Annotated in this window: 59 protein-coding genes (2 of these 59 running past the window's edge); 27 read left to right on the forward strand and 32 right to left on the reverse strand. The window is 63.9% G+C overall.

Going from position 1 to position 55092, the window contains the following annotated elements; all coding sequences use genetic code 11:
* On the forward strand, positions 1-489 hold the final stretch of the coding sequence (locus C404_RS34625) for a S53 family peptidase (RefSeq protein ID WP_031328845.1). The gene continues 1236 nt to the left of window position 1, outside the view; 489 of the gene's 1725 nt are visible here — the last part of the coding sequence; its start codon lies off the left edge, out of view; the stop codon is at positions 487-489.
* Between the two features lie 45 nt (positions 490-534).
* Here the strand turns inward: C404_RS34625 and C404_RS34630 are convergent, their stop codons facing one another.
* The 7 genes from C404_RS34630 to C404_RS34660 all read right to left on the reverse strand — a co-directional run bounded on the left by C404_RS34630 (position 535) and on the right by C404_RS34660 (position 6679).
* A complete protein-coding gene (locus C404_RS34630) occupies positions 535-1068 on the reverse strand; it encodes a MarR family winged helix-turn-helix transcriptional regulator (protein WP_080981307.1) in 534 nt (177 codons plus the stop codon).
* A 36-nt stretch (positions 1069-1104) separates the two neighbouring features.
* A complete protein-coding gene (locus C404_RS34635) occupies positions 1105-1989 on the reverse strand; it encodes an alpha/beta hydrolase (protein WP_137884689.1) in 885 nt (294 codons plus the stop codon).
* Positions 1979-2680 carry an ABC transporter ATP-binding protein gene (locus C404_RS34640; protein ID WP_197495075.1) on the reverse strand — a complete coding sequence of 234 codons (702 nt, stop codon included), beginning with the start codon at positions 2678-2680 and terminating at the stop codon, positions 1979-1981. Before C404_RS34640 ends, C404_RS34635 begins: the two co-directional genes overlap by 11 nt.
* A gap of 10 nt (positions 2681-2690) precedes the next feature.
* Complete coding sequence (locus C404_RS34645; protein ID WP_021193305.1) at positions 2691-3479, reverse strand: ABC transporter ATP-binding protein; 789 nt, start codon at positions 3477-3479, stop codon at positions 2691-2693.
* The gene (locus C404_RS34650; protein ID WP_232317453.1) at positions 3476-4366 is read right to left on the reverse strand and encodes a branched-chain amino acid ABC transporter permease; all 891 of its coding nucleotides are present in this window, start codon (positions 4364-4366) and stop codon (positions 3476-3478) included. Before C404_RS34650 ends, C404_RS34645 begins: the two co-directional genes overlap by 4 nt.
* 124 nt (positions 4367-4490) lie before the next feature.
* Entirely contained in the window at positions 4491-5411 is a 921-nt protein-coding gene (locus C404_RS34655; RefSeq protein WP_152524410.1) for a branched-chain amino acid ABC transporter permease, read from the reverse strand.
* A 101-nt stretch (positions 5412-5512) separates the two neighbouring features.
* Positions 5513-6679: an ABC transporter substrate-binding protein gene (locus C404_RS34660; protein ID WP_021193308.1), complete on the reverse strand. Its 1167-nt coding sequence runs from the start codon at positions 6677-6679 to the stop codon at positions 5513-5515.
* Positions 6680-7196: 517 nt separating this feature from the next.
* Between C404_RS34660 and C404_RS34665 the strand changes: the two genes are divergently transcribed.
* From C404_RS34665 to C404_RS34675, 3 genes are all read left to right on the forward strand, one after another.
* Entirely contained in the window at positions 7197-7940 is a 744-nt protein-coding gene (locus tag C404_RS34665) for a response regulator transcription factor (protein WP_021193309.1), read from the forward strand.
* A gap of 3 nt (positions 7941-7943) precedes the next feature.
* Entirely contained in the window at positions 7944-9260 is a 1317-nt protein-coding gene (locus C404_RS34670; RefSeq protein WP_021193310.1) for a sensor histidine kinase, read from the forward strand.
* 150 nt (positions 9261-9410) lie between these two features.
* Complete coding sequence (locus tag C404_RS34675) at positions 9411-10883, forward strand: DegQ family serine endoprotease (RefSeq protein WP_021193311.1); 1473 nt, start codon at positions 9411-9413, stop codon at positions 10881-10883.
* 440 nt (positions 10884-11323) lie between these two features.
* Here C404_RS34675 and C404_RS34680 read toward each other — a convergent pair whose 3' ends face one another.
* From C404_RS34680 to leuC, 3 genes are all read right to left on the reverse strand, one after another.
* Positions 11324-12643 carry a 2-hydroxycarboxylate transporter family protein gene (locus tag C404_RS34680; protein ID WP_021193313.1) on the reverse strand — a complete coding sequence of 440 codons (1320 nt, stop codon included), beginning with the start codon at positions 12641-12643 and terminating at the stop codon, positions 11324-11326.
* Between the two features lie 98 nt (positions 12644-12741).
* On the reverse strand, positions 12742-13404 hold the full coding sequence (gene leuD / locus C404_RS34685; RefSeq protein ID WP_021193314.1) for a 3-isopropylmalate dehydratase small subunit: 663 nt from the start codon (positions 13402-13404) through the stop codon (positions 12742-12744).
* Positions 13397-14803: a 3-isopropylmalate dehydratase large subunit gene (gene leuC / locus C404_RS34690; protein ID WP_021193315.1), complete on the reverse strand. Its 1407-nt coding sequence runs from the start codon at positions 14801-14803 to the stop codon at positions 13397-13399. The genes leuD and leuC overlap by 8 nt, the downstream gene beginning before the upstream one ends.
* Before the next feature lie 127 nt (positions 14804-14930).
* On the opposite strand from leuC, the gene C404_RS34695 reads away from it, so the two are divergent.
* Positions 14931-15851 (forward strand): LysR family transcriptional regulator, encoded by a 921-nt coding sequence (locus tag C404_RS34695; RefSeq protein ID WP_021193316.1) that lies wholly within the window; start codon positions 14931-14933, stop codon positions 15849-15851.
* 136 nt (positions 15852-15987) lie between these two features.
* Here C404_RS34695 and C404_RS34700 read toward each other — a convergent pair whose 3' ends face one another.
* Both C404_RS34700 and C404_RS34705 read right to left on the reverse strand, forming a co-directional pair.
* On the reverse strand, positions 15988-16467 hold the full coding sequence (locus C404_RS34700; protein ID WP_021193318.1) for a VOC family protein: 480 nt from the start codon (positions 16465-16467) through the stop codon (positions 15988-15990).
* Positions 16468-16672: 205 nt separating this feature from the next.
* Positions 16673-17173, reverse strand: a complete 501-nt coding sequence (locus tag C404_RS34705; protein WP_021193319.1) for a hypothetical protein — start codon at positions 17171-17173, stop codon at positions 16673-16675.
* A gap of 240 nt (positions 17174-17413) precedes the next feature.
* On the opposite strand from C404_RS34705, the gene C404_RS34710 reads away from it, so the two are divergent.
* Both C404_RS34710 and C404_RS34715 read left to right on the forward strand, forming a co-directional pair.
* Positions 17414-17758: an ArsR/SmtB family transcription factor gene (locus C404_RS34710; RefSeq protein WP_021193320.1), complete on the forward strand. Its 345-nt coding sequence runs from the start codon at positions 17414-17416 to the stop codon at positions 17756-17758.
* Positions 17748-18260, forward strand: a complete 513-nt coding sequence (locus C404_RS34715; RefSeq protein ID WP_021193321.1) for an SRPBCC domain-containing protein — start codon at positions 17748-17750, stop codon at positions 18258-18260. Before C404_RS34710 ends, C404_RS34715 begins: the two co-directional genes overlap by 11 nt.
* Before the next feature lie 74 nt (positions 18261-18334).
* Here C404_RS34715 and C404_RS34720 read toward each other — a convergent pair whose 3' ends face one another.
* From C404_RS34720 to C404_RS34740, 5 genes are all read right to left on the reverse strand, one after another.
* Positions 18335-19105, reverse strand: coding sequence for a class I SAM-dependent methyltransferase (locus C404_RS34720; protein WP_160170164.1), 771 nt, complete (start codon positions 19103-19105; stop codon positions 18335-18337).
* The gene (locus tag C404_RS34725) at positions 19092-20117 is read right to left on the reverse strand and encodes an aminotransferase class I/II-fold pyridoxal phosphate-dependent enzyme (protein WP_021193323.1); all 1026 of its coding nucleotides are present in this window, start codon (positions 20115-20117) and stop codon (positions 19092-19094) included. Before C404_RS34725 ends, C404_RS34720 begins: the two co-directional genes overlap by 14 nt.
* Positions 20114-21448, reverse strand: coding sequence for a radical SAM protein (locus C404_RS34730; RefSeq protein WP_021193324.1), 1335 nt, complete (start codon positions 21446-21448; stop codon positions 20114-20116). The genes C404_RS34725 and C404_RS34730 overlap by 4 nt, the downstream gene beginning before the upstream one ends.
* A 95-nt stretch (positions 21449-21543) precedes the next feature.
* The gene (locus C404_RS34735; RefSeq protein WP_021193325.1) at positions 21544-22977 is read right to left on the reverse strand and encodes a nicotinate phosphoribosyltransferase; all 1434 of its coding nucleotides are present in this window, start codon (positions 22975-22977) and stop codon (positions 21544-21546) included.
* Positions 22978-23048: 71 nt separating this feature from the next.
* Positions 23049-24086 (reverse strand): bifunctional nicotinamide-nucleotide adenylyltransferase/Nudix hydroxylase, encoded by a 1038-nt coding sequence (locus tag C404_RS34740; protein WP_021193326.1) that lies wholly within the window; start codon positions 24084-24086, stop codon positions 23049-23051.
* 155 nt (positions 24087-24241) lie between these two features.
* On the opposite strand from C404_RS34740, the gene C404_RS58745 reads away from it, so the two are divergent.
* On the forward strand, positions 24242-24808 hold the full coding sequence (locus tag C404_RS58745; protein WP_152524404.1) for a hypothetical protein: 567 nt from the start codon (positions 24242-24244) through the stop codon (positions 24806-24808).
* Between the two features lie 67 nt (positions 24809-24875).
* Here the strand turns inward: C404_RS58745 and C404_RS34745 are convergent, their stop codons facing one another.
* Positions 24876-25463, reverse strand: coding sequence for a chorismate mutase (locus C404_RS34745; RefSeq protein ID WP_021193328.1), 588 nt, complete (start codon positions 25461-25463; stop codon positions 24876-24878).
* Positions 25464-25654: 191 nt separating this feature from the next.
* On the opposite strand from C404_RS34745, the gene C404_RS34750 reads away from it, so the two are divergent.
* The 5 genes from C404_RS34750 (at position 25655) to C404_RS34770 (ending at position 29535) form a co-directional block, all read left to right on the forward strand.
* On the forward strand, positions 25655-26005 hold the full coding sequence (locus tag C404_RS34750; protein WP_021193329.1) for a hypothetical protein: 351 nt from the start codon (positions 25655-25657) through the stop codon (positions 26003-26005).
* Between the two features lie 76 nt (positions 26006-26081).
* Positions 26082-26522 (forward strand): GFA family protein, encoded by a 441-nt coding sequence (locus C404_RS34755; RefSeq protein ID WP_021193330.1) that lies wholly within the window; start codon positions 26082-26084, stop codon positions 26520-26522.
* A gap of 305 nt (positions 26523-26827) precedes the next feature.
* A complete protein-coding gene (locus C404_RS34760; RefSeq protein ID WP_021193331.1) occupies positions 26828-27610 on the forward strand; it encodes an ABC transporter substrate-binding protein in 783 nt (260 codons plus the stop codon).
* 36 nt (positions 27611-27646) lie between these two features.
* The gene (locus tag C404_RS34765) at positions 27647-28195 is read left to right on the forward strand and encodes an RNA 2'-phosphotransferase (RefSeq protein ID WP_021193332.1); all 549 of its coding nucleotides are present in this window, start codon (positions 27647-27649) and stop codon (positions 28193-28195) included.
* Positions 28196-28362: 167 nt separating this feature from the next.
* Positions 28363-29535: a GGDEF domain-containing protein gene (locus tag C404_RS34770; RefSeq protein WP_021193333.1), complete on the forward strand. Its 1173-nt coding sequence runs from the start codon at positions 28363-28365 to the stop codon at positions 29533-29535.
* A gap of 24 nt (positions 29536-29559) precedes the next feature.
* On the opposite strand, the gene C404_RS0129570 is transcribed toward C404_RS34770, so the two are convergent.
* Together C404_RS0129570 and C404_RS34775 are read right to left on the reverse strand one after the other, a co-directional pair.
* A complete protein-coding gene (locus tag C404_RS0129570; RefSeq protein WP_031328853.1) occupies positions 29560-30228 on the reverse strand; it encodes a site-2 protease family protein in 669 nt (222 codons plus the stop codon).
* A 30-nt stretch (positions 30229-30258) separates the two neighbouring features.
* The gene (locus C404_RS34775; RefSeq protein WP_021193334.1) at positions 30259-31434 is read right to left on the reverse strand and encodes a hypothetical protein; all 1176 of its coding nucleotides are present in this window, start codon (positions 31432-31434) and stop codon (positions 30259-30261) included.
* 205 nt (positions 31435-31639) lie between these two features.
* Between C404_RS34775 and C404_RS34780 the strand changes: the two genes are divergently transcribed.
* Entirely contained in the window at positions 31640-32197 is a 558-nt protein-coding gene (locus tag C404_RS34780; protein ID WP_021193335.1) for a dihydrofolate reductase family protein, read from the forward strand.
* A gap of 142 nt (positions 32198-32339) precedes the next feature.
* Positions 32340-32771, forward strand: coding sequence for a DUF2059 domain-containing protein (locus C404_RS34785; RefSeq protein WP_212635778.1), 432 nt, complete (start codon positions 32340-32342; stop codon positions 32769-32771).
* 36 nt (positions 32772-32807) lie between these two features.
* Here C404_RS34785 and C404_RS34790 read toward each other — a convergent pair whose 3' ends face one another.
* Complete coding sequence (locus tag C404_RS34790; RefSeq protein WP_021193337.1) at positions 32808-33191, reverse strand: VOC family protein; 384 nt, start codon at positions 33189-33191, stop codon at positions 32808-32810.
* A 182-nt stretch (positions 33192-33373) separates the two neighbouring features.
* Here C404_RS34790 and C404_RS34795 point away from each other — a divergent pair, with 182 nt between their 5' ends.
* The 3 genes from C404_RS34795 to C404_RS34805 are packed head-to-tail and all read left to right on the forward strand — an operon-like array spanning position 33374 to position 34538.
* Complete coding sequence (locus C404_RS34795; protein ID WP_031328855.1) at positions 33374-33832, forward strand: GNAT family N-acetyltransferase; 459 nt, start codon at positions 33374-33376, stop codon at positions 33830-33832.
* A 26-nt stretch (positions 33833-33858) separates the two neighbouring features.
* Positions 33859-34122: a DUF2164 domain-containing protein gene (locus C404_RS34800; protein WP_021193339.1), complete on the forward strand. Its 264-nt coding sequence runs from the start codon at positions 33859-33861 to the stop codon at positions 34120-34122.
* Between the two features lie 41 nt (positions 34123-34163).
* On the forward strand, positions 34164-34538 hold the full coding sequence (locus C404_RS34805) for a 2OG-Fe(II) oxygenase (protein ID WP_021193340.1): 375 nt from the start codon (positions 34164-34166) through the stop codon (positions 34536-34538).
* A 5-nt stretch (positions 34539-34543) separates the two neighbouring features.
* Here the strand turns inward: C404_RS34805 and C404_RS34810 are convergent, their stop codons facing one another.
* Complete coding sequence (locus C404_RS34810; RefSeq protein ID WP_021193341.1) at positions 34544-35257, reverse strand: tetratricopeptide repeat protein; 714 nt, start codon at positions 35255-35257, stop codon at positions 34544-34546.
* Between the two features lie 158 nt (positions 35258-35415).
* Between C404_RS34810 and C404_RS34815 the strand changes: the two genes are divergently transcribed.
* Positions 35416-36090: a Crp/Fnr family transcriptional regulator gene (locus C404_RS34815; protein WP_021193342.1), complete on the forward strand. Its 675-nt coding sequence runs from the start codon at positions 35416-35418 to the stop codon at positions 36088-36090.
* Between the two features lie 7 nt (positions 36091-36097).
* Here C404_RS34815 and C404_RS34820 read toward each other — a convergent pair whose 3' ends face one another.
* Both C404_RS34820 and C404_RS34825 read right to left on the reverse strand, forming a co-directional pair.
* On the reverse strand, positions 36098-37111 hold the full coding sequence (locus tag C404_RS34820; RefSeq protein ID WP_021193343.1) for a 2-dehydropantoate 2-reductase: 1014 nt from the start codon (positions 37109-37111) through the stop codon (positions 36098-36100).
* 27 nt (positions 37112-37138) lie between these two features.
* Positions 37139-38806 carry an alkaline phosphatase D family protein gene (locus tag C404_RS34825; protein ID WP_021193344.1) on the reverse strand — a complete coding sequence of 556 codons (1668 nt, stop codon included), beginning with the start codon at positions 38804-38806 and terminating at the stop codon, positions 37139-37141.
* A gap of 270 nt (positions 38807-39076) precedes the next feature.
* On the opposite strand from C404_RS34825, the gene C404_RS34830 reads away from it, so the two are divergent.
* The gene (locus C404_RS34830; RefSeq protein WP_021193345.1) at positions 39077-40237 is read left to right on the forward strand and encodes an enolase C-terminal domain-like protein; all 1161 of its coding nucleotides are present in this window, start codon (positions 39077-39079) and stop codon (positions 40235-40237) included.
* Between the two features lie 45 nt (positions 40238-40282).
* On the opposite strand, the gene C404_RS34835 is transcribed toward C404_RS34830, so the two are convergent.
* Together C404_RS34835 and C404_RS34840 are read right to left on the reverse strand one after the other, a co-directional pair.
* A complete protein-coding gene (locus C404_RS34835; RefSeq protein ID WP_160170165.1) occupies positions 40283-41092 on the reverse strand; it encodes a nucleotidyl transferase AbiEii/AbiGii toxin family protein in 810 nt (269 codons plus the stop codon).
* A gap of 49 nt (positions 41093-41141) precedes the next feature.
* Positions 41142-42218, reverse strand: a complete 1077-nt coding sequence (locus tag C404_RS34840) for a type IV toxin-antitoxin system AbiEi family antitoxin (protein WP_021193347.1) — start codon at positions 42216-42218, stop codon at positions 41142-41144.
* 533 nt (positions 42219-42751) lie between these two features.
* Between C404_RS34840 and C404_RS34845 the strand changes: the two genes are divergently transcribed.
* Positions 42752-43507 (forward strand): autoinducer binding domain-containing protein, encoded by a 756-nt coding sequence (locus C404_RS34845; RefSeq protein WP_037011051.1) that lies wholly within the window; start codon positions 42752-42754, stop codon positions 43505-43507.
* Positions 43508-43510: 3 nt separating this feature from the next.
* On the opposite strand, the gene C404_RS34850 is transcribed toward C404_RS34845, so the two are convergent.
* The 6 genes from C404_RS34850 to C404_RS34875 form a co-directional block, all read right to left on the reverse strand.
* Positions 43511-44674, reverse strand: coding sequence for an acyltransferase family protein (locus C404_RS34850; RefSeq protein WP_021193349.1), 1164 nt, complete (start codon positions 44672-44674; stop codon positions 43511-43513).
* Positions 44675-44692: 18 nt separating this feature from the next.
* On the reverse strand, positions 44693-45859 hold the full coding sequence (locus C404_RS34855; protein ID WP_021193350.1) for an FAD-dependent oxidoreductase: 1167 nt from the start codon (positions 45857-45859) through the stop codon (positions 44693-44695).
* Positions 45860-45869: 10 nt separating this feature from the next.
* Positions 45870-46703, reverse strand: a complete 834-nt coding sequence (locus tag C404_RS34860) for an alpha/beta fold hydrolase (protein WP_021193351.1) — start codon at positions 46701-46703, stop codon at positions 45870-45872.
* Positions 46703-48268, reverse strand: coding sequence for an MFS transporter (locus C404_RS34865; protein ID WP_021193352.1), 1566 nt, complete (start codon positions 48266-48268; stop codon positions 46703-46705). Before C404_RS34865 ends, C404_RS34860 begins: the two co-directional genes overlap by 1 nt.
* 66 nt (positions 48269-48334) lie before the next feature.
* Positions 48335-49156, reverse strand: a complete 822-nt coding sequence (locus C404_RS34870) for a hypothetical protein (protein ID WP_021193353.1) — start codon at positions 49154-49156, stop codon at positions 48335-48337.
* Between the two features lie 100 nt (positions 49157-49256).
* A complete protein-coding gene (locus tag C404_RS34875) occupies positions 49257-49640 on the reverse strand; it encodes a limonene-1,2-epoxide hydrolase family protein (protein WP_021193354.1) in 384 nt (127 codons plus the stop codon).
* A gap of 524 nt (positions 49641-50164) precedes the next feature.
* Between C404_RS34875 and C404_RS34880 the strand changes: the two genes are divergently transcribed.
* The 6 genes from C404_RS34880 to C404_RS34900 all read left to right on the forward strand — a co-directional run.
* Positions 50165-50872 carry an AfsA-related hotdog domain-containing protein gene (locus C404_RS34880; protein ID WP_021193355.1) on the forward strand — a complete coding sequence of 236 codons (708 nt, stop codon included), beginning with the start codon at positions 50165-50167 and terminating at the stop codon, positions 50870-50872.
* 14 nt (positions 50873-50886) lie between these two features.
* Entirely contained in the window at positions 50887-51609 is a 723-nt protein-coding gene (locus C404_RS0129575) for an HAD family hydrolase (RefSeq protein WP_021193356.1), read from the forward strand.
* A gap of 9 nt (positions 51610-51618) precedes the next feature.
* Complete coding sequence (locus tag C404_RS34885; protein ID WP_021193357.1) at positions 51619-51855, forward strand: acyl carrier protein; 237 nt, start codon at positions 51619-51621, stop codon at positions 51853-51855.
* A complete protein-coding gene (locus C404_RS34890) occupies positions 51856-52920 on the forward strand; it encodes a 3-oxoacyl-ACP synthase III family protein (RefSeq protein ID WP_021193358.1) in 1065 nt (354 codons plus the stop codon).
* Positions 52921-52958: 38 nt separating this feature from the next.
* On the forward strand, positions 52959-53933 hold the full coding sequence (locus C404_RS34895) for a 3-oxoacyl-ACP synthase III family protein (protein WP_021193359.1): 975 nt from the start codon (positions 52959-52961) through the stop codon (positions 53931-53933).
* Between the two features lie 109 nt (positions 53934-54042).
* Positions 54043-55092: the start of an indolepyruvate ferredoxin oxidoreductase family protein gene (locus C404_RS34900; RefSeq protein WP_021193360.1), read on the forward strand. Its footprint extends 2511 nt past the window's final position; 1050 of the gene's 3561 nt are visible here — the first part of the coding sequence; its start codon is at positions 54043-54045; the stop codon falls past the right edge of the window.

A 55092-nucleotide genomic window follows, 5' to 3' on the forward strand; every position in this document is an offset into this window, starting at 1 on the left:
GGCACGACGCTCTACACCAGTGGTTCGAGCTTCGCCAGCGAAACCGTGTGGAACGAAGGCCTGGATGGCAACGGCAAGCTGTGGGCTACTGGCGGCGGCATCAGCCAGATCCTGCCCGCGCCTGCCTGGCAGGGCGGCAACGCCCGCCTGCTGCCCGACGTGTCGTTCGATGCCGCGCAAAGTACTGGCGCCTACATCTACAACTACGGGCAACTGCAGCAGATTGGCGGCACCAGCCTGTCGTCGCCGATCTTCGTGGGCTTCTGGGCGCGCCTGCTGGCGGCCAACGGCAACTTGGGCTTCCCAGCTGCGCGGTTGTACAGCGCCATTCCGGCCAATGCCTCGCTGCTGCAGTACGACGTGGTGTCGGGCAACAACGGCTATCAGGGTTACGGCTACAACGCGGCCCAGGGCTGGGACTACCCGACGGGTTGGGGCAGCCTGAACATCGGTGCGTTGAACCAGCTCATCCGGTCGGGCGGGTTCTGATCGCTACGTGGGCGTGGTTGGCTAGCGGCCGGCAAGGGGCGGCCGCTAGCGCCCAGGCGATTCGCCCAGGTGGCGCTTGAGCTTGCCGAGCAGGTCGGCGAGCTGGCCCTGCTCTTCGCCGCTCAGGCCGTCGAACAGGGCGATCACCCACTGCTCGTGCAACGCCGCCATCTCCGCAAACTGGGTCTTGCCCTTGTCCGTCAGGCAGACCGTGTAGGCTCGCCGGTCGCGCGGGTCATCACGGCGCTCGATCAGGCCTTCTTCGACCAGGCGATCAGTGATGCCGGTCACGTTTCCGCCGGACACCATCAGCAGCCGCGACAGTTCGCGCATCTTCAGCCCTTGCGGATGGCGCTCAAGCTGCGCCATCAGGTCGAAGCGCGGCAGGGTGGTCTCGAAGCGGGTGCGCAGCTGGCTGCGCAGTTCCGTTTCGATCAGGCTGTGGCAGGTCAGCAGCCGCAACCACACGCGCAGCGCACCGTGGTTGCCGGCGGATGGGGGCTTCGAGTCGGGGCGGACGGCGCCGCCATGCTGCGGTTCCGTCTTGCCTTTGCGCCGGTTGCGTGGAGCGTTCACGATGTCTGCCAAGCGTTGTGCATGCTTGCCGGCGCGGTCCTACGCACGACAGACATCGATCAATTCCAGCGATGCCTCGAACAACGGTGACTGCGGTTGCGCGAAGGCTTCGCACAGGCTCAGGTGATCGTCCGCCGGCATGTCGACCGCACCGCGCCAGCCATCGGACCAGGCATCGGCAAGCAGCGCCAGTTGGCGTTTGAACTCGCTGCTTTCCCGGCCACCCACGGCGCCGATCAGCGGGGTGTTCGCCACCGGCATTTGGTGGATCGGGCTCAAGGTCGCAATGCGCTCCGGCGTGAAATGGAGGTCGTTGTGCAAGACCGGCACCTGCGCCAGCGGCGCAAGGTCGGCCAGCGGCGACAGCGCAATGCCGCCTGCCAGCAGCCGTGCCGGCAGGGCTGCATCCAACGCAGGCCAGTCGGTCGCAATGGCCATGCACGTCAGGTGCCCGCCCGCCGAGTGGCCCGACACGACCATGCGGCGGCGATCGATGCCGTAGGTGTCTGCCTGGCTGTACAGCCAGGCGATGGCCCGACGCGTTTGGTCGACGATGGTCTCCAGCGTCGTGGCCGGAGCCAGGCCGTAGTTGACGACGGCCACGGACACGCCGCGCTGCACGTAAGCGGGAGCGACCCAGGCGAAATCGTCCTTGTGCAGGCGCCGCCAGAAGCCACCGTGCAGGAAGACCAGCAGGGGTGCGTTGTGCGTGGCCGGTGCGGCGCAGAACAGGTCGAGCTGTTCCGCTTCGCCCGGCCCGTATGGCAGGTTGTAGTGACCGGGCAGCCGGTTCGGCCCGTCGCGCAGCGCGCGGGAGCGCTCGGTCCACGACGACAGGGTCGATGCAAAGGCCGGCACGAAGGCCGAGACATCGTATTCGCGCGCCAGGTCCACCGCCGGCGCATGCATCGGTTCAGACGCCAAGATAGCGCTCCCACAGGTCGGGCTGCGCCGCCAGGCGGGCGTTGTCGCCCGTCCACGGCACGTGGCCTTTTTCAATGAAGACGTGGTGGTCGGCCACGCGCTGGATTTCCTTCAGGTACTTGTCGATCACTAGGATGGTTTGGCCGGCGGCCTTCAGGCGGGCCAGCACGTTCCAGATCTCGCGGCGGATCAGTGGCGAGATGCCCTCGGTCGCCTCGTCCAGGATCAGCAGATGCGGGTTGGTCATCAATGCACGGCCGATGGCCAGCATCTGCTGCTCGCCGCCGGACAATTCGTTGCCCATGTTGTCGCTGCGCTCTTTCAGGCGCGGGAACAGGGCGTGGATGCGGTCGAGGTTCCAAGGGTCTGCACTACCGCTGCGGTTGCCGGCAAAGGCGGCGAGGTTTTCGCGCACAGTCAGGTTCGGAAAGATCTGCCGGCCTTCCGGCACCAGCGCAATACCCATCTGCGCGATGCGTTCGGTGGAGCGGCCGTTGATGCGCTCGCCGCGGAAGCGGATCTCGCCGCGCCAGGCGGGCAGCAGGTTGAACAGCACCTTGAGCGTGGTGGTCTTGCCCATGCCGTTGCGGCCGAGCAGGGTAGTTACCTGGCCGGCGCGCAGTTCGAAATCCATGCCGAACAGCACCTGGCTCTGGCCGTAGCCGGATTCCACGTGTTCAAACGAAAGCAGGGCGCTCATCTCAGATCACTATCGTGTGGGTGGCAGGCGCCTCGTCGGCGGTGTCGCTGTCGTTGCCGAGGTAGGCCTGGATGACGGCCGGATTGGCACGGATGTCTGCCGGCGCACCCGTGGCGATGACGTGGCCGGCGACCAGCACCGAAATCCGGTCGGCCAGGCGGAACACCGCATCCATGTCGTGCTCGACCAGCACGATGGTGTACGTGCCGCGCAGCGCCTGAATCAAATCGGCCATGCGCTGGGATTCCTCCGGATCGGTACCGGCCATCGGCTCGTCCAGCAGCAGCACGGCCGGTTGGCAGGCCAGCGCCATGCCCAGTTCCAGCGCGCGCTGCTTGCCGTGCGAGAGCGTGCCGACCACGCGGTTCAGCGCATCGCTCAGTCCGACGACGTGGGCGATCTCCTGCGCGGCGGCGTCCAACTCCGATTCACCGGCCACCACGCCCAGCACGTCGAAGGAGTGGCCCGTGCGTGCCTGCGCGGCGAGCGCGAGGTTCTCGCGCACCGTCAGGCGGGCAAACAGCGTCGTGATCTGGTACGAGCGCGCGATGCCCGCCGCCACGCGCTGATGCACGCGCTGGCGCGTGACGTCGTTGCCGCGGAACAGGATGCGGCCGCTGTCGGAGGCCAGTTCGCCCGACAGTTGCGCCAACAGCGTGGTTTTGCCGGCGCCGTTCGGGCCGATCAGCGCATGGACCTCGCCGGCGGCGATTTCCAGACTGCAGTCGTTGGTGGCCGCCAGCCCACCAAAGCGCTTGAAGAGATGATCAACCTGCAGGATCGGGCTCACTGCGCACCTCCGCGGCGCAGCGCAGCGGCTATGCGGCCGCGCAGGCTCATGACGCCGTTGGGCGCCACCATCACGATCAACAGCAGCAGCGCGCCGAGCAGGAGGTTCCAGTGTTCGGTGTGCGAGGAGATGACCTCTTCCAGCAGCAGGAAGATGGCCGCGCCCGCAACGCCGCCCCAGAAATAGCCCGAGCCGCCCAGGATCACCATGACCATCAACAGGCCCGACTGGTGCCACGTGAGCGTATGCGGCGTGACGCCCAGGCTCAGGTTGGCCAGCAGTGCACCGGCCAGTCCTGCCAGCCCACCCGAGAGCGTGAAGGCCATCAGCTTGAGCCGGTAGACGGGGTAGCCGATGGCCGCCATGCGCCGTTCGTTCTCGCGGATGGCGACCAGCGCGCGGCCGAAGCGCGAGGCGACCAGGCGGTAGAGCAGGGCGAAGGCCAGCCCTGCGATGAAGAGGACGAAGTAGTAGAAGGCCACGTCGTCACCCAGCGACAGGCCGGGCACGTTCAGGCGGGTCGTCAACTGCAGGCCGTCGTCGCCGCCCAGCACCGGCAGCGACACCGTCAGCAGGTACAGCAACTGCGCAAAGGCCAGCGTGATCATGATGAAGTAGACGCCACTCGTGCGCAGGCTGGCCGCCCCGATCAGGAAGGCCGCCAGCGCGGCGACAGCCACGCCGGCCGGCACCGCCAGCCAGGCCGCCTGCACGCCCTGGTTCATCAGGAATGCCACGGTGTAGGCGCCGGTGCCGAGGAACGCCGCATGCCCGAGGCTGATCATGCCGCCGTACCCAAGCGCCAGATTGAGCGCACTGGCAGCCAGCGCCAGGATCAGGATGCGTGCGCCGAGCGTGATGTAGAAATCCGCGCCGATACCACGCATCAGCAGCGGGTACAGCGCCAGGCCGACCACCACGGCCAGCGCGGTCCAGCCGCCGGGCAGGCCGGCCGTCAGCGGTGTATCGGCGGGGCGCAGGTTCAGCAGAGACGGTTGTTGCGACATGCTCTTACCCCCGCGCCGGAAAGAGGCCCTTGGGCCGGAAGAACAGGATGCCCACCATCAGCAGGCTGACCAGCATGGAGGCGAGCGTGGCGCCGAGCGTGGCCGCCTCTGACACCGCAAGCGCCTTGAGCAGCGTGGTCATCACCAGCCGGCCCAGCGTGTCGATCATGCCCACCAGCAGGGCGCCTACCAGCGCGCCGCGCATCGACCCGATGCCGCCGATCACGATCACTTCGAAGGCCGGGATCAAGATCGATTCGCCCATGCCGATCGACACCGACAGCAGCGGCCCCAGCAGCGCCCCCGCCAGCGCACACAACGCGGCGCCCAGCGCAAAGACAAAGGTGAACAGCGGCTGGATGCGAACGCCCATGGTGGCCGCCATGGGCGGGTTGGAAGCGCCCGCCCGGATCCACATGCCGAGCCGCGTCTTGTTGACCAGCACATACAGCCCCACCGCCACCGCCACGCCCACGGCGATGATCACCAGGCGGTAGAGCGGGTACTGCAGATCGTCGCCCAGCAGATTGACGGAGCCCGAGAGGCTGTCGGGCATGCCGATCATCAGCGGTTGCGCGCCGAAGAGCATCTTCGTGGCCTCGTTGGCGATCAGGATCAGCGCAAAGGTGGCGAGCACCTGCGACAGATGCGGCATGCGCTGCAGCCGCTGGTAGAGCACCTTCTCCATCAGCGCGCCCAACAGCGCCGTGGCCACGATCGCCAGCAGCAGCGCGCCGAAGAAGTGGTGCACGAGCTGGTAGAACGCAGCCGCCAGGAAGGCGCCGATCATGTACAGCGAGCCATGGGCCAGGTTGATCAGGTCCATGATGCCGAACACGAGCGTCAGCCCGGCCGCCAGCAGGAACAGCATCAGCCCGTACTGCAGCCCGTTGAGGAATTGTTCAAGGATCAGTGCCAGCATGATGAAACCGCAGGGAAGCGCAGAGGCGTGAGGCCATCCAGGAGGGCCGCCCCGCGTGGCGCGAAGCGGCATCGGCATCGGTACAACGTCGGTGGTCCGCCCGCCTACTGCATCTTGCACTCGCCCACGTAGGTGTCGGCCAGCTTGTCGGCCACCTTGCCGATGTACTTGTTGCTGACGCTGCCGTCGGCGCTCTTCACGATCTCGCGCAGGTAGTAGGCCTGCTCCGGATAGTGGTTAGGGCCGAAGCGGTATTCGCCGCGCGTGGTGGGCGCCTTGACGGTTTCCAGGGCTTTGCGCAGCGCGGCCTTGTTGTCGAGCTTGCCGCCCACCTGCTTGACGGCTGCGTCGATCAGCAGGGCGGCGTCGTAGCCCTGCGATGCATACAGCGTCGGCAGGCGGCCATATTCCTTCTGGAAATCGGCAACGAACTGCTTGTTGGTGGGGTTGTCCATCTCGCGATACCAGTGCGAGGTGTTGTAGATGCCTTCCATGGCCGGGCCCACGGCCTTCACGACATCCTCGTCGGCGGAGAAGCCGGGCGCGTACAGCGGCGTCTTCTTGAGCAGGCCGGACTGCGCATATTGCTTGATGAAGTTCACGCCCATCGCGCCGGGCAGAAACACGTACAGCGCATCGGCATTGGCCGCGCGGATCTGCGCGATCTCGGCCGCGTAGTCGAGCTGGCCGAGCTTGGTCATGATCTCGTCGGCCACCGTGCCCTTGTAGTAGCGCTTCACGCCCGCCAGCGCGTCCTTGCCGCCCGGGTAGTTGGGCGCCAGCAGCACGGCCTTCTTGATGCCCTTGTCCTGCATGTACTTGCCCATCGCCTCGTGCAGGTTGTCGTTCTGCCAGGCCACGTTGAAGAAGTAAGGATTGCACTGCGCGCCCGCGTACTGGCTGGGCCCGGCGTTGGCCGAGACATAGAAGGTCTGCGCGTTGAAGAACGCCGGTCCCACGGCCAGCATGATGTTGGAGAAGACGATGCCGGTGCCGATGTCGACCTTGTCCTTCTTGATGAAGCGCTCGGCAATCTGCTTGCCCGTCTCGGGGTTCTGCGCGTCGTCGGCGATCAGCACGTCGGCCGGCAGGCCGCCCAGTTTCTTGTCCAGCCGCTTGAGCGCCAGGTTGAAGCCGTCCCGGATGTCGATGCCCAGGCTCGCGCCGGGGCCCGACAGCGTGGTCATCATGCCGATCTTGATGCCGTCGGCGGCCATGGCGCCCGCGGCCAATGTAGATAGCGCCGCGGCAAGAACGAGTGGCTTGAACATGGGGTCTCCTCGGTATTGGGGTGGATACGGCTTGGGGTGCTGCTGGCGGTGCGGCTCATGCGTGCGGCGCGAGATGAGGCGGGCGGTCGGCCGCATACCCTTCGCCTAGTGTGCGGGCTGGGGCGGGGCGCGTCCGGGTACGGTCGCACCAGGCTGCGCAGGGCCCGGCGGTGTGATGCCGGCTGCGAATGGTTTGAGTATCATTAATTTAGGTATGAACTATTTAAGCTGTCAATTGCCGCCGACTCGGGGTTTTCACGGCCCCTGCCGGTGCGGGAAGGCAGGCTTGTACGCCCTGCCACCCGTGTGCGATATGCGCAAAAAAGCGCATGGCGATTGGGTTTGCGCGGGATGCACACGGCGTTGTTGCGGCACGGCAAACGCCCGGCGGGCCGGGCGTAGACGGTGCGTCTCTTTCGGATGAAGGGGTAAACCAGAGGGGCCGTCGGGTCTTCATCAGGCAATCCCGATGGTGGGTCTTACAATGAGCCTTCCCCGGCTCATCATCTTTCTTGTCATGCGCGTACTGCTAGTCGAAGACGACGACATGATTGGCGACAGCGTGCGCAAGGGTTTGCGCCACGACGGTTTCGCCATCGATTGGGTGCGCGATGGCGACGCCGCCGTGCAGGCGGTCATCGCCCCTGGTGCTGCCGGCGCAGACCCCGGCACCTCCATGTTCGACCTGATGCTGCTTGACCTCGGCCTGCCCAAGCGTGACGGGCTGGAGGTGGTGCGCGAGGTGCGCCAGCGTGGCATCGCCATCCCCATCCTGATCCTGACCGCGCGCGACGCGGTGGCCGACCGTGTGGCCGGCCTCAACGCGGGGGCAGACGACTACCTCGTCAAGCCGTTCGACCTGCAGGAATTGGCTGCACGCATGCATGCCTTGCTGCGCCGCCAGGGCGGTCGTGCTGATCCGCTCATGCGCCATGGCGAGGTGCTGCTCAACCCCGTCACGCGCGAGGTGTTGCGCGCGGGTCTGCCGGTCAAGCTGTCGGGGCGCGAGTTTGCGGTGCTGCATGCACTGCTCGCGCGGCCGGGCAAGGTGTGGTCAATCGCACAGTTGCAGGACAACCTTTATGGCTGGGATGAAGAGGTCGGCAGCAACACGGTGGAGGTGTACATCCACGCGTTGCGCAAGAAGCTCGGCAGCCACTTCATCCAGAACATCCGTGGTGTGGGGTACGTCATTCCCCGCGAGACCTCAGTGTCGCCAGCGTCTCCTGTGGAACCAGCCGACGGCAAAGACCACCAATAGCACATGCAATCGATTCGAAAAACTCTGCTGTGGTGGCTGGCCGGCGGTCTGCTGGCGGCCATCGTCGTGGCGACCGGCCTGATCTACGCGCAGGCGCGCCAGGAAGCCAACGCATTGTTCGACTACCAGATGCAGCAGGTGGCCGCCGCGCTGCCGAGCCAGTGGATCGACCCGCCGCCGCCAGCACTGGCCGCCATCGCCGGGGACGACGATGTCGTGATCCGCATCTGGGACGACACCGGCCGCAGCCTCTACCTTTCGCACGCGCGTCCTGATTTGCCCGCCCGCGCGGCGCTCGGCTTCTCTGATGTACGCACGCCCGAGGGTCCGTGGCGGGTCTACAGCGTGGCCTATGGGCCGGCTGTTGTGCAGATCGCCCAGCCGTATAGCGCACGGCACGAAGTGGCCGCCCGCATGGCGCTGCGCACCGTGGCGCCGCTGCTGATCCTGCTGCCGCTGCTGGGCTGGATCGTGTGGCTGGCGGTGGGGCGCGGGCTGGCGCCGCTGGGCTCGGTCGCCAAGCAAGTGCAGGCGCGCGATGCCGCTGCGTTGTCGCCGCTGCCCACGCAGGGTTTGCCGGATGAGATTCGCCCGCTCACCAACGCGTTGAACGATCTGCTGGCCCGTCTGGGTGCGGCACTCGCGCATCAGCGTGCCTTCGTTGCGGATGCCGCGCATGCGCTGCGCACGCCGCTGGCCGCGCTCAAGCTGCAGCTGCAGGTGGCTGACCGTGCGCAGGATGAGGATGAGCGTCGCGCCGCGCATGCCGATCTGCATCGCGGCGTGGAGCGGATGATTCGCCTCGTGGGCCAGCTCCTGACGCTAGCGCGGCAGGAGCCCGGCGCGGCAGATACGCAGCGCGCGCCGGTTGCGCTCGATGCGGTGGCGGCTGATGTGGTGGCCGAGCTGTCGCCGGCGGCCATGCACAAGGGCATCGACCTCGGTATCGCCATGGAGTCGCAGCCCGCTTCAGTCACGGGCAACGGCGATGCGCTGCGCGTGCTGCTGGTCAACCTGGTCGACAACGCGCTCAACTACTGCCCGCGCGGCGCGCGGGTGGACGTATCGACGGGCCATGCGCCTGACGGCGGTGCACAGCTCGTGGTGGAAGACAACGGCCCCGGCATTCCCGCTGAAGAGCGCGAGCGTGTGCTCGACCGCTTCTACCGTCCCGCGCAGGCACCCACCGGCGGCAGCGGACTGGGTTTGGCGATCGTGCGCGAGATTGCACAGGGGCACGATGCCACGTTGGCGCTGGAGGAACGAGAGGGCGGCGGTTTGCGTGTGGTGCTGCGCTTTCCGTTCAAGGCGGCCGCCTAGCCGCTACCCTCCAGAAATACTTTGTTGCATGTGATGCCCGAGCATTTAAGTCTCGATTAAGTCTGCGTGCCTACGATGTTGGCAACCGATGGGCACGACAGGCGACCTTGTCAGTCGTGGCCCGCGTACCAAGCACGAGAGGACACGACAATGACGCGTCAAACCCTGACCCGCAGCGCGGTTGGTCTGGCCGCTGTGATGGCCGTTGCAGGTGGCTATGCCTATCTGCAGAAGGACATGATCTCGCATGCGGTGGCCGCACCGCTGGCGCCAGTGACTGCACAGGCTGCAGCGGGAGCCCCGATCGCGGTGGCTGCACCGATGGACTTCTCCGGCATCGTCGAGCGCTATGGTCCGGCGGTGGTCAACATCAGCACCACCGCGCATGCGCAACGCACCAGCATGCAAGGCCTGCCACCCGGCATGAGCCCGGACGACCCGTTTGCCGAATTCTTCAAGCGCTTCATGCCGCAGGTGCCGCAGCAGCGTGGCGACCAGATCGTGCGCGGGCTGGGTTCGGGCTTCATCGTCTCGGCCGATGGGCTGATCCTGACCAACGCCCACGTGGTGGATGGCGCGCAAGAGGTCAACGTCAAGCTGACCGACCGCCGCGAGTTCAAGGCCAAGGTGCTGGGCGTGGACAAGCAATCCGACGTGGCCGTGCTGCGTATCTCGGCCACCAACCTGCCCGTGGTGCAGATCGGCAACCCGGCCAACACCAAGGTGGGTGAGCCGGTGGCGGCCATCGGCTCGCCGTACGGTTTTGATAACACGGTCACGGCGGGCATCGTGAGCGCCAAGTCGCGTTCATTGCCAGACGATACGTATGTGCCCTTCATCCAGACGGATGTGGCCGTGAACCCCGGCAACTCGGGCGGCCCGCTGTTCAACGTGCGCGGCGAGGTGATCGGCATCAACTCGCAGATCTACAGCCAGACCGGCGGTTACCAGGGCCTGTCGTTTGCCATTCCGATTGATGTGGCGATGAAGGTGGAGCAGCAGCTCGTGTCCACCGGCAAGGTCACGCGCGGTCGCCTGGGCATTGCCGTGCAGGAGGTCAATCAGTCGCTGGCCGATTCCTTCAAGCTGCCCAAGCCTGAAGGTGCGCTCGTCAACTCGGTGGAGGCCGATGGCCCGGCCGCCAAGGCGGGCCTGCAAGCCGGTGACGTGATCTTGCAGATTAACGGTGCCCGCATCGACCACTCGGGCGACCTGCCGGAACAGGTTGCCGAGATCAAGCCAGGCACGACCGTGCCGATGCAAATCATCCGCCAGGGCAAGCCGACCACGCTGTCAGTCACCGTGGGTGCCGCCAAGGATGCGAAGGTGGCGGCCAACGAAAAGGCGACGCCTGACCAAGGCCGCCTGGGCCTGGCCGTGCGTCCGCTGCAACCGGAAGAGAAGCGTCAGAGCGGTCTGCCCGGCGGGCTGGTGGTGATGGATGCGACGGGGCCTGCGGCCAAGGTTGGTATTCAGCCGGGTGATGTGATTCTGTCGCTCAACGGTACGCCGGTGTCTTCTGCGCAGGAGCTGCGCACGCTGGTGGATCGCGCTGGCAAGCATGTTGCGCTGCTGGTGCAGCGGGACGATACGAAGATTTTCGTGCCGCTGGATTTGGGCTGAACCCACTCCCCAACACGCTTGAGACGCTTCTCCCCGGATGGCCGGTCTTGATGGACTGGCCATTTTCGTTGTTTGGTCAAAGGCTTGCCTTTCTTTCGCTCGATCGAAAGCAGCATGACAACCCGCGCCGGTACTGGCTGGATGACAAAGTGGCGCGGGTTCGGACGGGCCGCCATTTCCGCATATGGAACGGCCTCGAGGTCGGTCAGGGTGGGCTGTAGCTGTACCTATTTCTCTCTCGGGATGTCGCGTGTGGTTTTGGATTCGCTGTGCCCGGATGGCAACGCGCTCCGCAATGTCGCCATGGCCCTTCTTGATCAGCGCTTGCAGCAGGTGCGCGATGAGACCGCCCGTATGCGGTTCACGAGCCGCGCGGGTGGCCCGATGAAGAACTTCACAGCGGGCACGCCGCGCAAGCGTGGGTTTGGAATCCTTGCCCGTCAGTGCAGCACCTTGAGCAGAAGCGTTGCGCACACAATCATGGCCGCCCCGCCAATGCGCGTTGAAATCTGCGCGAACGGCATCAAGCCCATGCGGTTGGAGGCCAAGAGGATGGCCACATCGCCCGTGCCGCCCAGCCCGCTGTGGCACGCGGTGACGATGCCCGATTCCACCGGATACATCCCCAGCCATTTGCCGACGAAGAAGCCCGAGCCCACTAACGCCAGCACCGTCGCCGCGCAGATCGCAAAGTAGCCCGGCGTGAAGGCGGCCACCAGCTCCTTCCACGACACAAACAGTGCGCCCAGGCCGACCAGGATGGCGAACGTCAGGTTGGTCGAAACGAACCGGTACATCTGGTGGGCGCCCAGTTCCATCTTTTGCGGCAGCACCTTTGACACCTTCAGCAGCGCCGCGCTGATGATCATCAGGATCGGCCCCGGAATGCCCGTGAACTGCGCGAGCAGCGCGCCGAAGATGAAGAACGCGCAACTGATCATCAGCCCGGCGCCCATGAGGCTCAGGTTGATGGGCACATCGGTGTGGTTGCTGCTGAGAAGATCGGCATCTTTGCCGGATTTGACCAGATCGCCATTGCCGCTGAGGTGCGGGCGTTTCTCACCCAGCGTCTTGAGCACGCCGCTCGCCAGGATGGCGACCACGTTGCCGAGCAGCGCTGCTGGCACCAGCGTGGCGATCAGTTCCGCCTGCGGTCGACCCAAGATTTCTGAATAGCCGATCGACAGCGGCAGGATGCCTTCCCCAATGCCGCCCCCCACGATGGGGATGACGATGAAGAAGAACGTGTGCTTCGGGTCATAGCCGAAGAACAACCCGACGGTGATGCCCGCCACCACGGCCGCCAGCGTGCCCACCAGCAGTGGAATGAACATGCGCATGAACCCCTGCACCAGCACCCGGTGGCTCATGCCAAGAATGCTGCCTGCCACCAGGCACGCGATGTACAGATACTGCAGATTGGCCGTCTTCATGGTGATGGTCAGCGCCTTCATCATCTCCGGGTCGATCACCTTGTAGCCGACCAGTGCTGAGGGCACGAACAGGCACAGGATGGCTGCGCCGCCAATGTGTTTGAACACCGGCAGCCGCGCGCCGATCTCGCCCAGCAGGAAGCCGAGCAGCATGAGCACCGCCAAGCCGCCGATCATGTCGTTGGGCAGCTTCTTGTTGATCGCGGCCAGCACGGTGATGGCGGCGATCGTCACATACACGGGCAGCGGCAGCGGTCCGATCTTGGTGTCGACGAGCGTGCGCCATAGGCCGGTGCGCGTGTCTTGCGCCTGGATGGATGCTTCCATGGTTGTCTCCTGGTTTGACGCGCGGCGCGCCTCGTCTTGAGCGAGGTGGTGGAGCGCCGGTGCAATGTGTGAATGTTGAAGCGCGTGCCGGGCAAGCCTCAGAGGCTGCTGCCCGGTGTCATTGCGGCAAGGCGCGCGCGCGTGGTGGCGGCAACGTCGCGCAGCCAGGGGCGTGTTTTCCAGTGCGCTTGCTGGAAGGCGTCGATCTCGGCCCAGCGCGCCAGCGTGGCGCCGATCATGTCCAGGCCATGCAGGAACATGTGGCGATGGCGCTCGGACAACGAGAACGTTGCCGCAACGCTGTGGCTGCGCACGGTCATCGTTTCCACATCGATGGCGATGCGGCTGGTGGCCGGGTTGGATACGTCGGCCAGGATGCGCTCGACAACTGCCGCATCGAGCATCACCAGCAGCAAGCGGTTGTTCATCGCGTTGCTGTAGAAGATCTCGCCAAAACTTGGCGCGATGACGGCCCGGATACCGAACTGCTGCAGGCCCCACACGGCGTGCTCACGGCTGGAGCCGCAGCCGAAGTTGCTGCCGCCCACCAGAATGGAAGCGCCTGCATACGCCGGCTGGTTGAGAACGAATTCGCTGCGCGGCTGGTGATCGGCGTCGTAGCGCAGGTCATAGAGCAGGCCCTTGTCGAGGCCGGACTTGTCGATGCCGCGCAGGAACTGCTTGGGCATGATCTGATCGGTGTCGAGGTTGGGCGTGGGCAGCGGCGCGGCGATGCCTTCGATGCGTTGGTTGTCAGACATGGGCGGCCTCGGCTTGCTGTGCTTGCAGTTGACGGACGTCGGTGATGCGGCCGGTGATGGCTGCCGCGGCGGCCATGGCAGGGCTCATCAGGTGTGTGATGCCACCGCGCCCCTGGCGCCCTTCGAAGTTGCGGTTGGTGGTGGACGCGCAGCGCTCACCGGGGGCGAGAAAATCGTCGTTCATGGCCAGGCACATCGAACAGCCCGGCTGGCGCCATTCAAAGCCGCTGGCCTTGAGCACCTCGGCAATGCCTTCCTGCTCGGCCTGGCGACGCACCGCACCTGAGCCCGGCACGACCATCGCGCGCACACCTGGCGCCACCTTGTGACCGCGCACGATGGCCGCGACGGCGCGCAGGTCTTCAATGCGCGCGTTCGTGCACGAGCCGATGAATACGCGCTGCACGGGCACACCCTCGATGGCCATACCGGCTTGCAGGTTTGTGTAGCGCAACGCCTGGGCGGAGGCTGCGTCCGGCTGCGGGATCGTGCCCGTCACGGGGATCGCCTGATCGGGGCTCGTGCCCCAGGTCACGTACGGTGCAACGTCGCGCGCGTCGAAGCGGTGCTCGGCATCGAACTGCGCATCGGCATCGCTGAACAGCTGGCGCCAGTCGGCTAGCGCAGCACTGGCGTGCATGTGTGCCACATCACGCGCATGTTCGAGCACGTAGCGCGTGGCCTTGGCGTCCGGCGCAATGAGCGCCCCGCGTGCCCCGGCTTCCACCGCCATGTTGCACAGGGTCATGCGTGCTTCCATGGAGAGCGCCGCAATCGCGCTGCCCATGAACTCGACCACGTAACCACGCGCACCCTGTGCACCGACGCGGCTGATGATGTGCAGGATCAGGTCTTTGGCGGTGCTGCCGAAGGGCAGTTCGCCGTCCACGCGAATGCGCATGTCTTGCGCGAGCCGGTAGACCAGCGTTTGCGTGGCCAGCACGTGCTCGACCTCCGACGTGCCGATGCCAAACCCCAGCGCGCCGAATGCGCCGTAGGTGGTGGTGTGGCTGTCTCCGCAGAGCACCACCATGCCCGGGCGGATCATGCCCAGCTCCGGCGCGATCACGTGCTCGATGCCCTGCAGCGCGTCGTTCGTGTCGAACAGGACGATGCCGTGCTTGCTGCAGTTCTTCGCCAGGTTGGACGCCTGCAGCGCCGATGCCGGGTCTTGAATGACGCGCACCCGCACCGGGTGCGTGGGGATGATGTGGTCGACCACGGCCATCTGCTGGCCCGGCCCGGCGACCGCGCGGCCAGCTTCTGCCAAGCCAGCAAAGGCTTGCGGGCTGGTGTACTCGTTCATGATGTGCAGGTCTGCGTAGAGCAGTACGTTCTGCGCATCGAGCTGGGCAACCGTGTGTGACTCCACCAGCTTCTGATACAGCGTCTTTGCCATGCTTCCTCCAATTCGGGTGGCCGGTCGTATTGATTGGGCCCGGCCCACCGGTGAACTGGAGTGTAGATATGCAGAAGCGTTTTATAATTGGCGGAGAAATTTATCTATTCTTCATTCCAATTGAATAATGGATCGCGTATCGGATCTGGAGTTTTTCACCCAGCTGGTCAAGCAGGGCTCGCTGGCCGCGCTGGCGCGCGAGCTTGGCGTGACGCCGCCGGCCATCACCGCGCGTCTGGCGCAACTGGAGAAACGGCTGGGCGTGCGGCTGCTCAACCGCACCACGCGTCGGCTGAGCGTCACCCACGAGGGCGAGATCTATCTGGCCACCGGTGCGCGGCTGCTTGAAGAGCTGCAGGAACTGGAGCAGACCGTCTCCAGCAGCCGGGGCACCCCCAAAGGGCTGCTGCGGGTGAATGCGACGTTCGGGTTCGGGCGCCGGCATATCGCGCCGGCCGTGGTGGAATTTGCGCGGCGCTATCCCGAGGTGGAAGTGCAGCTTGAGTTGACGGACCGTTCCGTCAACCTGGCGGACAAGGCGTTCGACATCGGCATCTGGTTCGGCACGGTGCCGGACTCGCGCATGGTGGCGCGCAGGATCGTCAGCAACCGCCGGCTGCTGTGTGCGTCCCCCGAGTATCTGAAACGCGCGGGCGTGCCGCAGGTGCCACGCGATCTGCAATCACACCAGTGCATCGTGCTGCGCGAGAGCGATGCGGCTTACGGCACGTGGTACCTCACGCGCGCCAGCAAGCAGGCGACCATCAAGGTGCGCGGCGTGCTCAGCACCAATGACGGCGAAACCGGTGTGCTGTGGGCGCTGGCCGGCTACGGGATCCTGATGCGCTCCGAGTGGGACATCCACGAGCACGTGCGCGCGGGGCGCCTGGTGCCCGTGCTGGCCGACTGGGCATTGCCCGCGGCCGACATCTTTGCGGTGTATCCGGAGCGCGCCAACCTGTCGGCCAAGGTGAGCGCGTTCATCGACTTTCTGACGGACTGGTTTGGGCAAGAGGCGGCATGGGCGGAGGCCCGACGCCGCGTGTGAGACAAGCTGTGCGTTAGGCCAGCTTGCGCGCGTCTTGAGCGTGCTCCGCTTCCAGATACATCTGCAGTACGGCATCGCGCTTTTCCAGCAGGAAGCGGCGCAGGATGCCCATCCCCGCACAACTTGAGGAAAAGCGTTAGCCGCGTCGCGCTGCCTCAATCGCGGCGATGTCGATCTTGCCCATCGTCATCATCGCGTCGAAGGCGCGCTTGGCTGCTGCACGGTCGGGGTCGCTGATTGCTGCGATGAGCGCCCGCGGGGTGATCTGCCACGAGATGCCCCAGCGGTCTTTGCACCAGCCGCAGGCGCTTTCCTGGCCGCCGTTGCTGACGATGGCGTTCCACAGGCGGTCGGTTTCGGCTTGGTCGTCCGTGGCAATCTGGAAGGAGAAGGCCTCGTTGTGCTGGAAGGCCGGGCCGCCATTCAGCCCCAGGCAGGGAATGCCGGCCACGGTGAACTCCACCGTCAGCACATTGCCCTGCTTGCCCGCGGGGTAGTCGCCCGGCGCGCGGTGGATAGCCTGCACTGCGCTGTCGGGAAAGGTCTCCGCATAGAAGTTGGCAGCATCCACCGCATCGTGGTTGAACCAGAGACAGATCGTGTTTTTGCTGGGCATGTGGGTCTCCTGAAGAATCGGGCAGGGGCGTCCGCTGGTTCCAACCGACTTCAACCCGAGCTTTTTGCACGGCGCCTCAGCGTGCGGCGTGTCGTGAATGGCCGGCATCGGTTGACACCATCCAGTGACGAACGACAAACGGTCTCGTATGACCGTTCAACGTTCAACATCATCGGACCTCCGGTGGCTCCTGGTGTGAGCCCCGTTACTTGGCAGCGTTGGGGCGTGCTGCTAGGGGGAGCACCTGGTGGATGCGGCCCGACGGGGAAATTTTGAATGTCTTTGTTTCTGGCACCGAAGGACAGCACATTGAATCCTTGGGGCCCAGCGATCGGCCCTTCACCTTAATGGTTCCGCTTGAAATTCTGACGCCGGTGTCGGTCATGCCGCCTTTTCCTCCGACTTCAACGGGCGGTGTGATCTTTTGGTTGGCAAGTACAACCATGTAGCGCACCCAGTTGTTCGAGCACGTGCCAGGTTGCGCTTGCGGATCTTGCCCAGCGCATGCGCCTTCGGCGGTGTAGTTCGCCACGGTGATGCCGTGTTCGGTTTTCACCGTCCGGGCATCGCAATACTCGGTAGCCCGTAGCGCGATCATGTGTTGTTGAATCGCCTTCTCAATCTTGGCAGGCGCAGCAGGATACCCCCCAGCTAGCACGTCAAGCGAAAGCACAAGGAGCGGGAGCATCGCGAAGAGGCGTTTCATTGCGTGCCCCCAACGATTGTGCGGCGAGGGGGGCATTCATGGTTTGGCATACGAGCCGCAATCGTGACGCCGAACTCAACTGACCTACCAGCAATCGATGGCGCGGGTTCATCCTTGCGAGGTGCCGAGAGCCGCAGCCGCATTGTTGGCCCTGTGAAAGACGTTGAATACGCGCCCATGGGTTTTCTCCAGCATCGCATCATGTTGCAGTGAAAAATCATCGAGAGTATAGTTAGCCAAATGGATAACAATTCAATTGCGCTAGACGCGATCTTTCATGCGCTTGCAGACCCGACGCGCAGGGCTGTTGTTCATCGGCTCGGTAGCGGGCCCGCAACGGTGAGTGAGCTGGCAGAGCCATTCGACATGGCCCTGCCGTCGTTCATGAAACACGTGCGGGTACTGGAAATGACCGGGTTGATCCGTTCCAGCAAGAGCGGCCGAATCCGGACGTGCGTGCTTGAACAAGAGAAGCTGGATGCCGCAGAGCGCTGGTTTGCAGACCAGCGCGCGACCTGGGCAAGCCGGTATCGCAACCTGGACAACCTCTTAGAAGAGCTGAAGGGAGAAGGTGATGAACGCTAAGCTTCAATTCGATTTTCTCGTCGACAAGGAAAAGAGCCGCATCACCGTGAAGAAGGCATTCGCGGCAAAGCGCCAGCTCGTGTGGGATTGCCACACGAAGCCTGAATTGCTCGATCGATGGTTTGCACCCAAGCCCTTGACCACCAAGACCAAACACATGGAGTTCAAGGCCGGGGGCTATTGGCATTACGGCATGACCACCCCTGACGGCCAGACGTTCTGGAGCCGCCTGGACTATCAATCCATCAATCCGATCGACGGCTACACGGCCCTGGACGGCTTCAGTGACGAGACCGGCGCCGTGAACCCCGACATGCCCAGGGCGCGTTGGGATGTCACCTTCGCCGAAGCAAAAGAAACGACGCTGGTGACGACTGTTGTGGTCTATAACTCGCCGGAAGATGTGCAGAAGGTCATCGACATGGGGTTGAAGGACGGCATGGCCTCCACCCTTGAGCGACTCGACGAGCTTCTGCTGGTCATCGGTGCAGCAGAGGCCTAGGCGTCAGGTGTGTGCAGGCCTTTCGGGTCAGGCGTAGCGGACTTCCGTATCGCTGCGCTTGGCCGGGGCGTACGTCAGGCGGCACGGCAGAACAGAATCTGCTTGGGCGAGTGCGTTGTAAAAGGCGACCCGTCGTAGCCTCCCAAACGCCGAGCAACGTCGAATCCGTTGAACCGGCACAGCGCCAGCAGCTCTTCCGGGAAAAAGCAGCGCATGCTGACCTGCTTGGTCCGGATGCACTCGCCGTTGCGCAGGTAATAGAGCTCGAATCTCAGGATCTGGCTGGCCGTGTCGTAGTCCGAAGTCGCCTCGACGCGGATTTCCCTTCCCTCGGCGTCAACCATTGACTTGTGCAGGTAGCGGGTATCGGCCGATCGCGCCAGCTTGCGGATGTCCGGATTGAACACATCGAGGATCAACGTGCCGCCCGGCGCCAGCACGCGCTTTGCGGAACCCAGAAACGCGTTGACCGAATCCAGGTCGTGCAGATGCTGCATGGCGTTGGTGGCCGAGAAAATCAGCGAGAAGCGCCGTTCTGACTGGATCGCCCGGCAGTCCTGCTCAAGCCAGGTCACATCCAGCCCTTCGGCCTGCGATTTCTGGCGTGCCCGGTTCAGCATGGATCGCATGACGTCCAGCCCTGTGATGTCGACGCCGGCTCGCGCAATGGGCAGCGTGATGCGGCCAGTGCCGCAGGCCACTTCCAGTACGGGGCCACCGGCTTGCTTGGCCTGCTCGATGAAGAAGCTGGCGTCGTGCGCTCGGTTGGCGAATTCCTGATCGTAGAAATCGGCGTCTTCGTAGACGGCCATGTCGGCAAGCGGCGTCATGTCAGGTTGATGCATGGTGTTGTGGAGCAAAGCCATCGGACAGGCTGGTCAGGATGCTGCCGTTCCAGCCTCCGGCGCCGAAGGCGCTTGCCGGGATGGCCAGCAGGCCGTAGTCATTCAGGAGTTGCTCCGCACTGAACGGCACGGGAAAGAGGTAGCAACCGGGCGCACTGTTGGCTGGTGCGACCAGCCGTACATCGCGAACTGTTTGGGGCAATCGCTCGGCAAGGCTGCGTGCACGTGCCTGAAGCGCGTCGACCACCCGCGCCGGGCAGTCTGCCGCTGCAGACAGGAAGTGATGCGCGAGCTGCAGTTGCATGGCAGATGGGGGATCTTCGCGGAAATCGGTTTCGAATCCAGTGCAATCCTCACCCACCAGCGCCACGCCGAATGTCTGCGGTGTGAGCCAGCCCTTGGTGGCCGAGTGGAGCAGGATCGCGCGCTCGGTCTGCAGCAGTTTCATCGTTGTGGGATGAAACGGCGCGCCCAGGTCGTAGACGCAGTCGATCAGCAGGCGCCGGCCGGGCGCTGCGTTGACCCATGCCAGCAGGGCCGCGCACTCCTCATCGTTCAGGAATCGCCCCAGCGGTTTGAGCGGGTTCGCGATGAGGAGAACCTCGGGGCCGTCGGTCCCCCCAGCTGTGGGAAAGATTGGCGCGGGCAGCGTCGGGAACGTCTGCGGTGTGATGCCTGCCGACTGCGCGAGCGCTTGGTAAACGGGGTAGACATCACTCGGCAGCCACAGATGAGCGCCTTTCGCGGACAGCCGCCTGAAGATCAATTGCAGAGCGTGCCGCACCCCTCGACACACGAGCGCCTGGCGCGAACGCCCGGTATCGAAGCCATACCGTTGCAGCCATGCCCGCGCGAGATCGCAACGGTGTACCCGCTGCGGTGTTTCCGATGGATCGAGATGCGGTTGCAGCGAGGCGAGGGCGCCGTACAGATTTGTCTCTGCGCAATCCACTACGTCGGGCGTCGTGCGCAGGCAGGCCTCGCGCCAGAGTTTGAACGCTGCGAAATTCATGTCGGGGTCTCTAGGGTGAGTTCGCTCGCGCGGTCTTCCAGTGATGCAAAGCAGTGGCCGTCAGCCATCACGTTCCAGCTTCGGGCAATGCCATGCGAGCGTTCCCAGTACAGGCTTGGTTCGGTATAAGCGGCAATGCGCATCGGTCGGCCAGCCCATTTGCCGGCAAAGACCGGCGCGCCCCACGGCAGCCGATGTTCAACCGAAAAACCTTCGCGTGCAGCGAAGCTGGTCACAAGTGCAAGCGGCACCTGGTGATGCCGACTCCAATCGTTTGCCGCGCGATCGAAGTACATCGATTCCGTGCTGGTTGAAACGTAGAGTTCCTTGAAGCAGATCTCTTCAACGCCCAGGTCTGCCGCCCAGGTCAGATATTGTGCGAGCGTCGCGTCGTCTTCCACGCCGTCGTCCTGCAGAACGCAGATGAACCGCAGGCGCAGATCCGGCCAGAGATGACGATGCTCGCGCCAAGTGCTTGCGAGCGCTTCAACTGGCGTGTTGAGCTTCATGATGCGTTCGTTGCGCTGCGCATCAAAGTGATGCCGGGAGAGGGACAGCACACGCAGCCCGGCATCATGCAGGGCGCGCAAGCGCGCAATGCGCTCGGCTTGCGCAAGCGTCGCAAACGCGTGCCCGTTGGAGATCAGCACCACCTTGCTGAATCGCTCCGCGCAGCACGCAATGAGTTTTTCAAGTTGCACAAATGGCAGCAGTGTCGGCTCGCCACCACCGGTGATCACGGCGCGTTCGGCACCATGCGCAGCCGCCTTGTCCAGCCATGCGCCAAGCGTGTCCCAGTCCGGCCGGTATGCCGCCTGGTCGCTGGAGATCGACGCCTTGGAAAAGCAGAACGCGCACTTGGCCTGGCAGCCTTGTGCGATGGGCAGGATGGATAGGGTGCGCGGTCGCAGCGCGGCAAACGCTTGAAACTGCCCGCTCAACAGTCGCAGCGACGCTGCCGTCATGTCCTCGATCACCGTGCGGCGCCATGCCATGCCGCCGTCCTTGGGCTCCAGGTCATACAGTGCGCTGAGCCTGATGTGGTCTGCGTGAATGAAGACCCCGCGTCCGGTGGCCGTGTTTTCCTGGATGAGCGCCGGATCGACCTGGGTTTCCAGCAAGATCAACCGGTTGCCAGGAATTGCCAGCTTCTCAAGCAACTGCGAAGCCTTCTGGTAACCGATGTCGAGGTCGCCACGCTCCAGCAGATAGAAGCGATCGGGATAGGTGCTTTCCGGAATGCCGGCCTTTGCATAGCAATGCGTGTACTTGTCGAATGCCCGTGCGAAGTTGGACAGCACGGTCACGTGATAGAGCTTCTTCTCGATCATGATCGGAATCCGTTTCTTGATGCTTCTGCTTCTGCCGCGGCGGAGCCACGGGTAAAGGTGGCCCGGGTCGCGGCAGACGCGCTACAGCCTTGTACTCAGACTTCGTGCGCCTGGGCGCGGGCGCGTACGTCATCCAGCGACACGTCGATCAGCAGCTTGCCGCCGTCAAAGACGGTTTGGAGTGCCTCTTCCCAATCGCCCTCGACGCGGCGGTCGTCCCAGGCCAGCGGTAACGTTGCGGTTTGGTAGGCGCCGGTCTGGCGATTGCGCAGCAAGGTCAGGCGCCCTTGCTTGGAGCGCTTGCCGGCATCCGTGACCGGGTCCTTGCAGACATCGCGCCAGACATCGTCCACCTTGACCGCCGAGCACTTCATGGCAAAGCGCTGCGTGTCGCGGTTCAGTTGCTGCAGCAGCGCGCCGCCCATGCCGAACACGATGTTGTCTGCCGCGTAGCCGGCGGCTTCCATTGCAGCCAGGATGGCTTCGATGGATTCCGCATTGACGCCATCGCCCTGGATCACACGCACATGGTTGAGCACGCGATACCCCTTGCCGTTGACCATCGAGCCGAAGGCTTCGTCCAGCGCGCGCAGGGTCTGCATCACGATGGTCTGCGGGTCGCCGGAGTCTGGTCGAATGACCAATGTGGCACCGGAGTCGATGACGGCCTGCCGGAGCTCCGTACCCCACATGCGCAGCGCCGCAAACAGGTCATACGAGTCCGACACCACCGAGACGATTGCCCCCGGCTTGCCGAACTGCCGCAGCATGTTGCGATACGCATCGCCTTCACCGTCCCGGCCCCAGGCCGTGATGGTGCTGTGCTCAGCCGCCGGCACCGAGAACGCTGCCATGGGCGCGTTGTAGTAGGCGTTGGCCGCCACCACGCCCAGCACCGTGTCCGACCCCATGAAGCTCACCAGGTGTGCGGCACCGCCAATGGCCGAGGATTCCGCGCTCGACACACCGCGCGCGCCAAAGTCGTGCACCTTGAACGGCAGTTGCGAAATGTCGTCGCTGGTGCGCTCCAGGTAGCGGCGCACGAGCTGCCGCAACTGCCAGCTCTGCGTGGCCACTGTCACCGGATACCACACGCGCAGCAGCATCGTTTCGATATACGAGGTCAGCCAGAATACCTGCGGGTCGTCGCATTCCACGGTCACGAGCACGTTGTGCGTGGGCACCACCGAACCTTCCGGCACCGCACGGATACGCACCGGCAGATAGCCGCCATAGGCCTCGACGATATAGCGCCAGCCGGCTTCATTGAATGGTTCACCGTGTGCAGCGAAGAGGGCGCGGGCCTCGTCGATCATCGCCGTGGTGATGGGCTGGCTGAGGTATTCCTTGAGCAGCATCTGCAGCCCGAAGAACAGCGTGCTGTCATAGCGCCCGCCGCGCGACTCGATGTACGAGAACATCGCCGAAGTGCCCGGCGGGTACTGCAGGTAGTGGGAAGCCTTGTACGAATCCGTGTTGAGGATCGGATTGGACAGGATGGACGACAGGCGACGCAGGTCGTTTTGCATGGCTAGAGCTCCTCTATGCCGTTGAGTGGCCGCCGGGTCTGTCCCAGCGGGTGAAACTGGTGAGGTAAGCGTTAGAGCTTGCCGAGGAAGTGGTAGGCGATGTCGAAGTGGTCCTCAAACATGACGCTGCGCATGCGCGCGAAGTCGTTCAGCGGGACCCAGCGCGCCTTGTCGGCATCGTCGCCGCCCTTGACGCGCGGCAGCTCACCCACGGGAAAGCTGAACAGGAACGCGTGCGTGATCGTCCGCCCGCGCAGCGAGCGTTGCGGGTGATCAAACACCTGCCGGTCTTTCAACGAGCCGCGCAGCACGGGCTCCGGCAGCTTGAGCCCGGTCTCTTCGCGCAACTCGCGCAGGCATGCGGCCTCCAGCCGTTCCTCCTGGTTCACGAAGCCGCCCGGCAGCGCCCACAGGCCACGCCCGGGCTCGCTGCGCCGGCGCACCAGCAGCAGGTGGCCGGAATGCACGACCACCGCATCGACGGTGACGAAGGTGACTGGATACGGCGCCGCCGACCAGGCTTTCTTGTAGCCGGCAATGAACTCCGCTTCCGCCTTCAGTTGCGCGAACGCCGGCTGGTTGCGGAAGCTCTCCATCCACTCGAACACCGGCGCGGGCACAGCCCACGACACGAAGCTGTTGCTGCGCTCGGCCAGGAACTGCTCGCGGATCTCGGTGGCGGAAATGTCTTCGGTGCTGTCGACTTCCACCAGCTCCCACTGCGGAAACATGCGGAGGTAGTACGAGGTGCCGTCCTTCTCGTGGCCGATGATGCCGATCTTGCGGCCAGCGGTGTCGCCCAGTTCGGCGGCCACCGCGTCTTGTACCCAGCGGACCCAGTCGCCGTCGTTGTAGGTGGAGTCTTGCACCGGCGCAAAGCGCACGCGGGTGCGGGACGCCGCGTCCAGCGCAGAGGCAATCATCTGCCGGCGCTCGTCGAACGAGAACGGGTCTTTGATGGTGCGGGGTTTGTCGGTCGAGCCGATCAGGACGCAAACCGTATCGGCAAGGCTCAATGCCCGGCGCAGTACGTCAAGGTGTCCACGGTGCATCGGCTGGAAACGGCCGATGAAGACAAGCGCATCGAAGCGCTTTGCATTGGTGCTCATGAGGCTCCCTCAAGAGATTGGCGGTGTTGGGTCTGTCCCGTAACCGTGAATAAATACTACGCGCCGGCCCCATTGAGCGTCAAATGAAAATCTCGTAAAAATGCGCACTGTGCAACGGCATTCGACCCGTTGCCGGACGGTTGAACCAAGACAAGATGCCTGCCCTTACCAATGTCATCCCGAACGAAACCTGGCAACTCGCGTTGGAGTTTGAAGGGCAGGAGATTCGCCTGTTCGACGCATCGATCGCCCGGGCAGAGAAGAATTGGCCCGAGCTTGCCTATCCGCACAAGCTCAAGAACCTGACCTTTGACGCGCGGCAAGTGTGCTGGCCTGGCGATCGCGTTCTCGATGCGGCCTATCTCTATGAGAAGTCCAAGCCGATCGAAGGCTGGGCCCTGCAGCGCCAGGTGCTCCGGCTTGGCGACAAGAACCAGGCACCGACCTCGCAGCATGCGTCGCATCACGTCTACGGCGTGTGGCTCTGCCCGTTCAGGGAGCGGGCGTTCGAGCTTGGCGAATCCATCGGCGGCGGGCACGCCGATACGGGCGGGTCGTCAGGGTTCAGCCTTGCCGGGCTGCGAGCCTCGCAGGGCTGGCAGCATCACTTCGATCTGTCGGACTGTGTCTGGGCTGTGCCGATGGTGGAGGCGGCCAGTGACCAGGCGACGTTGCTGAACGCGCTGGTCAGGGAGGTCTGTCGCCGGGCGGGCACGCTGTAGGCCCACGCGGGACATCGCACTTCAGGTCGGCCGGTTTGATCAGTCACCGCGCTGACATATCCGTCGCTCAGGATTTGACGCAAAGCCGCGCGGTGGCGCGATCCAGCGCAATGCGATGCAGCGTATCGAGCGATTTCTCGCGGGCAACGCGGCCGATTTCCTGTGCGATCTGCAGTGCGCAATCCGCCTGGCTGCGGGCTGGTGCAGCGTCACGCAGGCTTTGCAGGATCGACGTCTGCAGTGTGTCCAAGCGCGGCCGGATGTCGCCGGACAGGCTTTGGCGCGGCGTGTCGGGTGCGGCGCCGGCCCTGCGCCAGTCGTTGAGCAGGGCGTATTGCACTTCCTTGTTGGCCTCGATCTGGTCGGCAAAGACATTGGCCACGTCCGTCGCGTTCAACCCGAAGGTGGGCGCGATGCCCGAAACGTTGGCGATGACCTTGGCTTCCCGTTCCGGATCGTAGACCGATTGACCGCTGTCCCACTTGCTCAGGGCCACCTGATCGGCGGTGACGAGGCGATCCGCCAGATGGCGCAGCAGCGGCGCGAAGGTGCTTTCCTGCGCAGTCACCGGTGTTGCACAACCCGCCACGAGACACAAGGTGCAGGTGAGCAGCGCGGTCTTGAGCATGACGGATGGCTTGAGGGTGAGGTTCATGGCGGGCGTTGGCAGATTGCCGGAAGTCTGGGAGGGTTGGCAGCCGTCATGATACCGATGCAGCCCGGCATCCGGAGCGCGCCCACATTGCGTTTGCACGTGATGTTCTCCACAAACCCAGGTATCATGCGGACTACGCGCCGTGTATGTCTGCAAAGCCAGCGGCGGCGCGGTTAGCTGAGCCTACGACGATGGATTTTTACCCCGATCTGGAAGGTTTGCCGCTGTTCGCCAAACCCGCATTCGGCTGGGAGGATTCGGTGTCGGCAGCGCCCGCCGACCCCCCCTCCGCCAAACCCCGCCGCCCGCGCCAATGGCGCGGCCCGATCACGCATTGGGAACGCGGCTACCGCTCTCACTACTATCGCGACAAGCGCGGCAAGAAGCTCGGTGAAATCCACCTGAGCCCGCGTGGCGATGCGCCGCTCGTCTACCGCTGGCTGGCGGGCACGCTGTCGGGCATCGAAGGGTCGCTCTCGCATGCGCGCATGCGCGTGGAAGAGGCAATCGGGTTTGGCATGCGGCAGATGGCGCTGTTCTAAGCGGCGCAGCGTTACCAGCCGACCTGAGCGGGCGCTCGTAGAATGCGCACCAGCATTCCAGCTCTGGAGCTCAGGTTTGACAGCAATCCCCGATACCCTGCAATGCATCTGTGGCCGCGTGCAACTGCGCATTGCCGGCGCGCCCGCTGCACGCGCCAATTGCCACTGCAACGCCTGTCGCGATTTCTACGGCACGCCGGTACTCTCCGCCACCGCGTGGGACCCAGCCAACGTTACCGTTGAACGTGGCGCCGGCGAGCTCATCGCCTTCCAGCACCCTACACGCCAACTCAAGCGCCACTTCTGCCGCCATTGCGGAGAGACCCTGTTCGGCAACAATCGCCTGGGCATGGCGGTGATCCCGAACAGCCTCTTCGCGCGCGCCGCACAGAACGGTTTGCCTGACGCATTGGCACCGACCATGCATCTGTTTTACCGGCACCGTGTGGTGGATGTGGCGGATGCATTGCCCAAGTACCTGGACGGGTGGGACGGCCCGACTTACGAGGCGGTATAACCCGATGCCGAACGCTGTGCCGTCGCCTGACCCTCTTGGGCGATGGACTCGGTCTTCCCAGATACCGCCGAGGGCATTCCCGGCACCCTCGCGCGTGGTGTGACGCTGCTATGGGCCAACACCGTGCTGTTTCCGGTCACTCATTCTCGACAGCAAGCCGGTGCGTGGGCGCGGCAGCCAGGGCGTCGGTAGACTGACCAAGATGGGTTTGCCGGTCTGCGTCTGGTTGACGGCACCTTCGGTCGCACACGCAACGCCATCCCATCTCCACGATCTCGAACATCCTCATCCCTAGCCTACACACCATGTCCATCGACTCGACGCTGCCGACCTTGCGTTCGGCTCTGGCACCCACAGGTGCGCTGCGCGCCTCCATCAACACGGGCAACCCGATCCTGGCGGGGCTGGATGCGCAGGGGCAGGCCGTCGGCGTGTCCGTTGATCTGGCTCGGGCGCTGGCTGAACGCCTGGGGGTTGCGTTAAAGCTGGTCGTGGTGGATGCCGCCGGCAAGTCGGTCGATGTGGTGTCGCAGGAACAGGCGGACGTTGGTTTCTTTGCCATCGACCCGCGCCGCGCCGCGAGCATTTCCTTTACCGAACCATATGTGCTGATCGAGGGCTACTACCTCGTGCGCAACGACTCGCCCATCCGCAACAACGCCGACGTGGACCGCGCCGGCAACCGCGTGGTCGTCGGCAAGGGCAGCGCGTACGACCTGTTCCTCACGCGTGAGCTGCAGCATGCTGAGATCGTGCGCGCGCCCACCTCACCCACGGTGGTGCAGACCTTTCTCGACACGCATGCGGAGGTGGCGGCGGGCGTCAAGCAGCAGCTCGAAGCCGATGCCGCCAATGTGCCGGGCGTGCGATTGCTGAACGAGCGCTTCATGGTTATCCGCCAGGCGATGGGCGTGCCGACCAGCCGCGGGGCGCAGGCCGCAGCGTACGTCGCGGGGTTTGTGGAAGACATGAAGGCGTCAGGGTTTGTTGCGCAGGCATTGCAGCGGCACGGGGTGACCGGTGTCACTGTGGCGCCGGCCACCAAGCATCCGGGCGCGATCGTTTCGCAGCTTTCTGGCCACGCCTGATGGTCGTCTGCCCCACGGGGTGAGAACATCGGACTGATGAACCCATCCGAACTCAAATCCCTCAGTAAATTTCTCAGCCTGATCCTGCGCCACGAGCCCGAGCACATCGGGTTGGCGCTTGACGATGCTGGGTGGGCCGGCATCGACTCCTTGCTGGAGAAGGCCGCCGCGTCAGGTCGCCCGATGGCGCGTGAGCAGCTTGAGGCCGTGGTCGAAACCAGCGACAAGAAACGCTTTGCGATCAGCGAAGATGGCCTGCGCATTCGCGCCAATCAAGGCCATTCGATCGATGTGGACCTCGGCCTGCGGCCCGCGGCGCCACCCGAGGTGCTGTACCACGGCACGGCAACGCGGTTTCTGGAGTCCATCCTTGCCACTGGCCTGGACAAGCGCCAGCGCCACCATGTGCACTTGACGACCGATCCTTCCACTGCCCGATTGGTCGGCCAGCGCTATGGGGTTGTGGTGGTGCCGACAGTGGACGCCGCGCGCATGCATGCCGAGGGGCACACGTTCTTCCGCTCAGAGAACGGTGTGTGGCTGACCGACGTGGTGCCGGCACGCTATCTTTCTGCCGGCATCTGAGTTGCGGTACGCGCAGATCTTTCATCTGCCCACACGCGGGCTCGCTTAACTTGAGTACTGGATGTAGACAAGTTGGCGGGAGTTCGTGCCCCTCCACCCGGTGATGCCCGCAAAACCTCCCCTCACGTAGAATCCACCGCCACAGTAGACCCAGCGGGAGGGTGCCCATGCTAGATCCAGGTGTCGCCATCGCCACGTCTGCACTGATGAGCTTTGTGCTCTTGGTGCTGCTGGGCTCGCTGCTGCGCGCAGGCAAGCCTGGTGTGGCCGAATGGTTTGGCGCCAACCTTGCCGTGGTGCTGGCGTTGCCGATGCTCCTGCTGCGCGGAACGATTCCCGACGCGCTGTCTGTTGTTGTGGCCAACGTGCTGCTTGCGCTGGCGGGTGCGGCCTACTACGCGGGCTGCGCACGCTTTCTTGGGCGCCGGCCGCATTGGCCGATGCTGCTGGCGGGCGTGACGGCGGTGGGCGTTGCCGTCATCTACTGGCGCTATGCCGTCGACAGCATCCCGATGCGGGTGTTTTCGACCACGCTGTTCTCGGCCGCTTTCTGCTCGGCGCTGGCATGGATGCTCGTGCGGTATCCGCCAGCGGGTCGTCCGGCGTATCCGTATCGGGTGACGGCCGCCATCGCCTTTGTCTTTGGTGCGTGCCAGCTTGCGCGCGGCATCTACTTCCTGACGCTGGATACCGCTTCCAGCCCCACCATGTTCTCCACGGCCGTCAGTGTGTTGCTGCTGGTGGTTGCGGCGGCCATCATGCCGATCCTGTCGATGTCGGCCATGCTGATGATGCACGACGCGCTGCTGGCCGATGCGCGCGAGGCTGCCAACCGCGATTTTCTGACCGGCGCGCTGTCGCGCAAGGGCTTCGAAACCTTGGCGCGTCGCTACGTGGATCGCCTGCAGTTGCAGGCCCGGCCACTCTCGTTGCTGATCCTGGATCTGGATCATTTCAAACGCGTCAACGACACGTTCGGCCATGCAGGTGGCGATGCGGTGCTGCGTGCCTTCGTGCAGATGGTGCAGGCACAGTTGCGCCCGACTGACGTGCTGGGGCGCATTGGCGGTGAGGAGTTCGCGCTGCTGCTGCCTGAAACGAGCCTTGACAGCGCCCTGCTGCTCGCCGAGCGTTTGCGCAAGGCCGCGGCCGCGCAGACGGTGGCGATCGGCTCACAGGCACATCACTACAGCCTGAGCGGCGGCGTGGCCAGCTGGCAAGCCGGTGAATCTTTCGACCGCCTGAGCGTGCGCGCAGACCGCGCGCTGTACGACGCCAAGCACCAGGGGCGCAACAGGATCTGCGCTGCCGATGTCAGCAGCGCTGCCAGTGTGGCCTAGCCCGCCCGGTCAGCAGTCAGAGTTCTATTGCGATGGGTTCAGGACGTACACCATCAGCGCGCCGACCCAGGACAGTCCCAACGCCAGGTGGGCCAGCACCAGAATGTGCGTCAGTCGCGCGGGCCAGATCCTGCCCAACCCAAGCCTGCGCCCGATGAAGGTCAGCGCTTGACCGCCATTGGTGACAGGAAGTGGCAACAGGTTGAACGCTGCAAACTTGGCGGCTACATACCCCAGCAGTGCCGTGAACGGCAACTGCAAGATCGCCTGATGCGCTTGAGCGAGCAGGGTCTGCGCGTCGCCGACGGGTGATAGCGCACCAAGCACGATCTGCGCAAAGCCGTTGATGAAGGCCGGTAGTGCTTCAAGCCGTAGCAGCACGAGTGCAACGAGCAACAGCGTGACCGTGCCCGACAGCGATAGCGCCAGTTGCATCCACAGCGGCTGCGTATCCAACGCGCCGAGCAGATCATCTTCGGTCAGCCCGTCTTCACCAAGGTCTTTGAAGCGGACATGGCCGCCGACCGGCAGCAGGCGAACGCGCAGACGACCCAACCGGAACAACTGCGGCCCGAAGCCAAGCGACATCTCCCGCACCGGAATCCGGAGCGCCGTGCCCACCGCGGCAAATGTCGTCAGATGGAGCAGTGTGCAGAGCGCGAGGGCGACGATAAATGCGAGGCTGGCGGGCATTGCTGAAGTGTCGTGAGTCGTGCGGTTGGATCAGTGCATCGCGGCTGGTGTGCCCAGACGGGGCGCCCAGTCTTCTGATGGCTCGCGCTCGACCAGTGCACACACGCATGCACCCAGGTCAATGTCGAGATGCGTTTGCGCCGCGGCAGCACCGGCGTCGGCACGGTCGGCATGCCGCACGAATGCGGAAAACGGCTCCCATGTGCGCGAGAGGTAGTCCACCAGAACGCGGGCCAGTTCATAGGACAGCAGGTTGCCGTCGTCGGTGCGCATGAACGCATCGCCAGACCAGAACTCCTGCATCTTCTGCGCTTCCCAGAAGCGCAGGTGCATGGCGTGGATCTGCTGAGGTGTGTACTGCGTTCTTGTGCCGCCCGCCAACCGGCGCTCACTGTTGACAGCAATGCCTTCATCCAGCCAGCGCGGCAGCTTCAGATACGAAAGCGCACTGTGCGTGAGCTCGTGCGCGATGGTCGGTTCAATGGCCGACAGGTGATCGCGCTTGACGACAAAGTGTGGGCAACCCGCATCGATGAACATGCCGCCGCTGAAGGCGAACTCCCCATCTTCGGGGTAGTAGATGCTGACGTACTGGTAGTACCAGTCCTCATCGTCGAGCACCAGCAGGATGCTCTTCTCGCCCTGCGCGAATCGTGCAAGATCGCCCAGCAGGCGCCCGATGCGTTTGCGCGTGGTCTCGACATAATTGGCTGTTGCACGCGCAACGGCCTCTTCCAGCGAAGACAGTACAAAAGCGTGTTCGGTCTCGAACAGCCAGACGTGCGGGCCGAGCGTATCGCGCAAATGCAGCAACCACGCGCGCTGGGCCTGCGTGCGGGCTTCACGTCGCGCAGGTTCCGCTTCGATGGCATTGAGCCACTTGCCAACAGCGGTCCAGTCCAGTAACGGAAAGCCGTTGACGTGGCCGGTATGCTCCTCCAGCGCCAGACTGGCCACGCCCGGCGCGGAGAGTGACTGTGCCGGCGCCGGCGCATCGACGCCGGCGGTGGGAGCGGCGGCTTGTTGCGCCATCGCGCGCTCATACGACCGGATCTGTGCGCAGACAATGAACGCGTAGAGAAACGGCGTGATCCAGACCACCGTGATGTAAAGACCTTTGTGGTCGAAGTCTTTCGCGCGCAGGATCCGGCGCGTTGTCCAGGCATTGACAGCGATCCAGCAGAGCAGGCCGATCAGGAATGGCATGGTGGTGGTGTGGTTGGATTAAGAGCGCGTGCCGCGCAACGCTAGCACTGTGCCTGTGCGTACACAGCGACCAGGAAGAGGGGTATGTGGCCGAGGTGCAACGTGCAGCCCAAGCTGGGTCACGCGCCGGCATTCTAGGGGCGTAAGCGGGTGCTCACCCGCATCGCATAGCATTTCTTTCCCAAAACCAACAAGAGCGCACGCCATGTCCAAGACCCAGTATTACGCCGCCACCAGTCTTGACGGCTTCATCGCGACGACGGATCACTCGCTGGATTGGCTGATGCAGTTCGGCTCGCTGGACGGCACGAGCTACGACGGTTTCATTCGCGATGTGGGTGCGTTGGCGATGGGTGCATCCACCTATGAATGGCTGCTGCGCGAGCTGGTCAAGCCCGGCACTGCGCAAGCTGCGCCTTGGCCGTATGCGCAGCCCGCGTGGGTGTTCACTTCACGCAAGCTGCCGGCGGTGGAGGGTGCGGATGTCCGCTTCGTGCAGGGTGACGTGGCGCCGGTGCATCAACAGATGCGCGCAGGGGCCAACGGCAAGAACGTGTGGATTGTCGGTGGCGGAGAGCTGGCCGGGCAGTTTCTCGACCGTGGCCTGCTCGACGAGTTGATCGTGCAGATCATGCCGGTGGTGCTGGGCAACGGGTTGCCGCTCTTGCCGCGTGCGGTGGTGACGCCCGCATTGAAGCTGACATCGGCCACGCCTTATAAGGACACGTTCGTGGAGGTGCGCTACGAGGTGGTGCGCGAGTAGTGTGTGGTCCAACGTAGAATCGCCAGACAAAAAACAACATCAGGGGGTCAAAGTGGTGCGCAACTGGATCGCGATTGTCGTCGGCGTTGTGCTGTCGACATCTGCGCTGGCGGATAGCCGTGCAGAGAAAGTGCAGAAACTGATGGAAGCCCAGGGGTTGGTGAAAATGTTTGATCAGTCGCTGGCGAGTGGTCGTGAGTACGGTCGCAAGCAGGCAGATCAGATGATGACGCAGATGCTCAGTGGCCTGAATCCCGATGCGACCTATCGCAAGCGCTTTCAGGAAGTGATGGACACGTTCATGAGCGACTTGCAACCGCCTTGGGGCGCCAAGGAGTACGTCCAAACCTGGGGGCAGGTGTTCGGTGCAAAGTTCACCGATGCGGAGTTGGACCAGCTGATCGCGTTCTATTCATCGCCGCTTGGCCAGAAGGAGGTTGTGGCATCGCGTGACGCGATGCCCGCGTTTGCGCAGGTGTTCCGTGAACGCTACAAGCCAATCCAGGAGCGGGCAACCGGCCAGTTTGTTGAGCGTATGAAGCTGATCGCCAAGGAATGCCGCTGTAATCGCTAACGTGAGAAGGCCGCTACCCAATGGACCGGGCGGCCCTCACGACCCCAGGTCATATGGCCGCGTCATGATCTCCAGAAAGTGCCCGTCCGGGTCATCAAAGTACAGACCGCGGCCGCCGTTGTGGGCGTAGGTTTCGCCGAGCTGTTTCTTGGCGGGGTCCGCCCAGTACGCAAGCCCTTTTTCCTGGATGCGCGCGAATGCGCGGTCGAATTCGGCATCGCTGATGAGGAAGGCGTAGTGCTGCGCGGCGATTGGCGCGTCGCTGTCAAAGAAGTCGAGCGAGACGCCATTGGACAGCGGTACGACCAGCATTTGCCCAAAGGGGATCGGCTCGGGAAGGTCGAGGATGTCGCGCAGGAAGCGGGTGGACTGTTGCTTGTCGCGGCACCAGACGATGGTGTGGTTCAGCTCGACGCGCATGCCGTGTCTCCTGTGCGATGAGGCGGCCCGTGCACTCGCTGGCGGGCCGCCGTGGTCCTGCCTTAACGATAGACGATGGATCGATGCTTTCGGCGGTGCAACGAGCATGCCGGCCAGCGCACAGAAAGGCTTAGACTGGCGGCCAACGCGCATTGCCGCTGTCGATCACGTTCGCATCGTCTATGGAATCCATTCTCTTTCGCACCGCACGCCTGGACGATGTGCCGGCCATCGTTGCCCTGCTGGCTGACGACGCGTTGGGTGCCCAGCGCGAGTCTCTCGGGCCGACGCTCGACGCATGCTATGTGGCAGCGTTCGACGCTATTGCAGCCGATACCAATCAACAGCTGGTGGTGGCCGTGCAGGGCGATACGGTGGTCGGTACGCTGCAGTTGTCGTTCATCCCGGGCATGGCGCGGCGTGGTGCGTGGCGCGGGCAGATCGAGGCGGTACGCATTGCGGTGCCGCTGCGCGGTAGCGGCCTCGGGCACCGCATGTTCGAATGGGCGATCGACACCTGCCGTGCCCGCGAGTGCCAGCTCGTACAGCTCACCACCGACAAGACCCGCAGCGATGCACATCGCTTTTACGAAAGCCTGGGCTTCGTGGCAAGCCACGAGGGCTACAAGCTGACGCTCTGAAGCCTGCCCATTCTCAGGAGCCCCCCATGCCGATCGAGCTTGACCGCGATACCCGCGAAGAAGCGATTCAATCCATCCAGCGTTACTTCACCGACCACCTGGAAGAGCGCATCGGCAACATCCAGGCTGGCGCGTTGCTGAGTTTCTTCATCGAAGAGATCGGCCCGGTGGTCTACAACCTCGCCGTACGGGATGTGCAGGAACGCCTGCAGACGCGCGTGGCTGAACTCGACTACGAGTGCCACGAAGCGCCGTTCACGTACTGGTCGAAGGTTGGCAAGCGGCGGTAGTTCCCGGCTAACATGCGCGGGTTCAGCGACCCGTGGCTCTCATGTCTTCCTTGCGCCAGTTTCTTCAAACCGCTTTTCGTTGGCAACGTGGTCGCCAGGGCACGGGCTACGACAAGATGCTGCTGGCCACAGCCATGTGGCCAATCCCGTTTGACAGCTATCTGATCCGCTACCCGGAAGGGTCGGAAATCCCGCCGCATACCGACCCCGTATCCAATGGGCGGCACTATCGGCTGAACGTCGTGTTGAAGTCGCCGCGCGCGGGTGGCGAGTTCATCTGCGCCAACCCGATCTTCCAGACACGGCGCATCAAGCTGTTCCGCCCCGATGCGTGTGAGCACAGCGTGACGCGCGTGGTGGGCGGCAGCCGGTATGTGTTCTCGGTGGGGTGGGTGCTGGGGCGCCGGCCAGGGTAATCCGCTTACGGGTTGCCTGCCTTGGCGCGTTGCGCCTGTACGTAGCGCAACTCGGCTGCCGCGCGACCATCCTTGGGATCCAGCTCCAGGCACTTGCGGTACAGCGCTTCGGCCTCGTCCAGCCGGTTCTGTTCGACATACACGTACGCCGTGCCACGCCAGGCGCGTCCAATCTCGTTGTTCTTGATTTGCGGTGGCGAGAACTCGCGCGCATCGCGTGCGGCGGCGTCGAAGCTGGCGAGTGCCTGCGGCCAGTTCTTCTCGCGCTGGTAGAGGTTGCCCATCTCTGCATGGAACTGCGCATTGTGCGGTGCCATGTCGATGGCGCGCTGCAGGATCGTCTTGGCCTCATCTGCGCGGTTCAACTCAACCAAGGCGTAGGCCTTGAGGTAGTACGCATAGGCCCAGTTGGACGACACCACTTTGGCGCTCGTCTTGGCGTTGGCCGCTTCCGCCAGGTACAACAGCGATTCCACCTGGCTGCGGGCGCTATAGAGCCGGGCCGTTTCGTCGCGATACGCGTTTTCGTAGAAGGCGGCCACCTTGTCGAAATCGTCGATGGCCTCGGCTTGCCGGCTCGCTTTGGCAAGCTGTGCGCCTTCCTGCAACAGCTGAGCGTTGCGGGTGTCGTCTGCGTTGGCGGCGGGCGGGTTCTGCGCCCAGACGGATACGCTTGCGAGCAGCGCGGCAACGGCAACCAGAACACGTGGATACGGCATGGCCCCTCCCATTGAAATGTCGAGCGACGTTAGCAGAACGTGCCGGATGCCGGTGCGTCCGGAAGTGGGGTATGTCGGTGGACTGCAACGCACAACCGTTTTGCCAATAGGCAGGCATTGCAGGTAGTCTCGTGCCAGCGCATTCACCGCCGCCGCCCATGCAAGTTTTTTCCACCAACCCCTGGTTCCAGAGTCTTCCGCAACAGGCCGCCGAGGCCTTGTTGGAGGCCGCCACGACCGTGCAGGTTGCCGCCGGTGCATTCCTCTTCCGCCAGGGCGATCCGGTGGATGCCGGTACCAACGCGTTCTTTGGCGTCGCCAGCGGCGTGCTCAAGTTGTCGATCTTCAACGCGGAAGGGGACGAGGCGATTCTCGCGCTGGTTGAGCCCGGCAACTGGTTTGGCGGCGTGTCGACGTTGGATCAGCAACCGCGCGGCCACTGTGCGATTGCGCTGGAGGATGCAGAGGTGCTCGCCGTCAGTGCCGAGCGCTTCGACGCGTTGATGCGTGATGCGGCATTTGCAGCAGCCATCGCCCGCCTGGTGGCGATGCGTTTGCGCTTGGCCTATGGCTCGCTGGCGAGTGCCGCGCTTCACGGTACGCGCGCACGCGTGGCACGGCGGATTGCCATGCTGGCACACGGCGATGTATCGCAATCGGCGCAAGGGCGCGCAACCATCAACACCTCGCAGGACGCGCTGGCCATGATGCTAGGCATCAGCCGGCAGACGCTCAGCAAGGAGCTGCAGGCGCTGGTGAAGCTGGGCGCCATCCGCCTGCGCTATGGGCACATCGAGATTCAAGACATGCCGCTGCTGCTGAGCGCAAGCTGAATCGAGCTCAGGTGGCTGAGCGCAGTGCCGCCAGCAGATCGTTGCCTGACCAGCTCGGGCGCGCGGCGGCCGCTTCTGCGGCATGCACCAGCGCACACAGCTGCGCATTGACCGGCGCACGTTGTCCTAGCCGATCAGCCAGGCGTACGACCTCGCCGTTGATCCAGTCGACTTCGGTGGTGCGGCCGGCGGCCAGATCGTCGGACATGGACGAGCGCGCGAGCGGATCGATCGCGAGCATCTTGCCGCCCAGCCGCGTGAATACGGCATCGGGCGTGGCCAGCAGGCGCGGAATCCACGCAGGCGGTATCGGGGTGAGCTTGACGGGCTGGATGCCTGCGCGCACCAGCAGCCGCATCGCTTCGGTTTGCGCCAGAGCGAGGCAGCGCCGGTAAGCGCGCTGCGACAGTTCTTCCTTCAGTGGCCGATTGGCCAGTGCGTTGATGGCGTTGTTCAGGTTGAGCAGCAGCTTGGCCCATTGCACCGATGCCATGTCCGCACGCTCAACCAGCGGCAGACCGGCACGCTGGAACGAATCGAGGAAGGCGCCCAATGCAGGCGATGCGGCGACCTCCAGTTCGCCCGCTGTGCCCTGATGAAAGGCGCCCGGCCCGGGCTGCATCACATTGAAGGGCACCATGCCCGCCAGCACCGTCTGCTGCGGCAGCGCGGCGCGGAGCACGTCGGCATTGCCCAGTCCGTTCTGGAAGCTGACCACCACCGTGCCGGGGCGCAGCAGCGGCTTTAGCGCATCAGCCACAGAAGCGGTTGCGGCTGACTTGACTGTGACCAGCACCAGATCTGCCGTGGCGGCTACGTCGGGCTCGGTCTCGTAGGCCACGTCGGCGGTGTGCACCTGCCAGCGACCACCACGGTAGTCCGTCAACGTCAGGCCATGCGTGCGCAGTTCATCGCCAATGCGCGCACGCCCAACCAGTGTTACGTCAGCGCCCGCGGCCAGCAGCCGGCCCCCCAGATAGCAGCCGATCGAACCGGCCCCCACGATGCAGATCTTCGCCATGCGTCTCCTTGTTGTTGTGCGGACACCTCAAGCCAGGCGTGGCACCTCGTACACCAGGGCCGGCTGGAGGGTGTCGATGGCGTCCACCGGCTCGGGCGGGCGCCACAGGAACAGCGAGAAGGTCATCTTCTCGGGTGTCACGTCGATGATGGTAAAGCCGTTCTTCTCGGTTGGGCGCAACGCTTCCTGCATGGCGACGGACAGTGCCGGCGTGGTCTCGATGCTGCGGAAGGCGGAGGGGAAGCCCATGTCGCCGGTGCCCAGCGTGCCGGTCATGACGGCATGCACCGGATGCGCGAACTCCAGCTCGGCCGAACGCGACATCGCCCCGACGGCTGACGCGTGAAAATCTCCCTGAACGATGACGGCGGCGCGCTGCTGCTGTTGCCCGAGTGCCGCCACCAGACGCTGGTGCTGTGCGTGCCAGCCGGTCTGCCAGCCGGGCTTGGGTTGATTGCCGACCAGTCGCCCGGTCTTCGTGTCGAGCAGATCCGGATACCAGTCGCCCAGCTTGCCGGAGGAGTACGCAAACGGCAGCGATGGCACGTGAAAGAAATGCGCCGTGTCTTCCGCACGCGTGCGCGCCACGAGCCAGTCTTCCACCCACTGCGGCACCACGCGTGCGTGCATGCCCTTGTTGTCGAGAAAGCGTCGGCAGTCATACAGCACCGCTTCAAGCAGGGTGCCGTAGCGCAGGGTGCCGAACGCGCTGTTGGTGTCGGTGGGCATGCCCGCCTTGTCGCCACCGGGCAGCCATACGGGGCGGTTGGCATCGGGCAGGAACTCGGGGTAGTAGCGGTGCTGTGTCAGCTCTGCGCCAATCAGCCCATATGGCTCCGGCGGCAGCGTGGCGACCTTGTCGTCAAACTCGTCGTTCTCAAAGGTGTCGTGGTCATCGGTCAGAAAGTACGCGGGCGTGGAGCGCAGCGTGGTGCCGTACAGCCCACTGATCTGGTAGTCGCATACGCGTGTGAAGATCGGCTCGTTTTTCGGGTGTGACATTGGCACCGACATGTCGAGTGCGCCGCCAAATTTTGTCCACATCAGCTCGCGCACCTGGCGTGCGAAGGGCTTGTTCTGCGAGGTCTGCAAGTCCCAGTAGATGTGGTCGCCGTTGGCGATGACGGCATCGGGGGCGAACGCCATGCCACGCGCCAGCAGGCGGCGGCGCGCGGCCATGTCGAGCCAGGCGGTTTTGCCGGCGATGGAAGGGCCGTCGTAACCGCCGGCGCACGTGTAGGCCAGGATGCGCAGTCGCGCGGGTGTGGCGTTGGGTGCGGGAAAGGTCTTGAGCGGCCAGGCATCGGCCAGTGGCTTGCCACCAGCATCGACGATGCGCAGTGTGTACTGCGTGGCCGGCTGCAGGCCGCGTACATCAAAGCGCCAGAAGCGGCCTGCCGTATCGGTGCGCTCGCCAGCAACACGTTTGCCGTTCACGATCAGCCACGGTGCGTGCGCCAGTGGTGCCTGAAACGATGCCTTGATGAGAAAGCGGTCATGGCTGGCCGCGGGGATCAGGTGTGCAAGCTGCCCGGCATGCCAGTTGGTATCCGCTGCCGGTGTGGTTGCGAGTGCGGTGTCGGGCAAGGTCAGGCCAAACGCGCCCAGGCCGGCCGTGGCGGTGCCGAGGGTCAGGAAATCGCGCCGGCTCATGCCGTGCGGTGCTTGGGTGCGTGGTTTGATCGGGGCGGACATCTTCCATCCTGTGGCTTGGTGCGAAGACGCCATCGTGCTGAGTCATATCCACGCTGAATGTTCAGCTTTTGACAATCTAGGGGTTAGTCCTCAACCAGAGGCAACGGCGCGGCGTATACCGGCAAAGCGAGTCGCGGCCAGACGGTCAGGGCTTTGCGCGTTCGATCGGCACGCCATGTTTGGCGCAGGCCGCTGCTGCACGCATTGTGCGAGACCTTGCGACAATGCACGCGAACGTGCCGCCGCATCAGCGGTGCAGCGAGGGCCGATATGCATATCACCGAGATTCGCGAGCAGGCCATTCCGGTTTCCCGGTATGACGATCTGTCCATCCCATCGGGCGGGCTGACCACCAGTCTGGTGGCCGTCACCACCGATGTGATGCGTGATGGAAAACCGGTGGTCGGTTACGGCTACGCATCGGTCGGCCGCTTTGCGCAGGGCGGGTTGATTCGCGAGCGCTTTGCGCCGCGCCTGCTGCGCGCATCACCCGGCAGCCTGGCGGATGAGGCGGGCACCAATCTCGACCCGGTTCGGGCATGGCACACGATGATGGCGGGCGAGAAACCAGGCGGCCACGGCGAGCGCTGCGTGGCCGTCGGCACACTCGACATGGCGATCTGGGATGCGGCTGCGAAGATTGCCGGTGTGCCGCTGTACGCCTTCCATGCGCAGCGGCTCGGCAGGGTGGCGCAGCCGCGTGTGCGCGTGTATGCCGGCGGCGGCTATCGCTATCCGCAGGACGATCTGGCGCGCCTGGCTGCTGAGATGTGCCGCTGCGTGGATCTCGGCTTCACGCACGCCAAGATCAAGATCGGTGGTGCGCCGTTGGATGTGGATTGCCAGCGCATTGAAGTCGCGGCTGCGCAGTTGTCTGGCACCGGCAACCTCGCTGTCGATGCCATGAACCTGTATGACCAGACCACCGCGCTGCAGGCCGCCATCGTGCTGGAGCCCTATGCGCTCTGGTGGTTTGAAGACCTGTGCGACCCGCTGGACTTCACCACGCACGCCAAGGTGGCCGAGGTGTATGCGCCGCCCATCGCGGCGGGCGAGGCGTTGTTCTCGCAAGCCGAGGCGCGGTTGCTCGATCAATACGGTGGCCTGCGCAGCGCGCGCGATGTGCTGGTGTTTGACCCCGTGCATTGCTACGGCGTGCCGGGCTACCTGCGCATTATCGACACCATGACTGCGCACGGCTGGCCGCGCCATGCATTCTGGCCGCACGGCGGACATCTCTTTGCGCTGCATTTGGTGGCGGCACTCGGCCTGGGCGGTGCGGAGGTCAGCCCGTTTGCGTTTGCGCCGTTTCGTGGGCTGGCGGATGGCGCACGCATCGAGGGCGGCCATGCAGGCTTGCCGGAGGCACCCGGGATTGGTTTCGAGACGCATGCTGAAGCGTGGCGTGCGTTCCGGCAGACATTTGCATAAGTGCGCGTCCAATGGCGACGGGTTCGAGTTGGCGCCGCCTTGCAATCAGACGGAGGGGGAGCTGGTCGCGTGCAGTTCGAACCCTCGCCGGAACCAAGTCAAGCGGGTATAGGCCGTGTCCAGCGCATCTGTTGCACCAGCACGCGTTCTGGCCATATGCAGGGCTAGGCGATCGCGCATTGCTGGGTCGTCGAGCAGGGCGATGCACTGCTCACAGGCTTGCGGGCTGGCCAGCGTGGCGGCATCTCTGCCAAGCAAGGCCATGCCTGCGAGGTCCTGATCGTAGTTGGCCGATTCCAACAGAGCGGATTCGGCGTCATACAGGCGATCCACGTTGCCGGCGCTGGCATAGTTTTGCAGCAGGAACTGCAGGTCTTCCGCATCCTTTGGGTTCTCCAGGCCGCGATCCTTCCAGGCGATTAGCTTGAGCACGGCAAGTCCAGCCAACGATGCAACGCGTATGCTGCGCCCGGGCACAAACTCTACTTCGACTGCGGCCCGCCAGGCATCTGCGTAGCCAGCAACATTCATCATGACAGCCATGTCGGGCGGCCATTTGATGGTGGCTGGCGGCTGTTCGATGCCGCCGAATGGGATGAGATCGATTGGCCGGGCGATCGTGTTGTCGCTCGTGCGATAGAGCAGTCGATGGGTGATGCTGGCGGCAGAGTCGAAATGGTCGTTGGCTAGCAGGTGCTGCTTGATGTTTTCGAACTGCGGCCAATGTTCTACGGCAACGGCGAAATCCACGTCGAGCGTGGCACGTCCGGTCTCGATACCGAACACGTGTGTCAGCAGAATGTCGCGCGCTGTGGCACCCACCACGAAGATGGGTAGTGCCAGCGGTGCAGCCACGTCGTGGATGGCACTGAGGATGTCCTGGGTTGAGCGGTCCAGTGGGCGGTCAGAGCGGATCGAGTACACGAGCGATGATTTTTTCTCGGATGAGGTTGGCGGTTTCCAGATTGCGCGAGTCCATGGTGGCGATGAGATCCGCATAAACCAGGATCGGTGGTACAAGACTTTCCCGGGCGGTTTGGCTAGTCGACGGTCGCCAGAAGGTCTCCAGCAGTTCGATGGAGCCATCTGCGCTAGGCTGAAGGCGATACTTGGTGACTAGGTGGCGCAGCGTGTCTCGCATGGCAGGCGGATCAATATAGAGCGTCTGCGTGGCGGGTTTGAGATAGCCGGTCATGCGGGCGGCCGCGACTTCACCACCCCATTGCGCGCTCAGCTGTGTCGGGTCGACCAGGCTGGCGTCTTGCCACCAGTTTGGGTTGGTTGCTTGGAAGCGGCGAGGATGCAGCTTGGGGCGCAGTATCGAGGGGTAGCCGGCAACCCATTCGTCGAGCATTTGCGCAGGCGCAGCGAGGCGACGGCCTCTTGCTGACTCAACCAGTAGACCGCGCGTGGCCAAGTCCTGGAATACTGCACCGACAGAGCCGAGTGCAATGCCGGCGGTCTCTGCGATCTCCCGATATGGCGCCTGTACGAGCGCAGGTTCGCAGAGCAGGGCGAAAGCCATGCGCCATGCTGTGGCGTTGCCTGCGCTGCGCGTGGATGTCTGTGTCGGAAGGGTGAGCGGCTTGCGTCCACTCACAAATACGTACAGACCATCGGCCTTAAGGTAAGCATTGCCTGCGGTATCAATGAACTGCAAGTCGAGCTGCCGGCTGTGCTCTGCCAGTTGCGGACTGAGGTACGGTGCAACCAGCAAACCAGAGTCGAGGTGGGGGGCCAGTTGCGTACGGACTAGGGCCAGTGCGGAGGCTCGGTCCATCGAGCGCTTGCATTCCACAAGGTAACGATGTGTCTGGCCGGCGACCTTCAGGTCGACAACGGCGTCGGACTTTGCGCGGAGACTGGTGCGGGCTTCGGTCGCAACAACCTTGCCGTCTATGCCGGTGAGTTCGCCCAGGGCTTTCAGCGCAGTATCGAGCACTTCACGCTCGTGATGCTGGGGATCGTGTCGGGTCGCCATGTGTGGTTGTTCATATTCGTCGCATGTTCATGATGCGTGAACACACGATAAGTATGAACAGCAAGATCACTTTGTTCAAGAGAATTCGGCGTTCATGAAACGTGAACACTGTGAAAAAATGAACGGCAAGCAACCACATAGCAGCCAATAAAAAGCAGGTGGTTATATCAATGAATCAACTTTGCGCAAAGGCGAGCGATTATCAGCAGATTTATTCCTGCCTTCAGTCAAATCCGCATTCGAGACAACGTACTACCCCTCATTAGTATGTTGCGCCGCGCAAGCCGCCTCAAATTTTGTATAGTTCCAGCACGCCGTTTCGAGCCATCAGCGAAGCGCAAGGCGACGACCAGATCAAGGCTGAAACCGCGTACTGGCGCGGGTTGGCCGCCACAAGCCTGAGCCCGGGGGAGTGCCGCATGCTGTGCCGGCACGCGGCCATGTTCAAAACGTCTGTAGGTGGAGGCGGTAATGCGCGCGGGATTATCCGACGCCATTGCTGCCGCACTGACTCTATTTGGGAGAACGCTTGCATGGGCGCTCGCATTGCATTGACGGAAAACCGGATGACATCGTGGCGCGCAGAACTGTTGCGCGAGTTGAACACCCTGGACGACGCAGACGCTGCGTTTCGTAGCCTGCACACGGCCGTGACCCTGTTGGGCTTCGACTATTACGCCTATGCCTTGCGCGCGGCGATCCCGATCACGCGCTTCAATACCGTGGCGTGGAGCAACTACCCCGAGCGCTGGCGAGAGACCTATCTGGCGCGTGGCTATGCCGCCATCGACCCGGTGCTGCAGTTCGGCCAGCGTTGCGTGAAGCCCATGCTGTGGCCGGGCATCAGCGATCCGAACGAGCCGTTCTGGGTGGAGGCGCGCGCGCATGGGCTGAACCACGGGTGGTCGCAAACCATGCGAGACCATCGTGGCATCTTCGGCACCTTCAGCCTGGCGCGCACCGCCGAGCCCATCACCGCAGACGAGTTGGCCGCAATCGAGCCGGAGATGATCTGGCTGGGCCAGCTTGCCCACGCCACCATCAGCAACCTGATGGCGAGCAAGGTGCTGCCCGATGCCGCCGCGCGCCTCAAAGACGTAGAGCGCCAGACGCTGCACTGGACGGCCGAGGGCAAGACCGTGGCCGAGGTGGCGGCCATTCTGGAGATGACCGAGCGCAACGTGAGCTTTCATATCCAGAACGCCATCACCAAGCTCAACGCGGCCAACAAGACGCATGCAGTGGTGAAGGCGGCCATGCTGGGGCTGATTCCGGCCACGGCAGCCTGAGGCTCAGGCACGGCTGCCGTCGTCTGCCCGGCTGACCAACGCGCGCGCGGTGCGTGGCCGCGCGTTGCCGGCCCAGCGGCGCATGATGGGCCGCTCGACCAGCGCGTACAGCATCCACGCCAGCAGCAGCGCCGTGCCGAACTCCGAGGCAATCACGCCCAGCGCCATGGGTGTGGCAAACGTCTGCCCGTGCAGCAGCGCTTGCGTACCGTATAGCACCTCCAGGTGGACCATGTAGAACGCAAACGACACCTCGCCCAGCCACACCATCGGCCGCGAGGCGAGCAGCGTGGGCGCATCGGCCACGTCCGTTGCCGCCACGGCGGTGATGAGCAGCGCAATCGGCACGATGGTGACTGCGTTCAGGCTGTACTGAAACGGCACCACGCGCGCCGCCGCATAACCCGCGGCCATGAAGAGAAACGCCGGCAGCAGGCCAAGCCTGATCCACTGCCCCGTCATGAGAATGCGTGCCATCAGCATGCCGAGCACGAACTCGAACAGCCGCAGCGGCGGGAAGAAATACGCCAGCCAGAAACGCAGCTCCGGCAACGGCCAACCTGGCGCGACGGGCGCATCTGGTGTGAGCAGCGTGATGAGCCCCTGCGCTGCCAGCAGCGCCGCCACGGTGGCCGCTGCCCACCACCACAACCGCGCTGCACGTATGCGCTGCACCGCCGGCAGGATCAACGGAAACAGCATGTAGAACAGCAGCTCACTGCAAAGCGACCACGACACCGCGTTCACCCCGCGCAGGATGTCGTCTTCCGGCACCCACGCATGCAGCAGGAGCAGGTTGGGCAGCCACACCGCAGGCCGCGTGCCGGGCGCCACCAGCAGCATCATGGCCACCGCCCACGTGACGATGTGGTTGGGGTAGATCTTGAGCAGGCGCCGCCTGAGAAACGCCGACGTTGTATCGGTACTGCGCGCAGACCACGTCAGCACGAACCCGCTCAGCACGAAGAAGAACGACACCCCCACGCGCCCGCCCGCGTTGAACAGGTGGTTGTACGCCGTGGCCCACTGCGCATCGGCAAAGGGGTTGAACACCACGATCTTCATGAGTGACCCGTGGTACAGGAAGACCAGCATGGCCGCCAGAAAGCGCAGCCCGGTGAGCGACGGTAGCCGGCTGGCTGCAGGCGTGCGGAACGTGAGCACCATGAAGGTCTCCTGTGTGGATCAGGCAGTGGCGACTTCGGTTTCCGTGCGGGGCTTTGCAGTGGAGATGCGCGTGCGTAGTCCGGTCAGGAAACGCGGCAGCTCGTCGTGCAGCAAACGCTCAAGCGACGGCGCACCGAACGGACGTTCGGTCGTCGCCAGGTCGGGCGAGCGCACCAGCAGGCGGCTCAGGTAGCGCGTGACCGCCAGATTGCGGGCCACGGCCTCCAGGCGCGGCAGCTCATACGCATCCAGATCGCGCGCGAGGATGGCGCGCGCCAGCACCGCCGCATCCTCAATGCCCAGGTTCATGTTGGTACCGCCGATGGGGCTGAACTGGTGCCACGCATCACCGGCAAAGAACACGCGCCCCACGCGTGCGCGGCTCGCAATGCGGTGGCCGAACGCGCTGTGCGTGATCCAGTGCAGGTGTTGCACGTTGGCGGTGATGGGCGTCATCTCACGGATGATGCGTTCAATGAACGCTGCATCGAAACCGCTCTGCGGGTCTTCACCCGGGAAGGAGGCGATCACGCGGTAGCTGCCGCCCGGGATCGGCACAATCATCAGGTAGCCATCCACACCGCAGAAGCAGTGCATCTCGTTGTTGGTCAGCGGCAGCGTGTCGAAACTCACGTCAGCCACCACAAAGTAGCCGGCATACATGGCCTGGTCGACGGGGATGTCGAGCAGGCGCCGTGCCGTGCTGTTGCCGCCGTCACAGGCGATGACGTGGTCCGCAAAGATGTGTTCTTCCGTGCCGTCCGGGTGGGTGCAGGTGGCGACCACGCCGGTGGGCGTTTCCTGCAGCGCCTGCAGTTCCAGCCCCTGGCGGATCGACACGCCCAGCTCCGAAATGCGCCGATACAGCGCGCGCTCGATCACGTCTTGCGTGAGGTGGAAAAAATGCGGCCGCTCGATGTCGAGCTGATAGAAATTGATGTCGGCAAAGTATGCCTTGCGCCGGTACAGGTTCATGCGCGGCACGCGCAGGCCCAGCGCATCCACCTGCGTGCCGATGCCAAGCTGGTCGAACACCGCCAGGCTCGCCTGGTTGACGGCAATGCCGCGCGGCAGGGTCGACAGCTCCAGCCGCTTGTCGATCACCTGCACCGCCTCGCCCTGCTGGGCGAGCAGCCCGGCCAGCGTCATCCCCACGGGGCCACAACCGACGATCAGTAGGCTCATGGCCGGCTCCTCACAGCGTCTTGGAGAATTCGAGGATCAGCTTGCCGCACACCTCGGGCGCTTCCAGGTGCGGCACGTGGCCCACGTCTTCCAGGATGTGCACGTTGGCCGGCTGGATGCGCGGCACGCGGGCCTGCAGCTTGTCGTAGTAGGCGTTGTCGATGAAGGCGTCGTTCTTGCCGCCGATGTACAGGAAGGGCACCTTGCTGCCCGACAGGATGGCCAGCTCATCCAGCCAGCCTTGCGTTTTCAGGTGGATGGCGAATTGCTCGCGGAAGTTGCCGTCGGATTCCTTGATGTCCGTCAGCATGCGCTTGTAGACCTCGGTGCCGGCTTGCGACACATCCAGGTAAGCGCGCGTGAGCGCATCGGCCTCGTCGCCTACCAGGTGGTTCTTGAAGGCGAGTTCCTTCGGTGCGTCGGGGCGGAAGTTGGAGAAGGCATCTTCACGGCTGACCGCATGCACGCCGGCAACCGACACGAGCCCCAGCAGGTTCGGATCCTTGAACAGCGATTGCGTGGCGATGTTGGCGCCCACGCTGTTGCCCACGGCAATGATCTCGTGCAGCGACAGGCGGTGGCGGAACGCTTCAAACAGCGTGCGCAGGCCGATCATGCTGTATTGAAAGCCGAAGCGCGCCACATCGATATGGTCCGACTGGCCGTGGCCCGGAAAATCCAGCGCGATCAGGTTGAACTGGTCGCCCAGGATCGGTTCCAGATCGGCGAAAGAAGCGGCGGTGGACGCCGTGCCATGCAGGAAGACGATGGTGGGCGCGTTGGCCTTGCCGCCCTGCAGGTAGTGCAGCTTGCCGAAATCGAAATTCAGGAATCTGGATTGCATCACACGGCTCCTTCGAGGTGTTCGTTGCGGGATTTCGTGGGGTCAGTGGAATCGGCCGGGCGCGCTTCCTTGCGCTTGAACAGCGCCACCGATAGGCCGATGCCGATGGCAGCCAGCAGGGCGTTGAATGCCATCAACGCACGCATGGCGGGCACGTAGCTTGTGTTGACGAGATCGCGCACGGTATCGATCGGGTGATCGGCAAACGTGCCTGCAACGTTGACCAAGTTCTGGCTGGCGTTGACGAGCCCGTGCAGCGTGTGCAACTGCTCGGGCGTGAACGTGGCGGCTGTGCTGGCGATATGGCGAGCGAGTTCGAATTCCCCCACCTTGCTGAGAATCAACCCCGACACCGCCACCCCAAACATGGCCCCCACCATCGACAGCGTGAAGAACAGGCCGATGGCCGTGCCTGTGTGCTTGGGGGACACCTGCGATGTGGCGCCGTTGATGGTGGCCGTGGTGAGCGCTCCGTTGGACAGCCCAAAGCTCACCAGCCCGATCACGAACAGCACGATGGACAACTCCACACGCAGCGTGAGAAATGCCGCGCAGCTCACCAGCAGCAGCGTCATGCCAGTGAGCACGGGCACCTTGTAGCCGTGGCGGTCGATGACCTTACCGGTAATCGGCCCCACCACAAAGATGCAAGCCGTCATGCACAGCACCCACAGCCCCGCACGCACCTTCGAGTAGTTCAGGATGTTCTGCATGAACAGCGGCAGCACGAACAGGAAGCTCGCCATCACGAAGTTGAAGATGATGCGGATGCCCACCACCGTCAGGTAGGTGCCGTTCCTCAGCAGCGACAGGTTGATGAGCGGTGCCTCCACGTGCAGGCTGCGGCGCACGAACAGCACGGTGGAGATGGCGCCCACGGCGGTCAACGCACCGATCTGCGCCCACGAGAGCGTGGCCAACGCGTTGGACAGCACGATCAGGCAGCCCAGCCCCAGCAGGTACAGCGGCACGCCCACCACGTCGAGCTTGCGGGCGCTCAGTTCGTTTGCGTCATCCCTGTCGACAAACACGGCCGTGAGCAGCAGAGACAGCAGCCCCAGCGGCACGTTGATGAGGAAGATCATCTCCCACCCGAACGCCTGCAGGATGAAGCCGCCCAGCGGCGGCCCGGCTGCCAGCCCGATCCCCGTGATGGTGACGGCCACACCGGTTGCCAGGCCCTTCTGCTCGGGCGGAAACGCCTTGCCGATCAGGATGAGTGCCAGCCCCAGCGTGGCCGAGAAGCCGATGCCCTGAACAAAGCGCGCCACGATGATGGCCTCAATGCTGTGCGCAAACGCCCCGATATAGAGCGATGACAGCACGAACAACAGCCCGCCCGCCATGAACACACGCTTCTTGCCATAGCGATCCGCCAGCACGCCAGACAGGCAGAAGAACGCCGCCGCAGCTGCCAGGTAACTGACGATCACCAGTTGAATCTGCTCGATGCTGGCGTTGAAATCTTTGGAGAATTCCGCCAGCGCCAGGTTGACGATGGTCAGATCCAGGTTGATCAGCAGCAGGTAGATGCCGATCGAGAACAGCACGATCCATTTCTTCATGGGTAGGCCTCTTGTACCGGCGGACGCCGTGTGGGCATCTGCCGGCCAACGTGTGGCTGGGCGGGTTCAGTGGAACATGCGCCAGCTGTCTTCATGGCGCACCAGGAAGGCGCCGATCGTGCGGCGCACGGCCTGGCATTGCTCCACGGCATGCATGACGCGCGTGTTGAGCACGTGCAGCTGGCCGGGATTGCCGCGCACCACCAGCTTGGGCACGTCTTCAAGCTGGGGGATGCTTTGATTGGCAAAGAATTCGGCCATCAGCGTGTGCAGCTGGGTGAAGTCCTGCGGGCGGTAGTCCCAGAACACGAGGCCCGTCCCTTCGTTGGAATCCGCCACCGACAGGAACACCGAGATCTGGTTCTTCAGCTCGGAGTAGTTCTCGCCAATCGGCCAGTTGCTTGGGTCGCGCGAGAAGTGGATGGCGTCGCAATGCGGCGGCACGCTGTAGAGGCCTTCCTTCTTGGGCTGGAACTCGCGCTTGGAGGTGAGCGGAAACTCCGCCCACGTGCCCACCTGCACGGTGTCGATGTGCAGCGCATCGTGAATCAGCCGCGCAAAGGCGGTGTTGCGCAGTTGCCCGTTGAAGCGGCCGGCATAGGCAAAGTAGTCCGCCAGCCCGACCACGAGCTTTTCGTTTTCCAGAAACTGCATTGGTCCGACAGCCACGCCGGTGTTGGCCACGCCCGAGAGCGAGCGGTGCGGAATCACCTCGGGGTAGGCTGGGTCGGCCCACCACGTATCGAGCTGCTCGGGCTGGACCACGTCCAGCAAGACGGCAATCGCATCGCCATCGCGCACCAGCGCCACGGCTTCATCGATGTGCAGGTCACGGATTTCGGCAGGTGCGCCAAAGCGGTGGATTTCGGAGCGATACGACGTGCTCATCGGTCATCTCCTCAAACGGTGGATCGGTAGGTAGGGCGATGGGAAGGCGCCGCCACCCGCTCGGGATGGCGGCGTGCCTGCATGGAATGCACCCAGTGAATCAGGCGAGCTGGTTTTGCAGCGTCTGCAGGTCGAAGTAGTCCTTGAACAGCGTCAGCTTGCCGGCGTCGTTGAACTCAAGAATGACGACCATCGGCAGCGTGACCTTCTTGTCGCCAAAGACGATGTCGCTGGTGCGCTCGACAAACACCGTGCCGTTTTCCGACACCACGCGGTGCTTCTTCCAGACGTACGAAGACGATTTGCCGAAGAACTCGGCCACCTTTTCGACAGCCTTGGGCTTGCCGCGGTGCACGGTGTCGGCCAGCGGCACGTCTTCAAAGACAACGTCATCGGCCAGCAGGTCCGATACGGCGTCGAGGTCGCGCGTTTCCAGCGCGTGGATGAACTTGTTGGCCAGAGCCTTGGAGTCGTGTTGAGCCATCTTGCTGCCTCTATTGGAGTGTGGAACGCATCGGCAGGCGGGCATCCAGGTTGGGCCGGATGCCGCGCACCAACGCGCGGTTTCACCAATCCGTCGCATTGGATTGATTGGCAATCCAATGGCGGCCTTTTAAATCACGTGCGTGCACCGTTTTGCAGATCAAAAAGGTGCGGCAGCGCCGCCTGTGCCCCGGTTTGGTTCAAAGCACAAAGGCGCCGTGATTAAGCGCGGATGCTGTGTGAAAAGCGGCAACGCGTCTACTGTACTTTTTTGCAGTTGACCGCATTGCAGCAAACAGTAGGATGCGTCCAGCAGAAGCAAAGACACGTTTTCATAGGTGAATTTGCGGCAGGGCACCAAATCGCGAATTCATCAGGTTGACCGCATATGTAAATGCAATGGCGAACATGCGGAAAAGACGGGTCGATATAAAAACGATGACAAATGCGATGCACGCTCGAATCGATGTCGAATGCATCGCAATTGGCAATCCAATTACCCAGCACGCATACGACAGGCGCCCTATGACCGATACCCTCATTCGTGTGGTTGGCAACAAGTTTCAGGAGTTGTCCAACGCGCAAAGCATCCTCACGTTCGATGAGCTTGTCGCGCGGGTTCGTGATGGGCAGCTCGAACCGGCCGCCATCTCGCTGGAACAGGGCATCTCGGAATCGCAGGTGGATGTGCTGCGTGATCTGGTGGCGCAGAGCGACCATGCCGGGCAGATTTCACTGCGCAGCTACTTCGATCGCCATCAGCGCTGTGACGGCACGCTCACGCACAAGGTCAAGCGCGCCAACACGCTGATTTCGGACCCGCAGGAAACGGGCGAAGACACCTACACCAGCGTGCTGCTGATCGACGATGAATGCGCTGACCTGAGCGACCACGTCACCGGCAAGCACGTGCAGTTCATGGTGCTGCTGGAAGCGGCCCGGCAGATGGGCAACGCCGTGACGCAGAAATTCCATTCCACGGCGGCCAAGATGTACTTGGCCGAAAACATCAACGTGGACTTCAAGGCGTTTGCCTATCCGTTCCAGGTAGACCTGGAGTACCGCGTGCTGGAGCGCAACCTGCGCGCCACCGGCGACGGCAAGATGGCCGTGCGGATCGACTTTCGCCAGCACGGCAAGGTGATCGCGCAACTCACACTCACCTTCACGGTGCTGGATCGCAAGTTTGTCTCCGCGCTGGAAAGCACGGCACTCAAGTCGCTGCACAACTGAAGGAAGGCGCTGTCATGACTGCCGTCATCGCCCCTGACTGCGCTGCGCCGGAGGTTAACGCTGCGCGCATCTGCGCGGTGTTCGATCTGGACGAAACGCTGATTCGCTCTAAGAGCATGCTCGCCGTGCTGGAGCAGTACCACCGCAGTACGGCCGCTTCGCCCGACCAGGCCGAGCGCCGCATCCGTGATGTGCGCGCCAACCTGACGTGGTACGTCGAGCGCAATGCCAACCGCGCCGCGCAGAACCGCTACTTCTACCGACAGCTTGCGGGCATTCCGGTGGACGACATGGCGCGCGCCGCGCAGCAGTGGTTTGAGGCCAATCGTGCAGCGCTGTACCACGACACGGTAGTCGCACGGCTCAATGCGCATCAGCAGGCCGGTGCCGTTGTCATCGTGGTGAGCGGTTCGTTTGCTGAAGCCATTGCACCCATTGCAGCCGACCTGTCGATCGAACACGTGGTGTGCGCCCGCCTGGAGCAACGCGACGGCCGCTACACCGGCGCCATGCTGGGCGAGCCGACCATTGGCGAGGGCAAGGCCATTGCGCTGCGCCAGTTCCTGCAGGTCCACGGTCTGTCGATGCACGGCGGCTTTGCCTATGGCGACCACGACAGCGACATCCCCATGCTTTCCCTGGCTGACCACCCGGTGGCGGTCGGCTCCAACGCCGCACTGCTGGACCATGCCCGCCGGCACGACTGGCGTATTTCCCCGCTGTTTCCTGATGATTGAGGTGAACCGATGGACGATCAAAAATTCATTGAAGACTTCGCGGCCCTGCTCGAAGTGTCGCCGGAGCGGATCACCGACGACTTCAACATGGTGGAAGAGGCCGTGTGGGATTCGCTGGCGTTTCTCAGCACCATCGCCCTCATCGACACGCACTACAAGAAAGTGGTGGACCCGATGGCACTGCAGGAGCTGACCACGTTCCGCGAGCTGCGTGCGCTGGTGCACGGCCAGAGTGTTGAGGCTTGAATGGGCTACCGGCGCTTTCACAACGCGCGCATTGCCGGGGTGTCTGCCGCGGTGCCGGATCACGTCCGGCGCAATGAAGACATCGCCGGTGATCCGGTGGAGATCGGCCGCACGGCCAAGCTGTGCGGCATCCAGGCCCGGCACGTGGCGCCTGACGGCATGTGCGCATCCGACCTCTGCTACGTGGCGGCCGAGCGCCTGTTGGAGTCCGTCGGCTGGGAGAAGGATTCCGTCGATGCGCTGATCTTCCTCTCGCAAACACCTGACTACGTGGTGCCCGCCACGAGCTGCGTGCTGCAGCGCCGGCTGGGGCTGTCGTTCCATTGCGCGGCGTTTGATATCACGCTGGGTTGCTCAGGCTATGTGTATGGGCTGATGGTGGCCTTCGGGCTGCTGGCCAAGGAAGGGATGCGGCGCGTGCTACTGCTGGTGGGTGACACGCCCAGCAAGCTGATCTCGCCGCACGACATTCCGGCCAACATCCTGTTTGGCGATGCGGGCACGGCCACGGCCATCGAGTATTCGGAAGACGCGGCTGAGAGCGTCTTCTTTGCCGGCACCAACGGCGCGGGCAGCGATTCGCTCATCATCCAGGCCGGCGGCTTTCGCCAGCCGAGCACGGCGGAATCGGCCGAGCGCCGGCCACACCCGCAAGACAAGGTGCTGCGCTCGCAGGAAGAGCTGTACATGGATGGCTCGGCCGTGTTCGGCCTCACGCTCAACCACGTGCCGGAACTGGTGCAGCAGCTCGCCACCATCTCCGGCTGGCCGGTGCAGAGCGTAGACCGCTGGCTCTTTCACCAGGCCAACAAATTCATGCTCGACTACTTCTCGAAGAAGATCGGCATTGCGCCCGAGAAGATGCCGAGCAACATCGACCGCTTCGGCAACACCAGCCCGCCGTCCATCCCACTGATGATGGTGACTGAGCACGACGCAGACGCCCCTCGCCCCGCGCGCGAGACGCTCGGCATGGTCGGCTTTGGCGTGGGCTTTTCGTGGGGTGGGGCGCTGTTGCGGCAGGCCGACCCGGTCATGGTGCCTCTTGTGTATCACCGTCAATAACGCAGTCGCGCAACCACGCACTCACGCGGAGCCCTCTCATGGCGGTACAGATTCAATCGATCAGCTATGCGCTGCCGGATGCGACGCTCAGCAATCAATCCATTGCTGCGCTGAACCCGGATTGGCCTGTCGACAAAATCGCAGGCAAAACCGGCATCCACCTTCGGCATATATCCGGCGACGACGAGTACAGCCTTGAGCTGGCCATCGCCGCCGGACGCCGTCTTCTGGACGAGCACAACATCGCACCGGAAGCCGTGGACTTCATCCTGTTCTGCAGCCAGACGCCCAAGTTCCTGATCCCGACGAGCGCTTGCCTGGTGCAGCATGCACTGGGGCTGCCCACGCGCAGCGGCGCGCTCGACGTGAACCAGGGGTGCTCGGGTTACGTGTCGTGCCTGATGCTGGCCGAAGGGCTGGTCGACAGCGGCCGCGCCAAGGGCGTGCTGCTCATCACGGCCGACACGTACACCAAGCTGGTGGCGCCGGAAGACCGCAGCCTCAAGACCATCATGGGCGATGCGGCCACGGCATCGTTCATCCGCCGGGCCGACCACGGCATCGGCGTGCGCGATTTCGAGTTCGGTACCGACGGCACGGGCGCCGAGGCCATCACCGCGTATACCTCGGGGCTGCATGGCCTGACCAGCGGCGGCGCGTATCAACCGGACTTCCGCATGAATGGGCCGGGCGTCTTCAACTTTGTGCTGACCAAGGTGCCGGAGGTGATTGACGCGCTGCTGGAGAAGAACAACCTTGAGCAGGAAGACGTGGATCTGTTCGTCTTCCACCAGGCCAATGCGCACATGCTGGAGTCGGTGCGCATCAAGATGGGCATTGCGCCCGAACGCTTCTTCGTCGGCCTGGCGGATACCGGCAACACCGGTGCTTCCAGCATCCCGCTGGCACTGGGCGATGCCGTGCGGCAAGGCCGCGTGATGCGCGGTGACAAGGTCGTGCTGATCGGCTTTGGCGCCGGGCTGTCGTGGAGCGCCTGCCTGATCGACTGGTAAGCCGACCACCCTCTTCCGTTCAACCCATGCTGTTTCGATGCCCGCTGCGCGGCGGGGCAGGCTCCGCTCGCGCTGCGTTTTGCTACCGCCCCACCTTCGCGAGGTTCGCGTGCAACTCACCACGGCACAAGACAAATACACGGCGCACACGGGGCGCGTGTTCCTGAGCGGCATCGATGCGCTGGTCCGACTGATGGTGGTGCAGCGCTTGCGCGACCGCGCTGCGGGGCTCAACACGGCGGGCTTTGTTTCAGGCTATCGCGGCTCGCCGCTGGGTGGGCTGGATCAGGCGTTCTGGAAGGCGAGTGATGCACTGGCCGCGCATGACATCCGCTTTCAACCCGGTGTGAATGAAGACCTGGCTGCCACCGCCGTGTGGGGCACGCAGCAGGTGCATCTGCTGGGTGAGTCAAAGCACGATGGCGTGTTCGCGCTTTGGTATGCCAAGGGGCCGGGTGTAGACCGCTCCGGCGATGTTCTCAAGCACTTGAACCATGCTGGCACCAGCGCGCACGGTGGCGTGCTGCTGGTGGCAGGAGATGACCACGGTGCATATTCGTCCACGCTGCCGCATCAGAGCGATCACCTGTTCTGCTCGGCGATGATTCCTGTGCTGTATCCGGCCGATGTGCAGGAGTACATCGAGCTGGGCCTGCATGGCTGGGCCATGTCGCGCTATTCGGGGTGCGCGGTCGGCTTCAAGGCGCTGGCCGATACGGTGGAGTCATCCGCCGGCATCGATGCCGATCCGTTTGCGTTGCAGATTCATCTGCCGACTGACCACGTGCTGCCCGAAGGCGGGCTGAACTGCCGCCTCTCGTCAGACCCGCTGGGCCTGACCGCGCGCAAGCAGGAAGCGCTGATGCAAGACCACAAGCTGCCCGCGGTGCTGGCCTATGCGCGCGCCAACCGGCTCAACCGCACCACGCACGATGCGCCCACCGCGCGCCTGGGCATTGTCGCTTCCGGCAAGAGCTACCGCGATGTGCGCGAAGCGCTCGCCCTGCTGGAGATCGACGCCGATGCACCCGAGATGGCCAGCCTGCGCCTGCACAAGGTGGCCATGCCGTGGCCGCTGGAGCCGCTGGGCATCTGCGATTTCGCCACGGGGCTGGACGAGATTCTCGTCATCGAAGAGAAGCGCCCGGTGGTGGAATCA

Origin of the sequence: Ralstonia sp. AU12-08 (assembly GCF_000442475.1) — a bacterium.
GTDB lineage: Bacteria > Pseudomonadota > Gammaproteobacteria > Burkholderiales > Burkholderiaceae > Ralstonia > Ralstonia insidiosa.

What these genes read in the sequence shown, in the direction of transcription:
- C404_RS34650 (WP_232317453.1), bottom strand. Translation starts at nt 4,366, where the DNA reads ATGCGTGGTATCGGCGCGGATTTCTACATCACGCTCGGCGCACGCATC.
- C404_RS34660 (WP_021193308.1), bottom strand. Translation starts at nt 6,679, where the DNA reads ATGTTCAAGCCACTCGTTCTTGCCGCGGCGCTATCTACATTGGCCGCG.
- C404_RS34665 (WP_021193309.1), top strand. Translation starts at nt 7,197, where the DNA reads ATGCGCGTACTGCTAGTCGAAGACGACGACATGATTGGCGACAGCGTG.
- C404_RS34670 (WP_021193310.1), top strand. Translation starts at nt 7,944, where the DNA reads ATGCAATCGATTCGAAAAACTCTGCTGTGGTGGCTGGCCGGCGGTCTG.
- C404_RS34675 (WP_021193311.1), top strand. Translation starts at nt 9,411, where the DNA reads ATGACGCGTCAAACCCTGACCCGCAGCGCGGTTGGTCTGGCCGCTGTG.
- C404_RS34680 (WP_021193313.1), bottom strand. Translation starts at nt 12,643, where the DNA reads ATGGAAGCATCCATCCAGGCGCAAGACACGCGCACCGGCCTATGGCGC.
- leuD (WP_021193314.1), bottom strand. Translation starts at nt 13,404, where the DNA reads ATGTCTGACAACCAACGCATCGAAGGCATCGCCGCGCCGCTGCCCACG.
- leuC (WP_021193315.1), bottom strand. Translation starts at nt 14,803, where the DNA reads ATGGCAAAGACGCTGTATCAGAAGCTGGTGGAGTCACACACGGTTGCC.
- C404_RS34695 (WP_021193316.1), top strand. Translation starts at nt 14,931, where the DNA reads ATGGATCGCGTATCGGATCTGGAGTTTTTCACCCAGCTGGTCAAGCAG.
- C404_RS34700 (WP_021193318.1), bottom strand. Translation starts at nt 16,467, where the DNA reads ATGCCCAGCAAAAACACGATCTGTCTCTGGTTCAACCACGATGCGGTG.
- C404_RS34705 (WP_021193319.1), bottom strand. Translation starts at nt 17,173, where the DNA reads ATGAAACGCCTCTTCGCGATGCTCCCGCTCCTTGTGCTTTCGCTTGAC.
- C404_RS34710 (WP_021193320.1), top strand. Translation starts at nt 17,414, where the DNA reads ATGGATAACAATTCAATTGCGCTAGACGCGATCTTTCATGCGCTTGCA.
- C404_RS34715 (WP_021193321.1), top strand. Translation starts at nt 17,748, where the DNA reads ATGAACGCTAAGCTTCAATTCGATTTTCTCGTCGACAAGGAAAAGAGC.
- C404_RS34720 (WP_160170164.1), bottom strand. Translation starts at nt 19,105, where the DNA reads ATGCATCAACCTGACATGACGCCGCTTGCCGACATGGCCGTCTACGAA.
- C404_RS34725 (WP_021193323.1), bottom strand. Translation starts at nt 20,117, where the DNA reads ATGAATTTCGCAGCGTTCAAACTCTGGCGCGAGGCCTGCCTGCGCACG.
- C404_RS34730 (WP_021193324.1), bottom strand. Translation starts at nt 21,448, where the DNA reads ATGATCGAGAAGAAGCTCTATCACGTGACCGTGCTGTCCAACTTCGCA.
- C404_RS34735 (WP_021193325.1), bottom strand. Translation starts at nt 22,977, where the DNA reads ATGCAAAACGACCTGCGTCGCCTGTCGTCCATCCTGTCCAATCCGATC.
- C404_RS34740 (WP_021193326.1), bottom strand. Translation starts at nt 24,086, where the DNA reads ATGAGCACCAATGCAAAGCGCTTCGATGCGCTTGTCTTCATCGGCCGT.
- C404_RS58745 (WP_152524404.1), top strand. Translation starts at nt 24,242, where the DNA reads ATGCCTGCCCTTACCAATGTCATCCCGAACGAAACCTGGCAACTCGCG.
- C404_RS34745 (WP_021193328.1), bottom strand. Translation starts at nt 25,463, where the DNA reads ATGAACCTCACCCTCAAGCCATCCGTCATGCTCAAGACCGCGCTGCTC.
- C404_RS34750 (WP_021193329.1), top strand. Translation starts at nt 25,655, where the DNA reads ATGGATTTTTACCCCGATCTGGAAGGTTTGCCGCTGTTCGCCAAACCC.
- C404_RS34760 (WP_021193331.1), top strand. Translation starts at nt 26,828, where the DNA reads ATGTCCATCGACTCGACGCTGCCGACCTTGCGTTCGGCTCTGGCACCC.
- C404_RS34765 (WP_021193332.1), top strand. Translation starts at nt 27,647, where the DNA reads ATGAACCCATCCGAACTCAAATCCCTCAGTAAATTTCTCAGCCTGATC.
- C404_RS34770 (WP_021193333.1), top strand. Translation starts at nt 28,363, where the DNA reads ATGCTAGATCCAGGTGTCGCCATCGCCACGTCTGCACTGATGAGCTTT.
- C404_RS0129570 (WP_031328853.1), bottom strand. Translation starts at nt 30,228, where the DNA reads ATGCCCGCCAGCCTCGCATTTATCGTCGCCCTCGCGCTCTGCACACTG.
- C404_RS34775 (WP_021193334.1), bottom strand. Translation starts at nt 31,434, where the DNA reads ATGCCATTCCTGATCGGCCTGCTCTGCTGGATCGCTGTCAATGCCTGG.
- C404_RS34780 (WP_021193335.1), top strand. Translation starts at nt 31,640, where the DNA reads ATGTCCAAGACCCAGTATTACGCCGCCACCAGTCTTGACGGCTTCATC.
- C404_RS34785 (WP_212635778.1), top strand. Translation starts at nt 32,340, where the DNA reads ATGGAAGCCCAGGGGTTGGTGAAAATGTTTGATCAGTCGCTGGCGAGT.
- C404_RS34790 (WP_021193337.1), bottom strand. Translation starts at nt 33,191, where the DNA reads ATGCGCGTCGAGCTGAACCACACCATCGTCTGGTGCCGCGACAAGCAA.
- C404_RS34795 (WP_031328855.1), top strand. Translation starts at nt 33,374, where the DNA reads ATGGAATCCATTCTCTTTCGCACCGCACGCCTGGACGATGTGCCGGCC.
- C404_RS34800 (WP_021193339.1), top strand. Translation starts at nt 33,859, where the DNA reads ATGCCGATCGAGCTTGACCGCGATACCCGCGAAGAAGCGATTCAATCC.
- C404_RS34805 (WP_021193340.1), top strand. Translation starts at nt 34,164, where the DNA reads ATGTCTTCCTTGCGCCAGTTTCTTCAAACCGCTTTTCGTTGGCAACGT.
- C404_RS34810 (WP_021193341.1), bottom strand. Translation starts at nt 35,257, where the DNA reads ATGCCGTATCCACGTGTTCTGGTTGCCGTTGCCGCGCTGCTCGCAAGC.
- C404_RS34815 (WP_021193342.1), top strand. Translation starts at nt 35,416, where the DNA reads ATGCAAGTTTTTTCCACCAACCCCTGGTTCCAGAGTCTTCCGCAACAG.
- C404_RS34820 (WP_021193343.1), bottom strand. Translation starts at nt 37,111, where the DNA reads ATGGCGAAGATCTGCATCGTGGGGGCCGGTTCGATCGGCTGCTATCTG.
- C404_RS34825 (WP_021193344.1), bottom strand. Translation starts at nt 38,806, where the DNA reads ATGTCCGCCCCGATCAAACCACGCACCCAAGCACCGCACGGCATGAGC.
- C404_RS34830 (WP_021193345.1), top strand. Translation starts at nt 39,077, where the DNA reads ATGCATATCACCGAGATTCGCGAGCAGGCCATTCCGGTTTCCCGGTAT.
- C404_RS34840 (WP_021193347.1), bottom strand. Translation starts at nt 42,218, where the DNA reads ATGGCGACCCGACACGATCCCCAGCATCACGAGCGTGAAGTGCTCGAT.
- C404_RS34845 (WP_037011051.1), top strand. Translation starts at nt 42,752, where the DNA reads ATGGGCGCTCGCATTGCATTGACGGAAAACCGGATGACATCGTGGCGC.
- C404_RS34850 (WP_021193349.1), bottom strand. Translation starts at nt 44,674, where the DNA reads ATGGTGCTCACGTTCCGCACGCCTGCAGCCAGCCGGCTACCGTCGCTC.
- C404_RS34855 (WP_021193350.1), bottom strand. Translation starts at nt 45,859, where the DNA reads ATGAGCCTACTGATCGTCGGTTGTGGCCCCGTGGGGATGACGCTGGCC.
- C404_RS34860 (WP_021193351.1), bottom strand. Translation starts at nt 46,703, where the DNA reads ATGCAATCCAGATTCCTGAATTTCGATTTCGGCAAGCTGCACTACCTG.
- C404_RS34865 (WP_021193352.1), bottom strand. Translation starts at nt 48,268, where the DNA reads ATGAAGAAATGGATCGTGCTGTTCTCGATCGGCATCTACCTGCTGCTG.
- C404_RS34870 (WP_021193353.1), bottom strand. Translation starts at nt 49,156, where the DNA reads ATGAGCACGTCGTATCGCTCCGAAATCCACCGCTTTGGCGCACCTGCC.
- C404_RS34875 (WP_021193354.1), bottom strand. Translation starts at nt 49,640, where the DNA reads ATGGCTCAACACGACTCCAAGGCTCTGGCCAACAAGTTCATCCACGCG.
- C404_RS34880 (WP_021193355.1), top strand. Translation starts at nt 50,165, where the DNA reads ATGACCGATACCCTCATTCGTGTGGTTGGCAACAAGTTTCAGGAGTTG.
- C404_RS0129575 (WP_021193356.1), top strand. Translation starts at nt 50,887, where the DNA reads ATGACTGCCGTCATCGCCCCTGACTGCGCTGCGCCGGAGGTTAACGCT.
- C404_RS34885 (WP_021193357.1), top strand. Translation starts at nt 51,619, where the DNA reads ATGGACGATCAAAAATTCATTGAAGACTTCGCGGCCCTGCTCGAAGTG.
- C404_RS34890 (WP_021193358.1), top strand. Translation starts at nt 51,856, where the DNA reads ATGGGCTACCGGCGCTTTCACAACGCGCGCATTGCCGGGGTGTCTGCC.
- C404_RS34895 (WP_021193359.1), top strand. Translation starts at nt 52,959, where the DNA reads ATGGCGGTACAGATTCAATCGATCAGCTATGCGCTGCCGGATGCGACG.